This window comes from Bradyrhizobium sp. NC92 (genome assembly GCF_025200865.1).
In the GTDB taxonomy this organism is placed as follows: domain Bacteria; phylum Pseudomonadota; class Alphaproteobacteria; order Rhizobiales; family Xanthobacteraceae; genus Bradyrhizobium.
Map to the genome: position 1 here is coordinate 4645723 of NZ_CP104171.1, position 55755 is coordinate 4701477.

The window sequence follows — 55755 nt, forward strand, 5'->3', positions numbered from 1 at the left end:
AACACACCTCTCCATAAAAGTGAGATTGCCCGGCGCTCTTTTGTCGCAGGAAACTGGCGGCGTTCAAAGGCCTTTCATTGCAAGGTCCAACTCGGATCACACGCCACTTCAACTGCGGCTCGATACGACGTTGGCGCTGGACCAGCGCGCCGGCTGATGTGGCAATGCGATCACAGGTGATGGCAATCGCCAGATTTGTGGTGATCCGTCCAAGTAGGTGTGGCGCGTGCCCCAAGCCGAAGCAGCGCCGCTCCCAGTATAGCTACCTGACGTCGCTTTCGAATACGCGCGCCGGTTGCAGGGGGCTCAATGGCAATCACGGGAAGATTTCTTTCGACCGCTGCGTTCGGTCTTGCACTGACGCAGGCGGCCTCAGCCGCGGATCTGCCCGTCAAGGCAGTTGCGCTTGCGCCTGCCGCTGTCGACTGGAGCGGCGTCTATGTCGGCGTGCATGCCGGCTATGGTGGCGGCATGAAGGACTGGTGGGTCGGTAACGTGTTTGGACCGAACAATGATTATGCCGCGAGCGGCTTCCTCGCGGGCGGACAGATCGGCATCAACAAGCAGATCGCAAGTCTGGTTTTCGGTCTTGAGCTGGACGGGTCATGGGCCAATATCCGCGGCTCTCAGAACATGCGCGTTGAAGAGCCGTTCTTCATCGATACGACCGCCACGGTCACATCGAGGATCGAGGCATTGGCAACGGCGGCGGGCCGCGTCGGCTTGGCGGCCGACCGCTGGCTGGTGTTCGCAAAGGGTGGCATCGCCGGCACGTGGGAAAAGCACAGTAGCAATGCAGCGAGCAACGACTTCTTCGCCGGCACCGCGTCATCGAGCTTCAGCGGGAATGAATACCGTTGGGCACCGATGATCGGCCTTGGCGCCGAATATGCATTGGAGGGGAATTGGTCGGTCAAAGCCGAATACGACTACTTGCATTTCGGCACGCGGTCGGTGCGGATGAGCGGTAGCTCCACAGCTCTCCCGACTCCTTTCTCGGTTGATGTACCGATCACGCAGGATTCCATCCATCTGATCAAGGTGGGCGCGAACTACCGAATTGCTGATCCTGCGGTCGATCCCAAATATCCGCCCGTCAGGGCGGTGCCCGGCACGAACTGGACCGGCGGCTTTGTCGGCGTGCAGGGTGGCTATGGCTTTGGTCGCGAGTGGCGGAGCCAAGCTCCCGCACCCCTGCCGGGCAGTGGCAGTTTTGATGTCAGCGGATGGCTTGGAGGCTTTGACGGCGGCGTCAACGTTCAGTCCGGCGTGTTCGTGCTCGGCGTGGAAGGCGAATGGATGTGGACGGGTATCAAGGGCAGCCGATCCTCCACGTTCCCGTTGGGCGGATCGACGGTAACGTCCGGTCTGAACACCTCGACCGACTGGCTTGCGATCGCCAGCGGCCGCGCCGGCTTTGTCGTCGGCGATCGCCTGCTTGTCTATGGCAAGGCTGGTCTTGCGCTCGCCAATGAAAACCACGCAATGAATGGCGTAGAAGTCTTTGGAGCCCTCAGCGAATCTCTCGCAGCCAGCGGCAAGGCCCTACACTCAGGCGCCGTGATCGGAACCGGGCTTGAATATGCATTGGCGGGCAATTGGTCGGTCAAAGGCGAGTACAACTACATCCGCATGTTCAACCAGCAGACGAGTCAGAGCGGCACTTACAGTCAGCCCCTGTGGGCCCCGGCAGCGGCCGCTGTCAACAGCGCGATCACGCAGGATCTGCAGCTGTTCAAGCTAGGCGTGAACTATCACTTCAATCCGCTGCCCGGAGCCATCACCGCACGCTACTGACCCGATGACCGGGCTTCGATGCGGCCGTCAGCTTTCGTTCTGCGTCTGACTCCAATTCGTTCTCGAAGAACAAATCAGAGCCGCAAAAATCGCATCGGAGCAATTCCTACCGATTGGTTTATTCGGATCGAGATTTGGAATGCGCACGTCACTTGTCCGGAAAGTTGACGCCGATCTCGGTCACCATGGGCGCCCATTTCACCAGCGTCGCGTTGTCGGAGGCGATCTTCACGCCGTCACCGGAGAGCGACCTCGGCGCTCCGGCCTTCTTGCCGAAGCGGATGGTCACGGTGCAGCCGTCCCGCAAAGGCCCGGCCTCGACGCGCTCGCGATCAGCACCTCGCCGCCTTCCGTTACGGGTTGTTAGGTCGCGGCATCAAATGGTCGAGCAGGCCGGTGGGGAGCGGAAACACCACTGTCGACGAGCGTTCACCGGCGATGTCGTGCAGAGCCGCGAAGTAACGCAGCTGCATTGCCTGAGGCTCCTGCGCCAGTATCCGGCCGGCTTCGACGAGCTTTTCGGCGGCCTGCTGCTCGCCCATCGCATTGATCACCTTGGCCCGCCGCAGGCGCTCCGCCTCGGCCTGTTTGGCAATCGCGCGAACCATGGTTTCGTTGATATCGACGTCCTTGATCTCTATGCCGGTGACCTTGATGCCCCAGACGTCGGTCTGCTTGTCGAGGATCTCCTGGATATCGGCGTTCAACCTGTCGCGCTCGGCAAGCATCTCGTCGAGCTCGTGCTTGCCGAGCACCGAACGCAACGTGGTCTGGGCGAGCTGGCTGGTCGCCGCCATGTAGTCACCGACCTTGATGATGGCGCGCTCGGGGTCGACGATGCGGAAGTACAGGACGGCGTTGACCTTGACGGAGACGTTGTCGCGCGAAATTACGTCCTGCGGCGGCACCACCTGCACCATCACCCGCAGATCGACCTTGACGAGTTGCTGCACGATCGGGACGAGCAGGATGAGGCCTGGGCCCTTCACACCGGTAAAGCGGCCGAGCGTGAAGACGACGCCGCGCTCGTACTCGCGCAGGATTCGAATAGCCTGGGATAGAAACACGATGACAAGCAGCGCAAGCGCCGCATACGTCAGATATTCCAGCATCATGATGGACCTCCCTCGCCTGTCCGGGCGGGTGTGCGGCGTATCAGCAGCGTCAGGTCGACGACATTGGCGACCTCCACCGTCTCTCCGGGCTTGAAGGTTTCGGCGCCGCGCGCCTGCCAGCGCTCACCATGGGCGAAGACATGGCCTTCGTTCCCGTTCCAGTCGAGAACCTCGGCGGGCAAGCCGCGCATGGCCTGCGCGCCGACCAGCGCAGGAGCTTTGCGGACGCGCCGCAGCGAACCAAGCACGACCAGAGCAAAGCCGCTGAACACGACCGCAGTGACACCGATCACCCACCACGACAATTGGTATCCAGGCGCCTCGCTCCTGAACAGCATCATTGCTCCGAGCACGAAGGCGATGATCCCGCCGAAGCCGACCACCACGGTCGGGTTGAAGGCTTCGATGGTGAGAAGCACGAGTCCCACCAGCATCAGGGCGAGGCCGGCATAGTTGATCGGCAGCAAATTGAGCGCATAGAGGCCGATCAGCAGGCAGATCGCGCCGACGACTCCCGGGGCGACGGCTCCGGGAGACATGAACTCGAAGATCAGGCCGTAGATGCCGACCATCAGCAGAATGAACGCCACGTTGGGGTCGGTGATGACCGCCAGGAACCGGGATATCCGTCCGGGCTCGACCGCTTCGACGACAGCATCCTTTGTTGCGAGGCGTTGCGTCCTGCCGCCTGCGAGCTCCACCACGCGGCCATCAACCTGCCGCAGCAATTCAGCCTGATCGCGCGCGACGAGATCAATGGCATGTGCCTCCAGCGCGCCGTTGGCAGAGAGTGTTGCAGCCTCGCGGACCGCCTTCTCTGCCCAGTCCACATTGCGGTTGCGCAGCTCGGCGAGGCTTCGGATGAAGGCGACGGCATCGTTCGTGGCCTTCGCCGTCATCGCGTCCTTCGGCTCATGCTTCTTGTCTTTGCCATCCTTGTCGGGTGTGCCGCTCGGCAGGCCCGGAAGCGGCCCGCCAATCTGGACCGGCGTCGCCGCACCTATGTTGGTGCCTGGCGCCATCGCCGCGATGTGGGTCGCATAAAGGATATAGGTCCCCGCACTCGCCGCGTGGGCGCCGGAGGGAGCGACGTAGCCAATGACAGGGACGGGCGAGGCGAGCACATCCGCGATGATCTCGCGCATGCTGGAATTGAGCCCGCCGGGCGTGTTCATCCTCAGAAGCACGACCTCGGCGCGCCGTTCGCTCGCGCTGGCCAAGGCCTCCCGCACGTAGCTGGCTGACGCCGGGCCAATCGCCCCGTCGATCGAGACAACGAGGGCTACGCGCTTGCTCTCCTCCGCTGAGCTGGGAAGGAGGCAGCAGATCAAAGCCACGACGGTGATCGCCGCAACGAGGGCCGCCTTCATGGTCTGCACGGCACGGGCTCCCTTGCAGAGCATATGGTATTCTTCTCATGAAACCTCAATGCTGCGCATGGAGATCAACGTTCCGATTGTGCAACGCAATGGGAATGCCCATGCAGGATTGCCGACGCGCTCGCGGCGCGGCTCTATCCACTTTCTGCCTGGCCTAGCAGCGGCTTCAACCATTCGCGCGTCAGGCCCAATGTCGTCTTCCGTGATCGAATGCCCCGTCGGCAGCACGTGATGCGCTACGTCGGCGCCCATGTGCGCCAGCCGTTGTGCCAGACCAGCCCCGTCGCCGCGCAGCCGCCGCTCGTCATTGTCACCATCGACCAGGAGAGCCGGGACGCGCGAGAGGCGCGTGTCTGGAGCGACCGCGAACGGCGACAGCGGCCTGAAAAGAACGGCACCGGAGAGACAGCGAGGATAGAGCATGAGCAGCGCAGCGGCCATGATGGCGCCGTTCGAAAAGCCGATCGCGACCGGCGGCCTCGGGAAGCGATAGTTCTTCCCGATCCGGACCACCTCGCCGGCCAGCACATCGGCTCGGGCAAGTAGATCGCGTTCATCGATCGAGCGATCCTCGAACCGGCGAAAGAAAGCGAAGCCGGCCTCCCAGGCCACGGCGCCTCGAAGCGCGACGGCCATCGAGCCCGGGGCGAGCCGCCCAGCCAGCGGCACCATGTCCAGCTCCGTGCCGCTCGAACCGTGAAGCATCAGCAACGGGGTGTGATCCGGAGCGGCACCCTTGATGAAACAATGGTCATGAGCCGACAATGGCAATTCCTCACCTTCAACCGCGCAACTAAGATGGGATCTACCTCCACTATACCACGTCGCCGTGAAAGCCTTCTGCAGCTCGCAAGGCTTTCCGCAAGCCGATACTGATGTCAGATTTCGTTCTGCATCTGACTCCAGTTCGTTCTCAAAGAACAAATCAGAGCCGCGATTATCGCGGCGGACCAATTCCTACTGATTGGTTTATCGCGGGCGGAATTTCGAACGAACCATGATTGCATAACGCGGGTCGCGAGCACGCAACGTCAGGCCTCGGGCAAAAGCCGCCGGGAGATCGTCAACGCGTGCTTGCAAGTTGAGCTGAGAACTGGAGAATACCGGCAATGCCGCGTATTCCGTCATTGCGAGCGCAGCGAAGCAATCCAGACTGCCTCCGCTGGAAGATCCTGGATTGCTTCGTCGCACGGGCTCCTCGCAATGACGAGGACAGAGCGAGACTCGCGCCCGCGTGGCCTACGCCGCCGCCTTCTGCCGTGTCACCAGCGCTTCGCCGAAGGCCTCGAACAGCTTGCGGTTGATCGGATTGTGCTGCGGGTCGTACTCCGCGTGCCATTGCACGCCGAGAGCAAAGCTCGGGGCTTCGGCGATGCGGATCGCCTCGATGGTGCCGTCCTCGGCGATGCCTTCGATCAGCACGCGCTTGCCGGGATCGAGGATGCCCTGCCCGTGCAGCGAATTGACCCGGATCTTCTCGCAGCCGAGAATCGTCGCGAAGGCGCCGCCAGGCGTCAGGTCGACGTCGTGACGGTCGGCGAACACCACGGTCGGATCGGGATGGATATCGCCGTTCTCGAGCCTGGGCATGCGGTGGTTCATGCGGCCGGGGATCTCGCGGATCTCGGGATGCAGCGAGCCGCCGAAGGCGACGTTCATCTCCTGCAGGCCGCGGCAAATGCCGAACAGCGGAATGCCGCGGGCGACACAGGCGACCGAAAGGGCCAGCGCGACCTCGTCGCGGTGGATGTCGTAGGGCTCGTGCTTCTCGCAGGGATCGACGTTGAAGCGGGTCGGGTGAACGTTGGCCCGGGCGCCGGTCAGGATGATGCCATCCACGGTATCGAGCAGCGCCGGGATATCGGTAATGTCGGGCGAGCCCGCGAACATCAGCGGCAAGCCGCCGGAGACTTCGGCCACGGCGCGCAGGTTTCGCTCGCCAACCATCTGGACCTGAAATCGATTTTCGACGCGATAGGAATTCCCGATCACGCCGACGACCGGCTTTCTCATCTGTCGTTCCGCGCCTCCCGATAAGAAGATTCCCCAAACATGCCCCTCAGATGAAACAAATTCAACTGAAGGGATCGCGGGACGGCAATGCTATTTTCGCGCAAATGCCTCCCAGGCTTCCATCCCGCCGGCCACGGGGAGACCGGCCGCCTTCAGCGCAATTGCCGCTGTCTCGCCCGGCGCGTCCAGCCAGGGAAGCCTGGCCTCGATACCGCGCGTCACGGGCTGTCCGAGAGCGCCCCCGAAGTCGATCGGCCAGAACCCGTTGGGCACCACCTCGCCGGAGAAGCCGCGGATCGCGTAGCCGTCGCCCAGGATTGCCTCTGCATGGCCGCTGTCGACAAGGCGCGCGGTCTTGGGATCCCTAGGATCGCCGAAGCTCACGAGCACGGGAATGAGCTCCCCTTGCACCGGGACAACGCCGGTCTGCCGGCTCATGTCCTTGAACGACACCCGGCTGCCGCGCGCAATGCCATAGGCGCGGAGCGCCACATAGTTGATGTCGTCGAGGTCGAGCTTGGCGCCCTGCTGATGCGCCAGCAAGACCACGATGTTCTTGCCTTGGCCGAGATCGACGAACACAGCCTCCCCACGCATCGTGGTGCGGCCACTGCGGTTATAGTTGCGATCGGGCACGACAGCCAGAATGCCCGAGGCGGTCTTGATCCCAGCTGGCGTCGTCACCTCGACCGTCAGGCGGAATTTATGGTCCGGCCGGTTGATCCGGATCTGGTCGCCACCGACGAGCAAAGCCAAGAGCCCGAGCAGACCGGCCCACTTGCTGATAGTGCCCAAGCGCCCCTCACTTCTGTTTCCTCACCGCTCTGCACCTTTCGCGCGGGGGCGTCAAACGGGCGCGTTGCCGCTCTTGATCGGAGGCGCGTTTGTCGAAAGAGTGCCCCGATTGCAGCTACCAAAGACAGGATACGATGTGACCTTTCCTGCAGATGAACGACCCCGCGCCCGTGCCGACCTCGCGCGGGATCAGGCCTGGGCGACCGCGGTCGGCGGCATCGGCGTCGTGCTGTTCACCGCGCTGCTCGCCTTCACCTGGTTTTTTGCGACCACCGTACTGCTGATCTTCACCGGCATGCTGCTCGGCCTCGGTCTCAACGCGCTGGTCAATGCGCTCGGTCGACGGGTCCACCTGCCTCACACGATGCGGCTTGCAATCGTCTGCGTCGCGCTCGCTCTGCTGCTTGCGGGCGTCGCCTATCTCGGCGGCGCCACCATTGCCGAACAGGCCTCGCTCCTGAGCAAGACCATCAAGTCGCAGATCACCAATGTCAGGTCCTTGCTCGAGAACCACGGCATCGACACCAGCTTCTTCGATCTCGGCAACGCTGCGCCGGACTCCGCGACCAACGCGTCCTCGGAGACGACGCCCGCGCCGGCAACGCCCTCGCGCGCTCCCCTGCCTAGCGCCGGCGCGCTCGCCTCCAGCGGCGGCGCGATCGTGAGCCAGACCCTCAAGCTGCTGCTCGGCACCATTCACGGCGTGGGCAACATCTTCATCGTTCTGTTCCTGGGCCTTGCCTTCGCCGCCCAGCCCAAAGTCTATCATGACGGCCTGCTGTTCCTGGCACCGGCGCGGCACCGTACCCGTGTCGCCATCGTCATCGACCGCATCGCGGAGACGCTGGAGCGCTGGCTGATCGCCCAGATCATCGTCATGATCGCGGTCGGTGCCGTGACCTGGATCGGACTTGCCGTCATCGGCATCCCCGGCGCGTTCATCTTAGGGATTCAGGCGGGCCTGCTCGCCTTCATCCCCACGGTGGGAGCCATCATCGCCGGCGTCATCGTGGTGCTGGCGAGCCTCGCCTCGGGATGGATTCCCGCCTTGTCGGCGTTTCTGCTCTTCATGGGCGTGCACGCCATGGAAAGCTACGTGCTGACGCCGATCCTGCAGCGCCAAGCGCTCGACATCCCGCCGGCCACGCTGTTCGCGTTCCAGATCCTGCTCGGCGTCGTCTTCGGCATCTGGGGCCTCGCGCTGGCGCTCCCGCTGGTCGCCATCGCCAAGGTCATGATCGACCATGTCAAGACGTATGAGGCGCCGCCTCTGGCGGAGGCGGCCTGACACTCATTCCGTGGTCAGCACGGTCTCGGTGTGCTCGACCTCGGGGGGCGCGGCAAAATACTGGCCGACCAGGCCGCGCCATTCCGCGAAATTCTCCGAGCCGCGGAAGTCCACGGTGTGGTTCTCCAGCGTCGCCCATTTCACCATCAGCCGGTAACGCTGCGGCTTCTCGATCGACTTGTGCAGCTCGAAGCCGTGAAAGCCCTTGGAGCGGCCGAAAGCGGCCTTGGCCTTGGCGACGGCCGCCTCGAAATCCTTCTCGCTGCCCAGCTTGACGTCGATTTGCGCGATCTCGGTGATCATCGGCTTTCCACCCTGTTTGTTCGATGCCCGTGTCTAGCGTAGCCGGAGCCAAAGAAAAAGGCGCCGGAACGGCGCCCTGCCCCAGCCGAAATGCGGGTGCGTCAGGCGAACAGCAGAACGGTGCCGGTCACGATCAGCGCACACCCCGCGAACAGCACGAACGGCCAGTAGCTACGGTGCTGCGTGTAGCGTCCTTGCGCGCGGCGCTCGGTGATCAGCGCGCTCTCGTATTCGTCCGCAGTCGAGAACAGACAGGCGAAGCCGCCGCGGGCCGAGGCGGCCTCGGCTTCGAGCGACATCAGGGCGGCTTGCGGATTCTGTCGGCGGATCGATTCCATGACCACGATGGTAGGGATCGAATGGTAAACAGAGATTTACCGCAAGCCCGCCCTGCATTCTCACGCGGTGACCGGACGCGCCTGCGATCCGCCGATCCGCGCCGCGCTCTGGCGCCGCCAGTTCTCCAGCGACAGCGGCAGCTCCTCGGCCGCCTCGACGCGGTTGCGGCCGCCGCGCTTGGCCTGGTAGAGCGCGGTGTCGGCCGAGGCCAGCAGCACCTCGAGCTCGGTGCCGGCCGGACCGCCGGCGACGCCGATGCTGACGGTGGTGTCGACCGGGCCTTCGTCGACCACGACGCCGGAGGTCTCGAACGCCTCGCGCACGCGCTCGGCGACCAGCACGCCCTCCTCCAGCGCGCACGGCAACAGCGCGGCGAACTCCTCGCCGCCGATGCGGCCCGAAAGGTCGGAGATGCGCAAATTGCTGACCACGACGGTGGAGAACAGTTTGAGCATCTCGTCGCCGGCGGGATGGCCGAAACGGTCGTTGATCGACTTGAAGTGGTCGATGTCGAAGATCATCACGGTCACGGGCCGCCCGGCCTTGGCCTCGCGCTCGATCACGCGCGCACAGGCCTCCGAGAAGCCGCGGCGGTTGAGCATACCGGTCAAAGGATCGGTCGATGCCGCAGTCCGGTGCGCGGTGACGGTGCGCTCCGACACCAGCATGAAGATCACGAACACCGTACCGACGGCATAGAGGATGAGCTCGACCGCGAACACCGTAACCCAGATGCTCGAGGAGAAGCCGGCATCATGCGGACGCAGGACGCTGCCGATCACGATCGGCAGCATCAACACGCAGCCGTGCATCACCGGCATCACGAGGGCCGGCCAGCGCCGTTGCACGCTCTTGCGCCGTTCGGTCCAGAGCTCGCTCGCAGTCAGCGCCGCGTACACCGAGACGATGCCGGCACCGACGAGCATGCGCAGCATCGATGCCGTGGGATCGAGCAGCGTCGCAGCCGCGACCCAGGCGAGCGCGCCGAGCACGAGCCCGGGCCAGTTCGGCTTGCGTCCGTGGAAGACGCGCGCCGCGTTCCATACCATGCCGCAGGCGACGAAACCGACGGCGTTCAGCGCGAGGTACAAGTGCGGCCCCAGCCTGTCGCCCGCCGCGGTCCATAACGCGACGGAGGCGGCACCGAGCAGATAGGCGGTGCCCCACCATTTCAGCGCCGGGCTGTTCTCCTGCTTGCCGAAAAACACCATCATGGCGCCGAGCAGTGCGGCGACCATGGTGGCGACCAAATAGAGCGTGATGCTATCGAGCGACATCATGTCGGCCCCCTTTAGAAAATAGCAGTTACGCGATCGGCCCAGCCGATTTGCGCGCCCTTCCGAAGGCGACGCTAGGTCGCGCGGGTTCCATTCAGGTTTTCGCGGATCCCTAAGTTTTCGGGAAACACGCCATCAATTTGCATACAAACGAACAACAAAAAGGGCGCTGAAATCAGCGCCCTTTTGCATCTCATTGAAGCCGCTTTCGCGGCGAATGCGACCGAAGCGATTAACGCTTCGAGAACTGGAAGGACCGGCGGGCCTTGGCCTTGCCGTACTTCTTGCGCTCGACCACGCGCGAGTCGCGGGTGAGGAAGCCGCCCTTCTTGAGCACAGAGCGCAGCTCCGGCTCGAAATAGGTGAGCGCCTTGGAGATACCGTGACGGACCGCACCGGCCTGGCCGGACAGACCGCCGCCGGCGACGGTGCAGATCACGTCGTACTGGCCCGAACGCTGGGCCACCGAGAACGGCTGCTCGATCATCATGCGCAGCACGGGACGGGCGAAATAGACCTCGACCTCGCGCGAGTTGACGGTGACCTTGCCGGCGCCCGGCTTGATCCAGACGCGGGCGACCGCATCCTTGCGCTTGCCGGTCGCATAGGCGCGGTTGAACTTGTCGACCTTCTTCTCGTGCTTGGGCGCCTCGGGCGCGGCCGCCGTCTTGAGCTGCGAGAGCTGGTCGAGCGACTGAATGGATTCGGCCATGTTATGCGGCCCTCGTGTTCTTGCGGTTCAACTTGGCGATGTCGATCTTCTCGGGCTGCTGCGCCTCGTGCGGATGATCAGCCCCGCCGTAGACGCGGAGGTTGCCCATCTGGACGCGACCGAGCGGACCACGCGGGATCATGCGCTCGACGGCCTTCTCGAGCACGCGCTCGGGATGACGGCCCTCGAGGATCTGGCGCGCGGTGCGCTCCTTGACGTGGCCGACATAGCCGGTGTGCTTGTAATAGGTCTTCTGCTCGCGCTTGCGACCGGTGAGTACCGCATGCTGCGCATTGATGATGATGACGTTGTCGCCGCAATCGACGTGCGGGGTGTAGGTCGGGAGGTGCTTGCCGCGCAGGCGCATGGCGACAATGGTGGCGAGACGGCCGACGACCAGACCCTTGGCGTCGATCAGCACCCACTTCTTCGTCACCTCAGCCGGCTTTGCCGAAAAGGTTTTCATGTCGGAGTTTCCGTGGACGGGAGATATCAGCGCGAACATCGCGCCGGACTGCGCGGGTTTCTAGAGAAGAGAGGCGCAACGGTCAATGCCCCAGAGTGCAAATTAGCAACGTAAAATCAATGGCTTAAAAATATGGTGCGATATTACCTGCAAAAAGCTCAAACATTTGGAATGGAATAGGTCGAGGTGACGTGGGCGATCGGATCGGGTGAGGTCCCGGACAGGAGGTTCACCTCCCCCACAGCAAGGCGCTTGCCGAGCTTGAGCAGCCGGGCCTCGGCCAGCACGTCCTGCCCGGGCTGGCCCTTGCGCAGGAAGTTGATGTTGAGATTGGTGGTGACGGCGAGCCCGATCGGCCCGATCGCGGACAGCAGCACCACGTACATCGCGAAATCCGCGAGCGCCATCAGGGTCGGGCCCGACACGGTTCCGCCCGGCCGCAGCATCCGTTCGCTGTAGCGCTGGCGCAAGAGGCTGGTCTGGCCGTCCGCGCTCTCGATCGTGATGTCGTCACCGCTGAAGGCCTGGGGAAACTCGTCACGGAGGAACTGCTCCAGCTCCGCCACGCTCATTTTCGCTAACGCCATGCCGTCCCCACCCTCGCTTCGCCTGCCCTGTTACATTAAGTTATCGGTGTCATCCAATTGCAATCATTTAGGGGAAATCGCGTCAATGTCCTCCCAAGCCGCCCGCGCCCCCTCCCCGCAACCGCCGATCCTGCTGCGCGAGATCGTCGGCAGCGTCGCCGTGCTCACGCTGAACCGACCAGCCGCGCGCAACAGCCTTTCGGAGGCAATGATCGGACAGCTGCATGCGAGCCTCAATGCGATCGCGGAACACAAGCACATCCGTGCGGTCGTGATCGCAGCCAACGGCCCGGCTTTTTCCGCCGGCCACGACCTGAAGGAACTGACCGCGCGCCGCACCGATCCGGATCACGGCCGGGCTTATTTTGCGCAGATCATGACGGCATGCAGTGCCATGATGCAGGCGATCGTGCGCCTGCCCAAGCCCGTGGTCGCTGCCGTCCAAGGCATCGCCACCGCGGCGGGCTGCCAGCTGGTGGCAAGCTGCGATCTGGCGATCGCATCGGAGGCGGCGAAGTTCGCTACGCCCGGCATCGACATCGGACTGTTCTGCTCAACGCCGATGGTGGCGCTGTCGCGCAACGTGACGCGCAAGCAGGCCATGGAGATGCTGCTGACGGGCGAGCCTGTCACGGCCGACCGCGCCCGCGAGATCGGTCTCGTCAACCGCGTGGTGCCTGCCGGCACCGAGCTCGGCGCCGCGATCGAGCTCGCGCAACAGGTCGCGCTGAAATCCGCCTACACGATCAAGCTCGGCAAGGAGGCGTTCTACCGCCAGGCCGAGATGAGCCTTGCGGACGCCTATCGCTATGCCGCAGAGGTGATGACCGAGAACATGATGGCGCGCGACGCCGAGGAAGGCATCGGCGCCTTCATCGAGAAGCGCACGCCGACATGGCGGGATGAGTGAAATTCGTCATTGCGAGCGAAGCGAAGCAATCCAGGAATCCCTCCGCGGAAACAGCCTGAATTGCTTCGCCGCTTCGCTCCTCGCAATGACAAGAAAGAAGAACGACAAATGAACCACGACGCCTATCCCGACAATTACATCCGCGGCATCCTCAACGGCGTGAAGTCGATCGCGATGGTCGGCGCCTCGCCGGTCAATGTGCGGCCGAGCTATTTCGCGTTCAAATACCTGATGCAGCGCGGCTACGACATGATCCCGATCAATCCCGGCCATGTCGGCAAGGAGCTGCTCGGCAAGCCGTTCGTCGCGTCACTTTCGGACATCGGCCGTCCCGTCGACATGATCGACATCTTTCGCAACTCCAGCCACATCATGCCCGTCGTCGAGGAGGCGCTCACGCTCGACCCGCTGCCGAAGGTGATCTGGATGCAGCTCGGCGCGCGCGACGATGCCGCTGCGGCGAAAGCGGAATCAGTCGGTATCAAGGTGGTCATGAACCGTTGCCCGAAGATCGAATATGGCCGCCTGTCGTCCGAAATCTCCTGGATGGGCGTGAATTCGCGCACGCTCAGCTCCAAGCGCGCGCCGGCGCCGACGCAGGGCATGCGGCTATCCCTCAATCGGATGAGCGTCGGCGGTGGCAACACCGCCGCATCGGATCGTGCTGCGAAGAACAAGAGCGAGCAAAGCTGACGCACTTGCGAAGGCTTCGTTTCGCGAGCGCGACAATGCGTAGCACGATCATTCCCAAATGATCCTGATGTGAAGCGGCGCCTTGACGGCGGGCGCCCCGCCCATCAGCATGCCGCGCGATTTCAGACCACAAGAACAGGACGCCCTCAATGAGCGATCGCCTTCCGGGATTTTCAACGCTTGCCGTGCATGCCGGTGCACAGCCCGACCCCACCACCGGCGCGCGCGCGACTCCGATTTATCAAACGACCTCTTTCGTCTTCAACGATGCCGACCACGCCGCCTCGCTGTTCGGACTGCAGGCGTTCGGCAACATCTATACCCGCATCGGCAACCCCACCAATGCCGTGCTGGAAGAGCGCGTCGCCGCGCTCGAAGGCGGCACGGCCGCGCTCGCGGTGGCCTCGGGCCATGCCGCGCAGGTCGTGGTGCTGCAGCAGCTGCTTCAACCCGGCGACGAGTTCATCGCCGCGCGAAAACTCTATGGCGGCTCGATCAACCAGTTCACGCACGCCTTCAAGAGCTTTGGCTGGAACGTGGTGTGGGCCGATCCCGACGATATCGCAAGCTTCGAGCGCGCGGTGACGCCGCGCACGAAGGCGATCTTCATCGAGTCCATCGCCAACCCCGGCGGCAGCATCACCGACATCGAGGCGATCTCGACCGTGGCACGCAAGGCGGGCGTTCCGCTGATCGTCGACAACACGCTGGCCTCGCCCTATTTGATCCGTCCGATCGATCACGGCGCCGACATCGTCGTACACTCGTTGACGAAATTTTTGGGCGGCCACGGCAACTCGCTCGGCGGCATCATCGTCGATGCCGGCACCTTCGACTGGTCGACCGGCGGTAAATATCCGATGCTGTCGGAGCCGCGTCCGGAATATCACGGCATCCGCCTGCAGGAGACCTTCGGCAATTTCGCCTTCGCGATCGCCTGCCGCGTGCTCGGCCTGCGCGATCTCGGCCCGGCGCTGTCGCCGTTCAACGCCTTCATGATCCTGACCGGCATCGAGACGCTGCCGCTGCGCATGCAGAAGCACTGCGACAATGCCAAGGCCATTGCCGAATACCTCGCGGGACATCCTGCGGTGGCCTCGGTGAGCTATGCTGGCCTGCCGAACGACAAGTACAACCAGCTCGCGCGCAAATACGCGCCGCGGGGCGCGGGCGCGGTGTTCACCTTCAGCCTGAAGGGCGGCTATGATGCCGGCGTCAGCCTGGTGTCGAAGCTGCAGCTGTTCTCGCACCTCGCCAATGTCGGCGATACCCGCTCGCTGGTGATCCATCCGGCCTCGACCACGCACAGCCAGCTCGACGACGCCGCCAAGATCAAGTCCGGCGCCGGCCCCGACGTGGTCCGCCTCTCGATCGGCATCGAGGACAAGGAAGACCTGATCGCGGATCTGGAACAGGCGCTGGGGGCGTAGCGCCTGGGAACGACGGCGGCCCTTTCGGCCGCCGCCGGTTAACTCTCATTAACCATATCCGCCCCATACATCGTCCTTGGATCGCCCCTTTGATTCGGAGCCGACGATGCTGCGCTGGATGGTGCCCGCCCTGGCAGTGATGCTGACGGTCTCGGCTGCAATTGCCGCCGATCTGCCGGCGACGCCGAAGCGGCGCGCCGCCGTGCCGCAGGACCCGCCTCAGGTCTATGTCGAGACCGATCCGGATGCGCTGATCTCGCCGGCCTATGGCATCGGCAGCTATATCCGTAACCTGCCGGGCACGCCGCTGCTGCCGGGCTCGCACACGCTGCCCGGCTATTACGGCCGCCCGTGGAGCTACGATTATCAGGGCTCGTATTACGGCGGGAAGCAGGTCGATTATTTCTGGCGCCTGCCCTACGCGTGCGGCGTCTACGGCTATTGCTGATCAGCCGGGCTGGCTCACGGGAACTACGCGCGGCTGCGCCCGCGCAGACTGCCGTGATGCCAGCCGTTCCACCTGCATCATCGCCAGCGTCAACACCACGATCGCAACCGCCTGGTGCGTCAGTGCGAGACCGATCGGCACCTGGTTGAGCAGAGTGAGGATGCCGAGCACCGCCTGCACGCTCACCGCCGCGAACAGCCACAGCGCGCCGCTTGCTGCCGCGCCTGCGCGCAAACGCACCGCGTCGATCGCATGCAGCAGCGCGAGCACGAACAGCGCATAGGCGGTCATGCGGTGCTCGAACTGTACCGTCAGCACATTGTCGAACATGTTGCGCCACCACGGCGTCTCGAACCACAGCCGCTCCGCCGACGGGATGAGCGCCCCGTCGATCTCAGGCCAGGTGTTGTAGGCCCGCCCGGCACGCAGGCCCGCGACCAGTGCGCCGAAATAGATCTGCACGAACGTCACCACGAGCAGCAGCGCGCTCGTGAACCGCAGCCGCGCGGACACGGCAATGTGCGGCCGCTCCTTGAGCCGCCGCACCGTCCAGACGATGCCGGCGAAGATCAGGAGCGCGAGCGAAAGATGCGTCGCCAACCGATATTGCGACACCTCGACCCGCTCCGTGAGGCCCGAGGCCACCATCCACCAGCCGACCGCCCCCTGCAGCCCGCCGAGCGCGAACAGCAGCCACAGCCTGCGCTTCAGCTCACCCGACAACCCGCCGCGCCAGAGGAAGAACAGGAACGGCAAGAGATAGGCGACGCCGATGAAGCGGCCGAGCAGCCGGTGGCTCCATTCCCACCAGAAGATCTGCTTGAACTCGGACAGGCTCATGCCTGAATTGAGCTCGCGATATTGCGGGATCTTCTTGTAGGCCTCGAACGCCTCGGCCCACGCCGCCTCCGACAGCGGCGGAACACTGCCCGTGACCGGCTTCCATTCGACGATCGAAAGGCCGGATTCCGTCAGCCGTGTCGCACCGCCGACCAGCACCATCAGCGCGATCAGCACGGCCACGCAGATCAGCCACCAGCGCACGGCGCGATGCGGCTCGGATGGGGCGGAAATCGTCGTCATTTCAGAGATAAAACCAAGCCTGTGGCTAAGAGACTTGAACCGGATTGCGTGCCCCTTATAGTCCCCCGCTCCCGCAGCGCAAGTTACGCGAAAGCCTTAAAGTCCCGGCCATGACGATCCGCACCCGCAAGTTCCTCGGCGCCATCCTGCTCCTGGTGCTGGCCACCGTCTGGGCCCTGCTCGGCATGGCGGCGGCGCAGATGCCGTGGATCGCCGAATCCGGCTGGCGGCAGGCGATCTACTATGTGGTGGTCGGCATGGGCTGGGTGCTGCCGGCGATGCCGATCGTGAGCTGGATGCAGCGGCCCGATCGCGTCAAGTCTGGCTCGTAGCGCTCCCGGTCGGTCTCACCGGCGCAAAGGCGACGCCCGACACCAGCACGCGCAGCATCCGCAGCGAGCGCACGCGCCCGTCCCAGGGGATCCGCGGCAGCGCGCGCAAGTTTGTGCGTCCCTCCGCCTCAACGATGCCCGGGATCGTCGAGGCGGCGCTGGCGAAGCCCGCCTCCTCCGCCATCACGACGTGGCCGCGCCGGAACGAAGCGCGGTCGCCGAACGGAAAGGCGAAATGCCTGATCTCGCGCTGGAAAGCCGATTCCGCCACGGCCTTGCCCATCGTCATCTCGCGCAGCGCGGCTGCGTCCTTCAGGTTGGCCAGGACCGGATAGTTCACCGTTGCGCTGCCGATCGTCACGAGCGGGTCGGCGGCGAGCCTGGCAAGGTCTTCCCAATCCATCGAAGCCTCGCGGGAGAGCGCGGCGAGGTCGATCCGGTAGCGCGTGCAGAGATCGGCGATCGCGGCCGACAGATCCGCCGGCGGCAGCGAGCGCAGCCAGCTCTCCAGATACGAAAACAGCGCCTGTTTCCCGGCCTTGTCGGCGACGGTGAAGCGCTGCTCCTTCTCGCCCATCATCAGGCTGATGCGGCTCTCGCGTGCGATCACCTGCTCCAGCCCGAGCCACCAGGCCTCGCCGACGCCGTCGGGAAAAGCGGTCGGCACATAGACCGTGAATGGCACGGCGTGACGCGCCAGCACAGGATAGGCGAAGGTGATGAGATCCTTGGGCGCGCCATCGAAGGTCAGCGCCACGAAGCGCCGCTTCTCCGGCAGCGTCACCGCGCGCCGGCAGACCTCGTCCATGCCGAGGAAATCGTACTTCCACCGCTTCAGCGCGCGGATGGCGCGATCGAGGAATTGCGGCGTGACCTCGTGCTCGCGCAGCGGCTGAAATCCGCGCCGCCGCGGCCGCACGTGCTGAAAGCGCAGGATGGCGCCGGCACCGCGACTGCGCAGCATGGCCTGGCCGGTGAACCAGGCCAGCTCGAGGCGCAGCCGTTCCAGCCATCTGTCGTCGGAAGCCAAAATCCCACCCTTCGCGCGCGCCGGCGGTCCGTTCCCTCGCCCATTGTCATTACCCTTTGTTGACCTTTGTTTGCAAAGGTCGGCCACAGGCCGAAATACGTATTTTCGATTTCTCGACAGGTTTCGCGAATGACCATGGCTGCGGCGATGCAAAGCCGGACGGCAGAAGCGCCAGCGCGGTCGAAAGCGAGCCGTATTGCGCAGGTCGATATCGTCACCGATCTCGCCGAGGCCGAGGCGGTCTGGCGTGCCTTCGAGGAACACGGCCATCTCTTCACGCCCTACCAGCGCTTCGACCTGCTCAGTCCGTGGCAGCGACTGGTCGGCGCCCATGAAGGTGCGCGGCCGTTCATCGTGATCGCCTGCGACGCCGAGCGCCGGCCGCTCCTGCTGCTGCCGCTATCGCTGCGCGAGCGCCACGGCATGCGCACCGCCTGCTTCATGGGCGGCAAGCACACGACCTTCAATATGGGCCTGTGGAACGCCGAGTTCGCGGCAGAGGCCGCCGGCGCCGATCTCGATGCACTGCTTGCGCCGCTCGGTGAGCACGTCGACGTGCTCGCGCTGACGCAGCAGCCCGAGCGCTGGCACGACCAGCGGAACCCGTTTGCAGCCCTGCCGCGGCAGCGCGCGATCAACGCCTGTCCGCGGCTGCTGATGGAGCCGGGCGGTCCGCCGGCATCGCGGATCAGCAATTCCCTCCGCCGCCGCCTCAAGAGCAAGGAAAAGAAGCTTCAGTCCCTCGCCGGCTATCGCTATCACCTGGCGACGTCAGACGCAGACATCACCCGCCTGCTCGACTGGTTCTTCCGCGTCAAGCCGGCGCGGATGGCGGAGCAGAAGCTCCCGAACGTCTTTGCCGAACCCGGCGTCGAGCAGTTCGTCCGCAGCGCCTGCCTTGCACCGCGCGGTGAAGGTCATGTCATCGACATCCATGCGCTGGAATGCGACGAGGAGGTGATCGCGATCTTCGCCGGCGTCGCCGACGGGACGCGCTTCTCGATGATGTTCAACACCTACACGATGTCCGAGCACGCCCGCTACAGCCCCGGCCTGATCCTGATGCGCTACATCATCGACCGCTATGGCGAGCGCGGCTACCGCTCGCTCGACCTCGGCATCGGTTCGGACGATTACAAGCGGATGTTCTGCAAGGACGACGATGCGATTTTCGACAGCTTCGTCCCCCTGACCTCGCGCGGCAAGCTCGCGGCGATGGCGATGTCCTCGCTCAGCCACGGCAAGCGGCTGGTGAAGCAGAACCAGATGCTGTTCGACATGGCCCGCCGGCTGCGGCAGGCGTTCGGGTAAGATCTCTCCACAAACGCCCATTTCGTAGGGTGGGCAAAGCGACTTGTCCGCCGTAGCTCGAAGAGCGAAGGCGGAAGCGTGCCCACGTCTTCCGTTACCGCATTGGACAGGCGGTGGGCACGGCGCAAGGGCGCCTTTGTCCACCCTACGAGTTCTGTCTTCCCTTCTCCCCTTGTGGGAGAAGGTGGCGCGAAGCGCCGGATGAGGGGTTCTCTCGACTCGCCGGATTGTTCGTGAGGATAGAGACCCCTCACCCGGCTTCGCTACGCGAAGCCACCCTCTCCCACAAGGGGAGAGGGTAAGAACGCCTACGCCGCCACCACGCGCGGCGTCTCGGCGGCATCGGACGGCTGCACCGGCTTGCTCAGCATCGTCACCGCGCTGAAGCCGACGGCTCTCAGCTGCTCGCACATCTGCGTGCGCGCATCCGGGGCCATCGCGGCGTCAGGCACCACGACGGCGCGGGCATGCGCCGTCAACAGCTCGGCCGGAAGGTCGGAGGCGCTGCCGGCGTCGATCAGCACGTGATCGTAGGCCCGCAGCAGCGCGTCGATCGCGAGCGCCACGCGCGGCGATTGCAGCAGGCTGCGGTCGAAGCCGGGACGGCCGGCCATCACCAGATGCAGCCGCGACAGCTTGTCCCGGGTGATGACTTGCGCGAACGAGGCCTCGCCCTGCATCAGCTCGGCAAGGCCCGGCGACTGCGCATCGACGGAGACTGCGGCAATCGTCGGCGAGGATGCGGCGAGATCGACTACGACGACGCGGGCATCGCGCGCCAGGTTCCGCGCCAGCGTCAGCGTCGACAGCGTGATGGCTTCGCCCGGCGCGGTGCCGAGCACCGTCACCTTCTTGGCCGCGGCGCCCGCGGCACGCAGATCGTCGGCCAGACGTTCGATCTCGGTGAATTCGCCGGTGTCCAAATCGGCCGTCATTTCCGGCTGCAGCGGCGCGGGCTCCGCCAACACCGGATCCAATATTGGCTCGCCGGCCCTGTCGACCGCGGGCTCGATGGCCCGTTGAACGACCCGCTGCTCCTCACGCACCGGCGCGCGCGCAGGACCCGTCGCCGCGCGCGGCGCGGTCTGGCGCAGCAGCTCGCCGGTGACGACGACGCCGGACGAGAGCAGCAGCGTGGCGATCGTCGCGATCAGCACGATCGGCAGCTTCTTCGGATAGGCCGGCGTGTTCGAGACGATGGCGCGCGAGATGATGCGGCCATCGGTCGGCGCGGTGTCGATGGTCTCGCGGGTGTTGGCCTCGCGGTACTTGGCAAGATAAGTCTCGAGCAGATCGCGCTGCGCCTTGGCTTCGCGCTCGAGCGCGCGGAGCTGGACGTCCTGGCCGTTGGTGGACGCCGCCTGCTTCTTGAGCTGCTCGAGGCTCACGGTCAGGCCATCGACCCGGCCGCTGGCGATCCGGGCGTCGTTCTCGAGCGAGCGCGAGATCTTGGCAGCTTCGTCGCGAATCTGATTGTCGAGGTCGCCGAGCTGCGCCTTCAGCTCCTTGATCCGGGGATGATTGCCGAGCAGCGTCGAGGATTGTTCGGCAAGCTGCGCCCGCAGCGTCACCCTCTGCTCCGACAGCCGGCGCATCAATTCGGAGTTCACGACCTCGGATGCCTCGATCGGCTTGCCGCTCTGGAGCATCTCCTTGATCAGCCGTGCCTTGGATTCTGCATCCGCCTTCATCGAGCGCGCGTTGTTGAGCTGGGTGTTGACCTCGCCCATCTGCTGGTTCGACAGCGTGGTGTTGTTGGTGCCGACGAACAGGCTGGACTTGGAACGGAAGTCCTCGACCCTGGCTTCGGCCTCCGAGACCTTCTTGCGCAAACTCTCGATCTCGCCGGCCAGCCATTGGCTGGCGTTCTTGGCCTGTTCCTGGCGCGCCGCCTGCTGCAGCACGAGATAGCCGTCGGCGATCGAGTTGGCGACGCGCGCGGCAAGCTCGGGATCGGCGGACTGGAATTCGACCACGATCACGCGCGACTTGTCGACGGCGTAGGCCTGAAGGCGTTCATAATAGGAATCGAGCACGCGCTCTTCCGGCGTCATTGCGAAAGGATCGCGGCCGATGCCGACGAGCGCGGCAAGCGACTTCAGCGGCGAGATGCCCTGCAGGACGGGATCGAATTCCGGGCGCTCGGCGAGCTTGTTCTTCTTGATGATCTCGCGCGCGAGATCGCGCGACAGCACCAGCTGCACCTGGCTGGTGACGGCCTCGGCATCGAGCGCCTGCCGCTCCTCGGTGCGGTCGCTGTTCGGACGCAGGAACACGTTCTCGCGGCCGTCGATCAGGATGCGGGTTTCGGACTTGTAGCGCGGCGTGACGAGATTGACGATGGCGAGGGACGCAACGAGCGCCAGCACCGTCGGAACGATGACCCAGCCGCGCTTGCGCGCCAGGGCGGCACCGAGCGCATGCAGGTCGATATCGCCGGATTCGACTTGCCCCGGCTTCGCGCTGACGGACGCAGGCTTCGCTTCGATCTTGGCGTCGATCTTTTCGATGGTGGCTTCGATCTTGGGCGCAGCCTCGCCCTTGGACTTCGCGACGGCCCGCTCGATTACAGCCTTGTCCTTGCCGGCACGCCAGAACGCTAAACGCATCGAACACTCCCGCAGGGCAACGCTGCGACTCTACCTCAACCGGGGCGATTACACTCCATTAAGGTTGCCGCTGGGTTAATCGCGACAGCACGCGCCTGACGCGCGCGCGCCCGTCACCGTTTGTTAACCACGAGGCCCCTTAATCCATCGCGATTATTTCGTGACAATTGTTCGGCAGTCGCCGTCGAGCTGGTTTTGATCATGCCCCCCTCTCCCGACCGGCCGCTTCGCATCCTTCACGCCGTGCGCGCTCCGGTCGGCGGCATCTTCCGTCACATCCTGGACGTCGCCAACGGCCAGGTCGACCGCGGCCATCATGTCGGCATCCTCGCCGACAGCCTCACCGGCGGCGAGCGCGCCGACAAGGCGCTGACCGAGCTCGCGCCGCGCTTGAAGCTCGGCGTGCACCGTATGGCGATCCGCCGCGAACCGTCGCCGGACGACGTCCTGGTATGGCTCCGCATGCGGCGGCTCATCGCCGCACTCAAGCCCGACGTGATGCACGGCCACGGTGCCAAGGCAGGCGCCTTCATCCGCATGCGGCGACGCTCGGACAAGACGATCCGCATCTACACCCCGCACGGCGGCTCGCTGCACTACCCGCTCAACACCTTCAAGGGCGAGTTCTACGCGCGGCTCGAGCGTGCGCTGATGGATTCGACGGACCTGTTCCTGTTCGAGAGTGCCTTTGCGCGCGACACCTATCAGCGCATCGTCGGCACGCCCAAGGGCGTAGTGCATTGCGTCTTCAACGGCGTGACGCCGGAGGAATTCGAGCCGGTCATTACCGGCGAGGATGCGACCGACCTCTGCTATGTCGGCGAGTTCAGGCACATCAAAGGCGCCGACCTGCTGGTCGACGCCGTGGCGCGTCTGCACGAGGGCGGCAAGAAGGTCACGCTCACGCTCGGCGGTGACGGCGAGGAGACGGCCGCGCTGAAGGCACAGGTCGAGCGGCTCGGCCTCGGGAGCGCCATCCGCTTCATTGGTCACGTCAAGGCGCGCTACGGCTTCTCCAAGGGGCGGCTGCTCGTCGTCCCCTCGCGCGGCGATTCCATGCCTTACGTGGTGATCGAGGCCGGCGCCGCGGGCATTCCGATGATCGCATCCAAGATCGGCGGCATCCCCGAGATCCTGGGCGCCGACAGTCCGGCGCTGTTCGCGCCCAGCGATCCCGAAGCCATGGCAGAGGCGATCGCCGCAGCACTCGATGATCCGCACACCACCGCGCAACGCGCGGTCTCCTTGCGCGAGCGCATCTCGGCGCATTTCTCGCAGGCCGCGATGGTCGAGGGCGTGCTCGCCGGCTATCGCGACGCATTTGCCAATCATTAACCACCCTTAAGTCCGGCTTTAGAGAATCTTCCGATTTATCCGATAATCGAAGCGCCAGGGGATGCTTGCCCGGGCGCGCAAGGCCGTGCCGCGGGTTTTGGAATGGACGTGGACGCCCGTGGAACCGCTCAACGCACGCTCGATGTTCGATGCCGCGGCCAGCGCTGCGGCAAAGCCTGCTGACCAGCCCTTCGTGGAGCGCCGTCGCCGGCTCTCGCCTGCGGCGCTCGACGTCGTCAACCAGAAGGTCGCGCGTGCCTATTCGCCGATCGTGATCGCCGGTTTCGTGCGCCTTGCCGATTTCGCGCTGCTGAGCCTCGTCGGTATCGCGGTCTATCTCGGCTATGTCATGCCGCTCGCGGGGGCGTTCAGCTGGGTCTATCCAGCCGAGGTCATCGCCGTCGCCATCGCCGCCGTGGTCTGCTTCCAGGCCGCCGACATCTACCAGGTGCAGCTGTTCCGTGGTCAGCTCCGGCAGATGACGCGGATGATCTCGTCCTGGTCGTTCGTCTTCCTGCTCTTCATCGGCATTTCCTTCTTCGCCAAGTTCGGCAGCGAGGTCTCGCGGCTGTGGTTGGCGGCCTTCTACTTCCTCGGACTCGCGGCCCTGATGGCCGAGCGTCTGATGCTGCGCTCGCTGGTCCGCGCCTGGGCGCGAGAGGGCCGGCTCGACCGCCGCACCATCATCGTCGGCTCCGACAGCAACGGCGAGCAGCTGGTCGAGGCGCTGAAGGCGCAGGAAGATTCCGACATCCACGTGCTCGGCGTGTTCGACGACCGCAACGACAGTCGCGCGCTCGACACCTGCGCCGGCGCGCGCAAGCTCGGCAAGGTCGACGACATCGTCGAGTTCGCCCGCCGCACCCGCGTCGATCTCGTGCTGTTCGCGCTGCCGATCTCGGCGGAGACGCGCATCCTGGAGATGCTGAAGAAGCTCTGGGTGCTGCCGGTCGACATCCGCCTCTCCGCGCACACCAACAAGCTGCGCTTCCGGCCCCGCTCCTATTCCTATCTCGGCGAGGTGCCGACGCTGGACGTGTTCGAGGCGCCGATCACCGATTGGGACCTGGTGATGAAATGGCTGTTCGACCGCGTCGTCGGCAGCCTCGCGCTGCTCGCCGCCCTTCCGGTAATGGGACTGGTGGCGCTGGCGGTGAAGCTCGACAGCCCGGGCCCCGTGCTGTTCCGCCAGAAGCGCTTCGGCTTCAACAACGAGCGCATCGACGTCTACAAGTTCCGCTCGATGTATCACCATCAGGCCGATCCGACCGCCTCCAAGGTTGTGACCAAGAACGATCCGCGCGTCACCCGCGTCGGTCGCTTCATCCGCAAGACCAGCCTGGACGAGCTGCCGCAGCTCTTCAACGTGGTGTTTTCAGGCAATCTCTCGCTGGTCGGCCCGCGCCCGCATGCGGTGCAGGGCAAGCTCCAGAGCCGCCTTTTCGACGAAGCCGTGGACGGCTATTTCGCCCGCCACCGCGTCAAGCCGGGCATCACCGGCTGGGCCCAGATCAACGGCTGGCGCGGCGAGATCGACAACGAAGAGAAGATCCAGAAGCGCGTCGAGTTCGACCTCTATTACATCGAGAACTGGTCGGTGCTGTTCGACCTCGTCATTCTCCTGAAGACGCCGATCTCGCTGCTGACCAAGAACGAGAACGCGTATTGAATTTCTCTGTCATGCCCCGGCTTGACCGGGGCATCCAGTACGCCGCGGCGCCAGTGATTTTCCGCAAATGGCCGCCGGGGCGTACTGGATCGCCCGGTCAAGCCGGGCGATGACAGCTGTATTTGTAGCGTTAAGAGTAGCGTAGAGCGTGTGATGACGTATGCGGCGACAGCCGGTGGAGTGAACGTAGCCGCACCGGCTGCGCCCGGCGTGCTGGCGCTGCAGCGCGCGATGGTGTGGCTGGTCGGCGCCTCCGGCGCGATCGTGTTCATCGAGCCGAGCCCCTACGAGATCGCGACGCTGCTCGCCACCGTCACCTTCTTCGCCACCGGCCTGCGGCTGAAGCTCGTGCTGATGCCGCTGGTGCTGCTGCTGGTCCTGCTCAATGTCGGTTACACCATCAGCGCGATTCCGCTGTTCGACAAGTCAGAGGTGGTGAGCTGGATCGCGACCTCCTGGTACATGGCGGTGACGGTGGTGTTCTTCGCGATGGTCGTCTCGGAGGACACGACGGCGCGGCTCGACATGCTGCGCCGAGGCCTCTTGGTCGGCGCGATGATCGCCTCGCTTTTGGCAGTCGCCGGTTACTTCCACCTGATCCCCGGGGGAAACGACCTGCTCACGCTCTACGGCCGCGCGCGCGGCACGTTCAAGGACCCGAACGTGCTCGGCGCCTTCCTGATCCTGCCGGCGCTGTTCGCGCTCCAGAGCGTGGTCTCCGACAAATTGGCCAAGGCCTTCCGCAACGTCATCGCCTTCGGCATCATGTCGCTGGCGATCCTGCTCGCCTTCTCGCGCGCCGCCTGGGGCGGCCTGGTGCTGACCTCCGCCTTCATGCTGGCGCTGATGGTGCTGACCAGCCGCACCAACGCGCAGCGCTCGCGCATCGTCATCATGGCGATCGTCGCCGCGGTGCTCGGCCTCGCGCTGATCGCCGTGCTGCTGTCGCTTGATGCCACCGCGGAGATGTTCAAGCAGCGCGCGAGCTTCGACCAGAGTTATGACGAAGGCCGCTTCGGTCGCTTCGGCCGCCACATCCTCGGCGCGGAGATGGCGCTCGACCTGCCGTTCGGCATCGGCCCATTGCAATTCCACCGCTACTTCCCCGAAGACACTCACAACTCCTACCTCAACGCCTTCATGTCCGGCGGCTGGCTGTCCGGCGTGTGCTATCCCGCGCTGGTCTTCACCACCGTCATCATGGGCTTCCGCCACGTCTTCATCCGTGTGCCGTGGCAGCGCGCATACCTCGCGGTGTTTTCCGCCTTCCTCGGCACCGTCGGCGAAAGCTTCGTGATCGACACCGACCACTGGCGGCACTTCTGGATGATGCTCGGCGCGGTGTGGGGCATGATCGCGGCCGCGCAACTCTATAAGGCTAGCGAAGCTTCTTCAGCTTGAGATCCGGACGCTTCTCCGGCGGCGTGTCGAGCAGCCCCTTCAGCGCTTCGGTTGCCGCGAGCACGCCCTTGTAACCCTCGTTGGCGAAGCGCAGCAGCAGGCGCAATTCCTCATCGGAATAGGCACCAAACACCTTCTCCATCGCCTGCTGCATCGGAACGTAGAGCTGGCCGATCTTCATGGCCATCTCCGGCACGACGGAAATAAAGACCTTGCGACGGTCCTTCTCGTCCCGCTCGCGGCGTACGAGGCCCGCCTTCTCGAGCCGGTCGACCACGCCGGTGATGGCACCAGTCGTCAGCCCCGTGACCTCGGCAAGCCTGCCCGCGGTGACGCGGCCCTCGAGGTAGAGAATGTCCATGCATTCGAGATCGGAATTGGCAATTCCGGCTACGTTCGCAACAGTTTGCCCATAGAGCACGCCCTGAGCGGACGACCGCCGCATCGCTTCTTCCAGTTGCTGCAACAACGCCGCGCGCGCCTTCGTCCTTGACAAGGCCGACCTCTTATCTTAGTCGATATATATCTTAGTCACTAAGAGATTTAGCGACCGTAATTTCTCCTAGCACCACGGAAACGTCGGGAGCAAGCCATGTCGAACCGTCCCCGCAAGGCCTTGATCATCGGCGCCGGGATCGCCGGGCCCGTCGCCGCGATCCTGCTCCGCCGCGCCGGTATCGAGTCCGCGATCTACGAGGCCTGGCCTTATTCGAAAGGCATCGGCGGCGGCCTGCAGATCGCGCCGAACGGCATGCATGTCCTGGACGAGATCGGCCTTGCGAACGAGCTGATCCGCCGTGGCTCGGTCGCCGAAGCCTTCGACTTCTATTCGCAGGGCGGCGAGAAGCTCGGCTCGATCAATCGCGACATGGCGCGGCGCTTCGGCCAGCCCGCCGTCAACGTCGCCCGCGCCACGCTGAACGAGATCCTGGTCGACAAGGCCTGGTGCGCCTGCGTCTCGCTGTATTTCGAGAAGCGCCTGATCAAGATCGAGGATCGCGGCGACCAGCCGATCATCGCCTACTTCGCCGACGGCACCACCGCCGAAGGCGACTTCCTGATCGGCGCCGACGGCGTGCACTCGGTGGTGCGCCGCCAGGTCGTGCCCGACGGCCCTCAGCCGTTCGACACCGGCCTGATCGGCTTCGGCGGCTTCGTGCCGCAGGCCGTGCTCGACGGCAGATCCATCGGCCAGCATGTCGAAACGACATTCGGCCAGAGCGGCTTCTTCGGCTACGGCTATTGCGGCCCCGATCCGACGGACGGCGTGATGTGGTGGAGCACGCAGCCGGCACACGGCATGGACGCGGCGATGTTCCGCGCGCTTGACCATGCGACGCTGAAGCAGCATCTGCGCGGTTTCCATCACGGCTGGCATGATCCGATTCCCGCCATCATCGAAGCGGCCGAGAACATTGTCGTCACCGACACGCTCGACGTCGCAACCCTGCCGACCTGGTCGCGCAAGCGTTCGCTCTTGATCGGCGATGCCGCACACGCGACCAGCCCCCATGCCGGCCAGGGCGCCTCGCTGGCGCTGGAGGACGCGATGCGACTCGCGCGGCTAATGCAGGAGGGCCAGGAACTCGGCGCCACCTTTAGGGCATTCGAGGCCGAGCGCCGCCCGCGCACCGAGAAGATCGTTGCCATCGCCCGCCGCAACGGCAACAACAAGCGCGAGTTCAGCGCCACCGGCGCCTGGATGCGCAATCGGATGCTGAAATGGCTGCTGCCGCTGGGCGCAAAGGGCATGGATTTCATGTACGCGTATGACGCAAGGGCGGCGTAGCGGCACGAGCGCTGCCGTAGGGTGGGCAAAGGCGCAACGCGCCGTGCCCACCATCTCTCCGTAATCGCGACAGAAGTGGTGGGCACGCTTTCGCTTTGCCCACCCTACGATACCGAGCTAGCCTTCCACCCCAAACGTCAGCCCCGCATTGTCCTGCAGCCGCTTGATCAGCTTGTGCTGCATCGCTGCGCCCGGCGTCCAGAAGCCGGCCGGGACATCCGTCGCGTCGCGCAACAGGCAGATCGCGCATTCGGAGATCATCTTGGAGGTCGAACCGTAGCCGGGATCGCGGTCGCCCGTGACGCCGGCGCGGACCATGCGGCCGTCGGGGGCGATCGCGACATAGAGCAGGTTGAACCGGCCGTTCTCCCGCTCCTCCTTCGACGGCCCCTCGCCCGGCTTCGGCGCGTTCGGCCCGGTCTTCTCGGCATTGGCCGCCATGACGCGCTTGGCGTTGGCCTCGCCCTTCTCGCCGGCGCCGGTCAGGACCATCTCGTCGTAGACAAAGTCCTGGCCGTAGGGAAAGCCCATCAGCATGTTGGAGCGGTGGACGTTGCGCGTGTTGATCAGCGCCATCATGAACGGCGCGGCCCAGGACTGCAGGTCCTCCTCAAAGACGGCCCTGTTGCCCTTCGGCTGCTTCGGGCCGGTGAAGCCGGGCGTCAGCGCGAAATGGTCGTTGAGGATGGCGACGAGGCTGAGGTCCTTGGCGACGGCATCGAAGGTCGCCTTCGCGCTCGCCGCGGTGCCGCCTGACAGCGTGCCGCGCATGTCGCGCACGCGGCCCTTCACGCGCGGTGCCGGCGCGCCGAACACGCGCTTTGCCTCCTCCTGCACGAAGAAGGTACCGAGCTCGAACGGCACGGAATCATAGCCGCAGGAGAACACGATGCGCGCGCCGCTCGGCTTGGCCGCCGCGTCGTACTTGTCGATCATCTGCCGCATCCACACCGGCTCGCCGCAGAGATCGAAATAATCCGCACCCGCAGCGACGCAGGCAGCTAACAGATCCTCGCCATAGAGCTGATACGGACCGACCGTCGTGATCACCGATTTGGTCTGCGCTACCATCGCCTTCAGCGACGCCGCGTCCGACGCGTCCGCGACGATCAGCGGCGTGTCGGCCGGCGCGCCGATCGTATCGCGCACCGATTTCAGCTTGTCGAGGCTGCGGCCCGCCATCGCCCATTTGAGCGCCTTGTCGTCCTTGTAATGCGCCGCCAGATATTCGGCGACGAGCTGGCCGGTGAAACCGGTCGCGCCGTAGACGACGATGTCGAATTTCGCAGAGCTCATGATCGGCCTTTACTTCTTCGCATAACTCACGCCCATGCCGGCACGGACGTCGCTTTGAATGCCATAGGGCGGGATCGGATAGCGCAGGCCGTTCTTCGCCAGCGCCTTCATGCCTTCAATTGCCTTGGCGAGATGCGAGGGCTTCAGCGCCATCAGCATCTCCTCGTCCGGCACGCCGCCATAGCGCCGTTCGGCATAGCATGGCAAGGACAGGCTGGGCTCCCCGGTCTTGAGCGCCCGCCCCCAGGAATCCGCACAGGCGGTCTCGCCGACCACACCCCATTCGAACTTCTTGTAGCCGGTATATTGCAGCCCGTTGATCAGGATGATCATCTGCCCGGGCGTTGCATAGACGAGGCAGATGTCGGGCGGATCGAGCCGGCCGCTCGCCAGCGGACTGACGACGAGCGCCTGATAGTGTCCGAACGGAACCACGTCCAGCGCCTCCTGGCGCTTGCGCGCGTCTTCCGCGGTGCCGTGCCAGACCCCGACATAGTTTTCGCCGGCGAGCCATTTCTCGTCCTGGGGGCTGAGACCGATCACCGCGCGGCATTGCGCGCCTACGAGATCGTCGGCGGTGATACCGACGGTCCAGCCCAGGCGCGCGGCCATGCTGACGATCTGGTCGGTGGTGTGAATTGCGTTCGGGCGGCGGATCTTCGGGATCGCCTCCATCCCCGCGACGCTCGCGAACAGCTTCATGCCGATCACATTCGTCTTCAGCCGCAAGAGGCTGTTGAGATCGGCGACGAGGCCGGCGAGATCGATCCTGTCCGCACTCTGCTGTTGCATGGCTTCCTCCGCGCCGGCGATCGCGCGCCGTGTTCTTGTGGCCTCGTTCTAGTCCTTGCCCGGTCCCGGAAGCAACTCGCCGGTCCTGCCCATCAGGCGGTAGGCCACGAGACCAATCCACTCGCGGATGGCGACTTCCGTTCGGCCGAGCCCGTCCGCGCCCATATTGGTGAAGGAGAACAGATCGTCGCGTCCTCCCATCCGCCAGTCCACCGGATAGGCCTCGACGTCAAATCCGGCCTTGCGGAAGATTCCCATCGAGCGCGGCATGTGGAAGGCCGACGTCACCAGGAGCCAGCGCTCGCCGGGCTTTGGCGAGACCAATTGCTTGGTGAAGATCGCATTCTCCCAGGTGTTGCGGGAGTGACGTTCGAGGATCAGGCGGTCCTTCGCGATGCCGAGATTCTCCAGGATCGGCGCGGAATAGTCGGCCTCCCTGGCCTCGGTCGACATCAGGTTCGCGGTGCCTCCGGTGAAGACGATGCGCGCATGGGGATAGCGGCGCGCAAGCTCGGCCGGCGCAAACAGGCGATCGGCCGCGCGCGCGACGACCGGCGTGCGATGCGCCGCCGATAGATCGGTGTCGACCGAGCCGCCGAGCACGATAATGCCGTCGGGCGCGCCGCGCGCGGCGTCCCAGGGCGGGAAGCGCGACTCCAGCGGATAGAGCAGGAGATTGCCGAGCGGCGAGAACGCCGCGAGCGCCAGCAGTACCAGCGTCGTTATCGCAAGCCTGCGGCCAAATGCGGCAAAGCGTGTCCCCATCAACACCACAGCCACAATTCCGAGCTCGACCAGGAGATTGATCGGCAGCAGCGCGGTGCCCAAGGTCTTGGAAAGAACGAAAAACAGGGGAGCCTCGCTGAAAATCACCTGGTCTGAATGACCGGCCTAAATGACCTGGCCGGTCTGTGCGGGGCTTGACCGGCCCCGCCATCTTCAGAAATCTTCTTGAAAGAGGATCGATCGCCGGGTCAAGCCCGCGCTGATGAAACGAAAGCGGACGCGGCACATGACCCATCATCACCTGCATTCCAGCCCCGAAACCTGCCATTGGGGCTTCTTCGAAGCCGCACTCAAGCCCGTCCTCACCGTTGCCAGCGGCGACGAGGTGACGGTCGACACCATCAGCGGGGGGCCTGATGTGCTGCCTGATCGGGACAAGTTTCACATTCCGCCCGAAATGCACCAGGTTCATGCCACAAGCGAGCGCATGCTGCCGGGCCACATCCTCACCGGTCCGATCGCGGTCGAAGGGGCCGAGCCCGGCGACGTGCTTGCGGTCGAGATCCTCGACGTGCAGCTCCGGCAGGATTGGGGCTGGAACTTGATCAAGCCGCTGTCCGGCACCCTGCCCGACGATTTTCACGAGACGCGGATCCTGAACATCCCGCTCGATCGCACGCGGATGGTCGGCCACATGCCGTGGGGCCTCGACCTGCCGCTCAAGCCGTTCTTCGGCGTGATGGGCGTGTCGCCGCCGCCGGCCTGGGGCCGCATCTCATCGCTGATCCCGCGCGCCATGGGCGGCAATCTCGACAACAAGGAGCTGGGCGCCGGTGCGACGCTGTACCTGCCGGTATTCGTGCCGGGGGCGATGTTCTCCTGCGGCGACGGCCATGGCGTGCAGGGCGACGGCGAGGTCTGCGTCACCGCGATCGAGACCGCGCTTAAGGGCCGCTTCCGCCTGACGCTGCGCAAGGACCTGAAGCTCGACTACCCGCGCGCCGAGACACCGACGCACTACATGACCATGGCGATGGACCCCGATCTCGACCAATGCGTGGTGCGCGCGCTGCGCGACATGATCGCGCTGCTCGGCGAGACGCGAAATCTGTCACGCGAGGATGCCTACACGCTGTGCAGCCTGGCCGCCGATCTCCGGGTGACCCAGACTGTCAACGGCGCCAAAGGCATCCATTGCATGATCGAAAAGGCGATCGTGCACGGCTGAGCCGGACCGCCCCTTCCCCGACCGATTGACGGCCCCCGCCGCCTGGTCTGCCACGCGGCGCGCTGAGTCGTGGGTAATTTCCCGTGCGATTCCAACATGCTGAGCGTCACGCACAGACCGCATTTGACTTCCACCCCCGAACCTAAATAGAGTCTTAATCGTTACTTTTATGTACCCGAGTAAGAGGCTAGCGTTCGGGCCATGGCCACCGAAAAAGCCGAGACTGACCGCATTCCCGTAACCTTGGCGCTCTCGACCATCACCTACCTGGAGAAGCTGGTGAGACAGGGCACCCACGGCACCAGCGTTCCCGGCGTCGCACGTACCTTGATCGAGGAAGGCATCCGTCTCGCCATCAAGGACGGACTGCTGTCGATTCGCGACAACGGCAGAACGTGAGCGCGCGCCGAACGTGAGGCGGACGGATCTCGGAAGGCGGATGGCCACATCTGCAACCTGGGACCGTGACACATGCCTGTTCTCTCACCCACCTGGACCGACGAACGAATTGAACTCCTGAAGCAGCACTTCGAGGCCGGCCTCTCCTGTCGCGAGATCGCCGCCGACATCGGCGTCAGCCGCAACGCGGTGATCGGCAAATTGTCGCGCCTGAATCTGACGCGCGGCCGGACGGTCGACGACCGCAAGGTTCAGGACAGAGGCCTGGCTCCGGCGCGGCTGCGCAAGGCCGTGCCGCGGCTCCAATATGAGATGCTCGCCACGATCTATGGCGAGACCGATGCGCCGGTACTTGCAGGCCCGATCGACGAGGCCAACCGCTGCTCGCTGCTGGAGCTGTCCGAGAATCGCTGCCGCTGGCCGATCTCGACGCCGGGCGCAGACGATTTCTGCTTCTGCGGCAACACGGCGCCGGACGGCCAGCCCTATTGCGCCGGCCATAGCCGCCTCGCCTACCGGCCGCCTGTGCGCGCCCGCGCGATACGCGGCTGACGTTGGCCGCATCTCAACGCAAAAAACCTCCGGCGGGGCATCGCCGGAGGTTTCTGGAGGCTTAGCATGAAGCTAAGAGCCGCAACTTTCGTATCTGGCTGAAAGCTATATAGCTTAGTAGCTCAAGTAAGTAAATAAGTTTGACGCCATCGAATCGCATGGCTCGCCTTCGTGTTCCGCAACGGCAATTCGATTTTTCAGAAGACAAATGCCCATGAAAAAACCCCGGCGGTTTCCCGCCGAGGTTCTCCGATCGATTGCGCGATCGATGATCAGAAGTTGCGCTGAGCGCGCAGCAGCATGCTGACCGAGTTCTGGTCCTTCAGCTCGTACACGGCCGCCGGCTTCGCAGCCGAGGCAATGCCCGGGCTGGCGATGGAGCCAGAGTACTTCTGGTCCAGACGCGACCAGCTCAAGTCGGCCGTGAACGCCAGGTTCTTGACGGGGGTCCACACGGTGTTGACACCGACCACCGCGAAGTTGAAGTCCGGATTGCAGGTCGCACCGGCCACGGCGATCGCAGCGAAGTTGGTGCAGATCAGGCCTTTGCCCGTCGTGCCGTACCTCAGCTGGGCATAACCACCGTACACTGCGCTCGCCCAGTTCGGGCTCCAGTTGTGGGTGTAGCCACCACGGACGCCCCAGGTCTTGACGGTATCGATGCCGGTAGCCGTTCCGAACACGCCGTCAGCCAGACCGGCGAACCCGGTGCTCTGATACGCGCCATTGCTGCTTCCGCTGAACATGAAGAAGCTCTGCGGGAACAGGCTCTGGAAGTTGTAGCGCGTCGCGCCGTCCGTGTAGACAGCCTGCAGGTTGATCACGTCACCCGCGCCGGTCGGGATGTTCTTGATCGACAAAGCGCCCTGCACGGCCCAGCCCCACTTGTCGGAGGGATGACCGGAGACTTCGGTCGCGCCGTAATAGGCTGCATGGAGCTCATGCGCGGCAACCGACAGCTGAGCCATGCCCCAGGCCTGGTCGACACGAACCTGACCGATGATTTCGGGCGAACGCGTGCCGCCCCAGGCGCTGGCGCCATAGACGCCGGTCACGAACTGAGCAGCCGTGCCCGAGGACACGTTCCAGAGGTTCGACTGACCATTATTCGCCGAGGTCTCGTCCTGCAGCGCAAACGAAGCAGTGATGCCCTGGCCGAAGTCAGCCGTGTAGGCAACCTGGTTCACGCCGTTGACGTGGTTGGAGCCGCCCGGAATGGTATCGGGGCCGCCAGCCGGATAGCTCTGCCAAGGAGCGTCGAAGATCGAGACCGTGCGGCCGAAGGTGAAGCCCGCGAACTGAATGAACGCATGGTAGAGGCCGAGCGAAGCCGAACTGGCCGAGAACGCCGAGGGATTGCTGCCGGTGACGTTCGTAGAGTCATAGCTGAAGACCGCGTCGGCGTAGGTGCGAACGACGCCGTATTCGGTCGCCGTGCGCGTGTCGACGTTGAAGTCGAAACGAGCGCGGCTGAAATAGTAGTTGGTCAGACGGTTGTTGGACCCGCCGTTCACAGTGCTCGAGCTGTTCCTGAAGCCATAGTCGCCGCCGCCGCCGAGAAGCATGTCAGCGCGGACGTAACCACCCAGCTTGATGCAGGTGTCGGTGCCCGGGATGTAGTAGAAACCTGCGCCGTACAGCGAGCAGATCTTCACGTATTCGACCGCCTTGGCCTTGACCGGAAGATCAGCCGCCTGAGCTCCACCGACGGCGATCAGGGTCGCCGCAGTGCCGAGCAAAAGGCTCTTCACCATTTTCATTTAAAACCTCCAAGTTGCTCATTTGACGGAGACCGGACCGTGCGGCCCCCCAGATCCCCGTCTCTTCATCAAATCCGCTCGGCCGCTTCGCGTTTTCGGACGTACCCGCATTCGCGAGGGACGTGAGCGAACCACCTGCAACGGGACGATCGAGAACCCCCCACCGTCACGGATCAATATGCCCGCACAGTTCCGTTAATCAAAATAGTTTATTAGATCAGCTTTGTGGTTTCACTAACCCTGTGTCTGCGGCGCAACACCGGTGCTGAGCGAAAAAGACTGACTGGGTCATATTTGTAGTTTTCGTGACACGATTACCCTGCTCTGCACTTGCATCAGAGCAGAGTTGCGTGGACTATGCCCACCCCATATGAGCCGTGGGAAAGAGAATCAGCTTGCGGGAGTGACGCTGTGTCCGCGACGAGGAAGGAAGGCGCGCGCCTGCGCACCATCGGCAACCTGGATATCATCAGGCGCTTCACCTGGGAGATATCGTCGATCAACATGTATCTTGAGGAGCTGCGTCAGTTCTGGGCGAGGACGCTCGGCATCAGCGGGCCGCAATGGCTGATCCTGATGGCGATTTCCGACCTCGACAAGGACGACGGCATTCCGGTCAACGTCGTGTCCAAGCTCCTTCACGTCGATCCCTCCTTCGTCACCACCCAGTCCAAGCTGCTGGAAAAGAAGGGCCTGCTGCGCCGCCGCCCCTCGCCGACCGACGCGCGCGTGGTCCGGCTCTCCCTGACCGAGAAGACGCAGAAGCACCTGGCGAGCCTCAACGAGCAGTACAAGACTATCAAGGAATTCGTCTTCCAGGAGTTCGACGAGGCCGAGCTCACCGAATTCACCACCAAGCTCGCGACGTTGAAGACCCGCCTGGAAAAGGCCTGCGTCCGCCTCACCCTGGACTTCTGACGGTCGCGCCGCCGCTAGATTCGCAGGCCGCCGCCGAGCCGCGATTCCAGCCAGTCGAAGATGTATTCGTTGGCAAGACTCGGATTGTCGGCATGGGCCTGCGCCGCGCCGGTCTCCGCCGCGGTGAACACTTTCAGCATCACATCCGAGCTGCCGAGCCGGGAGTCCCGGACGAGCTGACGCGCCCGGTCCGCCTTGAGCCAGCCGTCCTCGCCGAGCGTGATCAGCACCGGACAGTCGGCGCTGGAGGCCATCAGTGGCGCATGCGGCACCGGGACGATGCTGACGTCGCTCATCGCGAATCGGCTGGCGAAGAAGGCCCGCTCGTGCAGGTCCCACAGGCCGCCGTCGCAGACGGCGGCGGCAAGCCGCGGCTCCTGCAGCACCGCACGTGCGACGAAGGACGAGCCCCAGCCATCGGCGATGATCCCGACGCGGGCGAAGTCGACGTCCTGCCGCGTCTCCAGATAGTCCATGACGCCGGGAATCGCGCTCTCGAGATCCTGGCGCCGCAGCAGCGCATCGAGAAAATCGTCGCGCTGATCGCCGAACAGGTCGAGCGCCAGCATCGAGAAGCCGCGCTCGCGCGCATGCGGCACGAGCTTGAACAGAAATTCTTCCTTGCGGTGGCCGGGCTCCCCGATGCAGATCACGGTGGGCGCCGGCTCCTTCCCCGATGATGCAGGAAGGAAATAGCCCTGCAGCGAATGCCCGTCGAGCCAGGGTATCGTCACCACCTCTCCGGCGGGGCTGCGCGCGGCGAGATAGCGGCGCGCGCATTCTTGCATCGCCAGCACCGCGACCCAGCGGCGCTCATCGGAGGGGTCGAGCGGCATCGCCGCGGCACCATAATAGTTCATCGCGCGTAGCCAATTGCGCTGCGCGCTGGCCAGGTGTCCTTCCGCGAACGCGGTCTCCGCGCGCTGCCGATTGGTCTGCGCCAGCTTCTTCCACTCGCGATACCAGGAATTGTCGTCGGCGCCTTTCAGCCGCCGCGCGATCATCAGGCATTCCGCGATCGTGGCGCCGCCTTCTTGGGCTGCGGTGAGGAGCCGCGTGAACTCAGCCGAGATGTCCTCTCGTTCCGGGCAAAGGGTCCAGTCTTCGGAGAGGCATGCGGGGATCATCGGGAGCTACGTTCTATGTCGCCTTACACAGGACTGACTAAACCATTTCAGATCGCCGACCAAGCCGCCGCGCGCGCCATTACAGGCATTTGAGATCAACATCGCTTGAACATCGTCATGATGCATGCGTGACCTCCCCCACAGCTCATCGAGTGGGGCGAACGTTGGCAAGAGCTGGCACACAAAATTGTTCGAGCCTCTCTTGCCATGACGATCATCATACCCATATTGGCGCGCCCCCAAGGGCGGCCTCAACCAAGCCGCCAGCCGACCTCCTGCGTCAAACTTTCGTAGAAGGCGCGGTCGTAAGCCTGCTCCGGCGTGGCGCGCACGCGCTCGTCGAGGCGCTTGGCATCCTCGCCGACGAGGATGCGCCACCGCTCCGCCTTGACGCCGTCGAGAATGATCGTCGCCGCCTGCGCGGCCGTGGTCGGCGCGTCCTCCAGGAAGCTGCGGGCGCGCTCGGCGAACGCCGCCTGGATGTCCTCGTCCGACATCTTGTCGGCATCCGGCACACCGGCCGCGGCCATGCGCTTGCGGGACAGCGCCACCTCGTCGGCATTGAGCTTCTCCGAACCGTCGCCGCTCTGCACCTTGCGCGAATTGGAGACGATCGACGTGCCGATGTGGCCGGGCATCACCACCGAGCATTTGACGTGCGGGGCATGCAGGCGAAGATCGTTGATCAGCGCTTCGGTAAATCCCTTCACCGCGAACTTGGCTGCGCTGTAGGCGGTGTGCGCCTGGTTCATGCCGATCGAGGCCCAGAAGCCGTTGACGCTCGCGGTGTTGACGATGTGGGCCTCGTCCGCGGCGACCAGCATCGGCAGGAACGTGCGCACCCCGTGATAGACGCCGCCCCAGCAGATGTTGAAGGTGCGCTCCCATTGCTCGCGGGTGTTGGTGAACAGGCTGCCGCCGCCGCCGATGCCGGCATTGTTGAACAACAGATGGATCCTGTCCGTCTTCTGCTGCTCGGCGAGCTCGTCGCGAAAGCGCTTCAGGTGATCCTCGATCGCGACGTCGGCGACGTGCGTCGTGACGCGCAGGCCCTGCGGCAGCTTCTCGACTTCGCAGAGCCGCTTGGTCTCGGCCATGGCCGCTTCCGAGACGTCGCACATCGCGACGTTGCAGCCTTCGGCGACGAGCTGCCGCGCGAGCTCGCGCCCCATTCCCGTGCCGCCGCCGGTGATGACTGCGATCTTTCCAGCAAAATCCTTCATGGGACTTCGGTCCCTCCCCTTGTCGGTGTGTTTCTTGGTCACGGCGCCGCTGACCGCGGCGCGCGCAAAACTGTAGCAGCGCGACATCCACGGGTAAAAGCGTGCGCTGCCATCCTCGCCTTCGGTTATTTCGGCAGGCGGACTACGGGCGACGCTGTGCGGGCCTTGTGAAGTGGCTCATAGGCAACGCGGCCCGGACAATCGATCATTCCCGGGTATTTTCCTGCAGGTTCCCCGTATTTGTCCGGCTTCGGGTTAATGGCATTTTTTTTACAATCCGAATCGTCAAATGGGGGTGGACGCTGGGTTGAGTCGACTGGGCCAGCGTGTTGTTTGCGTGTCACAGGCTCTGGCACTCCGCTTGCATCCTCTTCGTGGTCAGAAACAACCGACGAGGTGATAGGAATGTTCGTGACCGTCGTTGCCGTGCTTTGCCGGCTTGGCGCAGCCAGCTCAGGCAGTTGCGTCGAGGAAATCGTGACCGACAGCAACATGACGCCCGAGATTTCGCTGATGCAGTGCGCGATCGGCGCACAAGCGCCTCTTGCGAAGTGGATGGGCGAGCATCCGATCTATCACGCGAACTGGCGTCTCGAGCGCTACAAATGCGTGCCGGGTCACTATGAGATCAAGGGCCACGCCTAAGGCCCCGCAAAACTACTGGTGCCAAGACCACGGATACCAGGACGACCGAGCCAAGAGGAAACGCCCCGGGGGCCGCTTATCCCTCCGTGCGGACAGTGCCAGCGCCAGACCGATCGCGGCAGGCGCTCTGTGACAATGATCACGCCCTCCTTCTAAGCCACCTCACGCAAGATGATAGCACGCGCCCGCCGCCCTTCCGGCGTCGGCATCAGCGCGAAGTTGTGCGGTTGCTCGCGCACGAGATGCAGCTCGACCGGCACGCCCACCGCCCTCGCCCTCGCGGCAAGATCGACGCTGTCGGGATACAGAAGATCGCGCGTGCCCGAAAAGATCGTCATCGGCGCCAGCGCGCGGAAGGAGCCGTTGAGCGGGCTGACGAAGGGATGGCCGACATCGAGCTCGCCGGCATAAAGACGTGCCGCCTCGACGATGCCCGGAATGTCCTGGATCGGATCGAGCGCCGCGATCGCAACCTGCTCCGGACGGCTGATAGAGGCATCGGCCGCAGGCGAGATCAGCAGCATCCGGCTCGGCTGCCGATGACCGCGATCGCGCAGCCATTGGCAGGCGGCGAGCGCAAGGCCAGCGCCCGCCGAATTGCCGACGACTGTCACCTTTGCGTCGCCCGCGTCTTCCAGCAGCATGCGCAGCAGCTCGGCCGTCGCCGGCACGACGTCCTTGGCGGTCGCCCGCGGCGCCAGCGGATAGATCGGCACGACGCAGCAGACGCGCGCCTTGCGCGTCATCTCGCCGACGAAGCGCCAATGCGCCGGCACGATCTCGTTGATGTAGCCGCCGCCATGCAGGAACATGACGTAGTTGCAGCCCTCGTGGCCTGACGCCGGCGCGGTGTAATAGACCGGCCAGCCGCCCATCTTGGTCAGGGTCACCTCGACGCCGCCGCCAAGTCCCGTCGGCTCGAACGAGGCCGGATCCAATGCGAGCTTCTGCACGTGTGCCTGCACGACCTCGGCTGATGCCAGCTGCTTCTTGAATGGCAGCAGCCGCAGCAGCAGGTTGAAGGCCCGGCTTTGCAGGCTTGGTGCTGGATCGCGCGGTGCCCGCGCGCCGAATACGCAGCCGCCCGGACAGAATTGAAGGGCCGATACAAGTCTCGCAACGCTCATCGCCACATCCCCATCCGGCTGTTTCGACCCGGCGACAAAGAGGCTTGCCGACCCGCCGCCACTTGCCGATATAATGCGAGCATTCGCTCGCTTTTCCTACTCGCATTCAGATCACAAGACCGTGGCCCGCAAACCGCCCACAAAACCCCGGAAAAACGCCTCGCAGGAGCGATCCCGCGCCACCGTCGACGCGCTGGTCGAGGCAACTGCTCGCATTCTGGTCAAGGAAGGCTTCGAGAAGGCCAGCACCAACCGCATCGCCGAGATCGCCGGGGTCAGCGTCGGCTCGCTCTATCAATATTTTCCAAGCAAGGAAGCCCTCGTCGCCGCCGTGATCGACCGCCACAACGATGCGATCATGACGGTCGTGCGCGCCGCCTTCGCGGAGGTCGCCGACCTGCCGATCGAGAAGGCCGTGCGCCGCCTCGTCACGGTCGCGATCGAGGCCCATCACATCGATCCGAACCTGCACCGCGTCCTCGCCGAGCAGATCCCCCGCTCCGGCCACCTCGCGGAGGTCGAAGCCTACAGCCACGAGATCCACGCCCTCGTGGGCACCTATCTCGAACGCCACCGCAAGGAGATGCGCAAGATCGATCCCGCGCTCGCAGCGTTCATGTGCGTGAGCACGATCGAAGCCATCGCGCACAACACGGTGCTGAACGGCGCCGAGATGCTGTCGGAGAAGATGGTGAAGGTGCTGGTGGACGAGACGACCCGGATGGTGGTGGGGTATTTGAGGTAGGTGGGCGCCGAGCCAGGGCACTTGCGATCTAGCTACGCACGACGCTTCTAGCTTCGCACCTGGCCTGATGAAGATCGCTCTCCCTGCCTCCGAAGCTGATCGGATCGCGCGCCCCACCTCCGCCCGGACGCGACCACCTCGTTGATTTAAATATTTAAATATATTTAATTCCGGAAAATAAATGCCTTATTATTTGAGGTTGGAGAGCGGGACCGCGGTCAATCTCAGTCAGGTGCTCCGCGGTGTCGGTATGCCATCACCGTTCTGCGCTTGTTAGGAACGCGACCTCGGGAGCTTGCATTGTCGGCTTGATCTTCAATCGTTCATGAGGTCGACAATGCATCTTCTCATCAGAATGGCGGCGATTGCGACATTCCCTGCTTGGATCGGATTGAACGCGAACGGCGCTGCGGCACAGGATTTCAAGGACCGATGGTCCATCATTCCGAGCGCGCAGGCAGAGCCGGCGCCTGCTGGAGTCGAACAGACGAAGAAGGATCAGATTGAGGCGCCACCTCCAACCGCACAAGAGCCATCGGCTGATCGCTCGGGCATGCGATCGTTCAATCGAGTCTTTTCGGGAAAGGCCTCCTATTATTCGTATTCCAAAGGCAAGACAGCGAGCGGTTCGTCATTCAATCGGAATCACCTCACGGCAGCGCATCGCAGCCTGCCGTTTGGCACCAAGGTCCGCGTGACCCATGGAGAAAGCAGCGTCATCGTCACCATCAATGACAGAGGCCCGTTCATTCGTGGCCGCGTCCTCGATCTCTCGCTCGCTGCCGCGCGCAGCTTGGGGATTACGAATCGCGGCGTAGCTCAGGTTCGTGCCGAGGTGTTGTAGCGGATGACATTTGAAGGGCGGTGACATTAAATAACCCGACGCGCTTGTGGATATAACCCTTCCAGTACTCGCCGCCTTCATCGCGTCAGCGCGATAAAGGCGGTCGCGCACAATACCGTGCTGGCGTGATGGCCACGGAGATGGTGCGGACGCTGGTGGACGAGACGACGCGGGTATTTGAGGTAGGTGGCCCTTACAGATAGAACGATGTGGTGACTGGAAAACATTCCGGCGAGGCTTGCGCGACCGATTGCCGGAGGTCCCTATCATTCCGAGGGCACGATCTGCTCCAAAGGTCAAAAATGATAGTTCACGCCGACTCGGGCGACGTGGAAATCCGCCCGGCCGAAATTTGCGGTGTATCTGGACAGGTTCGGACCGATGCCCGTTGCGAGTGCGTTGACTGCCACCGACGATTTGCCGAGGTCAACGTAGAGATATTCGGCCTTGAAGCTCCAACGAGGCGCAAAGCGCCATTCGCCGCCTCCACCGACCGTCCAGCCAGTCTGAATGCGGGAATCGGTCCCCGTGAAGCAAGTCGATCCGATCGTACAGTTGAATGAAGTGCCGGCGACGGAGATATCGAAAGCGCCACCCGGTCCGTTCGCGATGTAGTCGTCAAATGTCGCTACTCGACCAAAAGCAAAGCCGCCGGTCCCATACAAAAGAACGCTAGGCGTGACCAGCGCCCCCAGACGCCCACGAATGCTCCCCCACCAGTCAATCTTTTGCTCAGCCGAGATGGTCTGTGCGAAAGCTGGGGGTAGAAGCGGCGTTGTTTCACGACCGCCGCCGCGCAAGCTGGATGCGCTCAAGTCACCTTCTACGCCGACCAGCCATTTGCTATCGAGTTGCCAATTGTAGCCCGCTTGCAGCCCTCCCGTTACACCACTCATCGAAAAATCGTGAGGGCTGGGAGCAACCTGCCCCGCAAACGGAGGCAAAAGCGGGACTCCAGGATTGAAGATGAAAGCGGAGGCCGCGTCACTCGTGAAATTCACCGACCGGTCTGCCCATGCGCCGCCAACGTTGCCGCCAGCGTAAAATCCCGTCCAGCTTGGGTTGGAGTCAGCCGGGCGCGCCTTCGTCAAAAGTGCAGGGCTTTGGTCAGCAGCTTCCGCCCCCGACGCGACGCTCGCCAAGACTGCTATAGCAGCCAGTCCTCTTCTCACGGCACGCCCCCTCCGCGATTCCAAAGTGCCCGAAATTCATAAATCATGTTGACGCTGGACGCTGTGACGCGAGGGCAACACCTGCGGGACGTTGCAAAATCAACCGCAAACGGCCGGCCCGCGGTAAACCGACGGCCGGAAAGGAATTCGATTCTTGATGAGCGGCCCGAGACATAGGTGACAAATCGTACCGGACACATGGGTTACACTTTCCGCTTTTGTTCTGCGGGAGGTGTGGATGCCGTGGAAAGCGAGTTCGGTAATGGAAGAGCGCCTGCGATTTGTCGCCCGGCTTCTAGATGGGGAAGCCATGACCGAGGTGTGCCGGGAGTTCGGCATCTCCCGCAAAACCGGCTACAAGATTTTCGACCGCTACAAGGAGCACGGGCTGGAGGCGTTGAGCGACCGCTCCAGGCGGCCGATACGCTATGCCAACCAGCTCCCGCAGCAGCTCGAGACCCTGATCGTCCGGCTGAAGAGCGAGAAGCCGCACTGGGGCGCCCGCAAGATCCGCGAACTGCTGGTGCGCCGGCTCGATGGCGAGGTCAGGGTTCCCGCCAAGAGCACCATTCATGCGGTGCTCGATCGCCATGGCCTAGTCAAGCGCGGCGGCGGGTCGCGCCACCGCGCGCGCGGCACGCCGCTGTCGCAGGGCACGCTTCCCAATGATCTGTGGTGTGCCGACTTCAAGGGCGAGTTCAGGCTCGGCAATGGCCAGTACTGTTACCCACTGACCGTCAGCGATCATGCCTCGCGCTTCCTGCTGCTCTGTGAAGCGCTGGACTCAACGCGCGAAGACCCTGCCATTACCGCCTTCGAGCGGCTGTTCCGCGAACGCGGTCTGCCGCTGGCCATCCGCTCCGACAATGGCGTGCCCTTTGCCAGCCCCAACGCCTTGTTCCATCTCTCCAAGCTGTCGGTGTGGTGGCTTCGGCTGGGCATTGCCATCGAGCGGATCAAGCCAGGCCATCCACAACAGAACGGCCGTCATGAGCGCATGCATCTCACGCTCAAAAAGGAAGCGACTAGACCGCCTGGGTTCAACAGCCTCCAGCAGCAGGATCGCTTTGACAGCTTCCTGCACGAGTTCAATGAGGAACGTCCCCACGAGGCGCTCGACATGAAGTGCCCTGCCGAGCTCTACACCGCTTCAGCGCGCCACTACGATGGCCTGCCCGAACTGTCCTATCCCTTCCACGATCGCGACGTCATCATCACATCCTGCGGCCGCCTTTGCCTGCATCGCAAGAAAATCAACATCTCCATCGTGCTGGCCGGCCAGAAGCTCGGTATCAAGGAAGTCGACGACGGCATTTGGCTCGTCAGCTTCATGCACTACGACCTGGGATACTTCGACCTGGAGCAAAAGACCTTGCAGCCCCTCGACAACCCGTTTGGTCCGAGGCCTGTCACCGATGTCTCGGGTACGACATCGTCTCTCTGACCGAGATAGGCACTCTTGCTCATTCTTGGCATGGCAGCCACTTGCTTGGCCGCACTGAGCAGTCAACCCCCGAAGCCCGCAGGGGCGCGCCCCTTGGCGCGCGGGGTTGACGGCGAATGTGCGGGCCGAGCAATAGTGGTCCGCGCCATGAGTGCGTGGAGTGACCCCGCAACCCTCGACACCCGTTCGGCACGAGGTTGTCACCCATGTCTCAGGTACGTTCTGTTACCTATGTGTCCGGGCTGGACATGAAGAATTTGGTCGGAGCGAGAGGATTTGAACCTCCGACCCCTAGTCTCCCAGACTAGTGCGCTAACCGGGCTGCGCCACGCTCCGAATGTCGTTCCATTAGCTAGGATCGCCGCTTTGCGCAAGGCGAGGCCGCAGCATTTTGGTGTATCCGCCCAAGCGGGCCGGAACTGCCCCGGAAAGCCGGCCGGCCCGCCCCTAGCCGTCCTTGAGGGCCTGGTCCAGCATTTCCCGGCAGGCGACGAGGTCGCCGAGCACCCGCTCCAGCCGCTCCCGGTCGAGCGCGCTGGGGCCGGCGGGCGCGGCGGCGGCACCACCCTTGCGGAAGGTGGTGAGAATCTCCTCGTCGTCGATCTCGGTGAAGCGGAAGTCGATGCCTTCCTCTTCGTCGCCCTGGAAGTCATCATCGTCAGTGTCGGTGACGCCCTTGATGGGCGCCTCCTCGTCCTCGGGCTCCATCAGGCTCGCGCCGATGGCGTCCTCGATGGCGCCGAAAGAGACCGCGGCCGCGCTGTCGGCGAGGCCCTGCACCGATTTGACGCCGTGCTCTTTGAGGATCCGCTGCACCCCGCGGATGGTGTAGCCCTCGCCGTAGAGCAGCCGGCGGATGCCCTTGAGCAGGTCGACGTCGTCGGGGCGGTAATAGCGGCGGCCGCCGCTGCGCTTCATCGGCTTGATCTGGGAGAAGCGGGTCTCCCAGAACCGCAGCACGTGCTGCGGAATGTCGAGTTCCTGCGCTACTTCGCTGATGGTTCGGAACGCATCCGGCGCCTTATCCAAATGCCAGTCCTTTCCGAAAGGCGGTTACGCCTCTTCCTGAGCCTGGGTGGCGTCGCCGTTGGTACGGTGCTGGGCGTTGATCCGCTGCTTCAGGATCGCCGAGGGCTTGAACACCATGACGCGGCGCGGCGAGATCGGCACCTCGGTGCCGGTCTTCGGGTTGCGGCCGATGCGCTGGCCCTTCTTGCGCACCATAAAGGAGCCGAACGAGGACAATTTCACCGTCTCGCCCTTCTCCAGGCAGTCGGTGATCTCCTTCAGCACGAGTTCCACGAAGGCGGACGATTCCGTGCGCGACAGGCCCACCTTCTGGTAGACGGCTTCGCACAGATCGACACGCGTTACGGTTTTGCTGGTCTCGCTCATCGCCCTGCCCCACCTCACGGCGAACAATTCTCGTCTGAAATTATGAGCTTACGATACGGCGGTCAACACCGCACATCAATGCAGACCTAGCGATAATCGGCGTGGATTCCGGCAAAATTTTATCGGTGTGGCTTACCAGCGCACCAGCGCGGAGCCCCAGGTGAAGCCGCCGCCCATGGCCTCCAGAAGGACCATGTCGCCCTTCTTGATGCGGCCGTCCCTGCGCGCCACGGAGAGCGCCAGCGGGATCGAGGCCGCGGAGGTGTTGCCGTGGCGGTCCACCGTCAGCACTACCTTCTCGGGCGCGATGTGCAGCTTGTGCGCGGAAGCGTCGATGATTCGCTTGTTGGCCTGGTGCGGCACGAACCAGTCGATGCCGTCGGCATTGAGCCCGGTCGCCTTGAAGGCATCGACGATCACGTCGGTGATCATGCCGACCGCATGCTTGAAGACCTCGCGGCCCTCCATGCGCAGATGACCGACGGTCTGGGTCGAGGACGGCCCGCCGTCGACGAACAGCTTGGCCTTGTGGCGGCCGTCGGAGCGCAGATGCGTCGTGACGATGCCGCGGTCGGTCGCGGCATTGCCGGGCTGCTCCTGCGCCTCCAGCACCACGGCGCCGGCGCCGTCGCCGAACAGCACGCAGGTGCCGCGATCATTCCAATCGAGGATGCGCGAGAAGGTCTCCGCGCCGATCACCAGCGCGCGCTTGTAGGCGCCGGTGCGCAGGAAATTGTCGGCGGTGGCCAGCGCAAACACGAAGCCCGAGCACACCGCCTGGAGATCGAAGGCCGCGCCATGATTGATGCCGAGCCCGTGCTGCACGGCAACCGCGGTTGCAGGGAAGGTGTTGTCGGGCGTCGAAGTCGCCAGCACGATCAGCTCGATCGACTGCGCGTCCACGCCGGCGTCGCGGAGCGCCGCCTGTGCCGCCTTGATGGCGAGGTGCGAGGTGAACTCGCCCTCGGCCGCGATGTGCCGCTCGCGAATGCCGGTGCGCTGCACGATCCACTCGTCGGAGGTGTCGATGCGCGCCGCCAATTGGGCGTTGGTCACCACCTGCTCCGGCAGATAAGAGCCGCAGCCGAGCACGACCGAACGAATCTGAGTCACGAAACATCCTCCGGCGCGGGCTGCACGGATTTGAGTGCACCACCCTCGCGGTTGAGCATCTGATTGATCTTGTTCAGGAGATCGTAGTGAGCCATCTCATAGCCAACTTCGATCGCATAGGCAAAGCCTTCGGCGTTGGTTCCGCCGTGGCTCTTGACCACTACCCCGTTCAGTCCCAGCAGCACGCCGCCATTGGACTTATTGGGGTCCATCTTGTTACGCAGGGCCTGAAAGGCGCTGCGGGCGAAGAGATAGCCGAGCTTGGACGTCCAGCTCCGCTGCATCTCGTTACGGAGCAATTCCGCCATCTGCCGTGCGGTTCCCTCGGCCGCCTTCAGCGCGATGTTGCCGCTGAAGCCTTCGGTGACGATCACGTCGGCCAGTCCCTTGCCGATGCCGTCGCCCTCGACGAAGCCGATATAGTCGAGCTCCGGCAGGTTCCGCGCCCGCAGGATCTCGCTGGCCTCGCGGATCTCCTCGTGGCCCTTGATCTCCTCGGCGCCGATATTGAGCAGCCCGACCGTGGGCCGGGTCTTGTTGAACAGCACGCTCGCCTTGGCCGCGCCCATCACCGCCATCGAAACCAGGTGGTGGGCATCGCCGCCGAGGGTGGCGCCGAGGTCGAGCACGACGGACTCCCCGCGCAGGGTCGGCCAGATCGCCGAGATCGCAGGGCGGTCGATGCCCGGCAGGGTGCGCAGGTGGAAGCGGGCCATCGCCATCAGCGCGCCGGTATTGCCGGCGGAGATCGCGACATCCGCCTCGCCTTTCTTGACCGCATCGATCGCGAGCCACATCGAGGAGGTCTTGCGGCCGCGCCGCAGCGCCTGGCTCGGCTTGTCCTCCATGCTGACGGCGACGTCGGTATGGACGATTTTGGAGGCGGCTTTCAGCTTCGGGTGCTTGTCGAGCTCGGGCTCGATCCGGGCGCGGTCGCCGACCAGCAGGAACTCGGTGTCGCGATGCCGGCCAAGCGAGATGGCGGCGCCCGGAATAACCACTGCGGGGCCGACATCGCCCCCCATGGCGTCCAGCGCGATGCGAACCTTGCTTGGCATGAAAGTCCTGGAAACCTGGTCTGGTGCAGTCTGAGCTAGCGGGGCCGCAAAATGGGTTTGCCACCGAGATGGCGACCGGCCAAGCGCCACGCCGCACCCGAACCGGGGCGCGACAATAGCGTTTTGTGCCCCCGAAACAACCTCTTGCCCCCAGCCTTTTGCATCCGAGGCGATCCGGCCGCCGGCCGCGGATTTCGCAGGAAACACATTGAAATCAGACGGATAAACGGCTGTCTCAAACCATCGAGGCAAATGGCTCGCGTGCCCGGCAAGGCGGCCGCGAGCGGAAAATGCCCCTCACTGTTCCTTCTTCTTGTCCTGCAATGCCTTCAGCACGGCGAAGGGATGGTCCTCGGGGTCGGGAGCGGTGACCTCCACCTCGAACACGGCGCCCTCCTTGCGCGGATAGGGATCGATCGCCAGGAACAGGACGTCGGTGGCGAGCCGGCCGAGATCGATGATGCCGCCCGTGATCGGCTCGGGCGGGTCGGCGACTTCGGGCGGCGCCTCATCGTCCTGCCCCTCCTCGATCAGGTCGGCCAGGCGGCGCGCCTCGGCCTCGGGGGCGAACATCAGGTCCACCTCCTCCTCGATCTCGGTCTCGATCGGGTCGAGCGTGACGACGCAGGTCTGGCCGATGCGGCCGCGGACGAGGCCCGTGACCTGGACCCGCCCGCCGCTTTTCGGCACGACATCGAAGCTGGCATGAGCGGACAGGATCTCGCGCAGGCCCGCGACCTCCGCCATCGCCTGCCGCTCGGCCGCCGATGCTTCGAGCTCGCGATGCAGCCCGGCGTCCGGGATCTGGGCAACGATGACGGGCGCCCGCCACGGATCGGGTGCGGAATCTGGTCGGCTCATGGCGTGACACCCTCTGGCAACGCCGGGGGAAACGTGAAGGACGCGCGCAGCAGCGCAGCCTCTTCGGCCCGGCCGAGATCGGCCTCGCTGGCCCGCGCATAGACCGCGAGCCGCCTGGCCTGGTCGAAACCGGTCCCATTCAAGATATTCTTGCAGATCGCCGATGCCAGAGCCTCGCCGCCGGCTTCCATCGCCTGGTCATAGGCCTGGACGCGGCCGTAGAAGGCCTCGCCGAAGGCCCGCATCCGCTTCGGCACGGTCTGGTCGCCCACCCCCATCTCGCGCAGATTGTCGTCCATGTCCTCGCAGAAGCGATCGAACAGCGCCTGGGACAGCTCCGTGGCGCCCTGAACCGCGCGCAGGCGGCGCAGCAGCAGCCACAGATGCAGCAGCAACAGGTCGAAACGCCCGTTAACCGTGTCGGGTACGCCCAAGTCCCGGTAAAATATGGGTTCTCGCGCCTGCGTCACGATCATGCCATAGATGGCCTCAATGGTGCCTGGCGGGGTTCGCCGGGGTTTCCTGAAGTGATTGAACGGCCAAAGCATTGTGGTTTCCGCAAGCGGGCGCGCGCGAGTTGCATTCAGACGCCCAGCCCGGTACTTCAGCGCCACGCGCGACGCAAGGGGACGGAATCAGTTCCGCTATGACGACAACGAACCAGATCAGCCCGCGCGCGGACGTGCGGCGCGGCCTTCATGCCTGCTGGCGCGGCTTGCGCATGCTCGCGGCGACCGCAATGGTCGGCGTGGCCCTTGCGGCCTGCACCGGCGAGCAGTTCCAGAAGGGCTACATCCTGCCGCCCGGCGCGCTCGAGCAGATTCCGATCGGTGCGAGCCAGGACCAGGTGCTGATCGTGATGGGTACGCCCTCGACGGTCGCGACCCTCGACGGTGAAGTGTTCTACTACATCTCGCAGCGCTCGGAGCGCCCGGTCGCCTTCATGAACCAGAAGGTGGTCGATCAGCGCGTCATCGCGGTCTATTTCGACAAGAACCGGCGCGTGCGCAGGCTGGCGAATTACGGTCTCCAGGATGGCAAGATCTTCGACTTCATCAGCCGCACCACGCCGACGTCGGGTCAGGAGATGAGCTACCTCACACCGCTGTTCAAGCTGCTGAGCTTCAACTGAAGCCGCCGAAGGTTTCGATCGAAGCGCTTGTCGCTTCGCGTCGAACCAGCCTTCGGAGCCGGCTAATTCCATCGGAAGGTAAATGGCTTCGCGCCTGCGTCGTCGTGCCGCCCTCTGCGCGGCACTTGTCGTCGCGCGCGACTTGCGGTCGCACGTAGCGTTCCCTACGCTTCCTGCAAAGCAAGAAGCAGGAGTGGATTCGTGCCCAAGAAATTTCAAAACACTTTATTGTCGCGCCGTCGTGTGCTGGCCGGTGCTGCCGGCCTTTCGGCCGCAGCTTTTCTGCCGCGATCGAGCCTTGCCGACTGGAAGCCCACAGAAAACGTTCGGCTCATCGTGCCGGCCGCGGCCGGCGGTTCGACCGACGTGATGGGCCGGCTCCTGGCTGCGCATCTGCAAGCCGCCTGGGGCCAGTCGGCCGTGGTGGAAAACCGCTCCGGCGGCGGCGGCACCATCGGCACGGCCGAGGCCGTGCGCGCCAAGCCGGATGGTCACACCATCCTGGTCGGCAATCCGGGCCCGAACGCGATCGCCTACAGCATCTTCAAGAACCTCAGCTACAAGCCGGAGCAGCTTCAGCCGGTCTCGAACATGATCCGGATTCCGAACATCGTCTCGGCGCATCCGAAGACCGGCATCAAGTCGATTCCCGAGCTGATCGCGTTCCTGAAGGCCAATCCGGACAAGCTCAGCTACGCCTCTTCAGGCGTCGGCCAGAGCCCTCACCTCACCGGCGCCTGGTTCCTCCAGCTCACCGGCCTGAAGATGACGCACATCCCGTTCCGTGGGGCCGGACCCGCGTTGCAGGCGGCGCTCGCCGGCGACATCCAGATCCTGTTCGACAACCTCTATCCGAGCCTGCCGCAGGTGCAGAACGGCACGCTCAACGGCCTGTGCGTCACCACGCCCGAGCGCAGCGAGCTCGCGAAAGACCTGCCGACCATGCGCGAGAGCGCACCGGAGCTCGCGAACTTCGACATCTCCTCCTGGTTCTCCGTGTTCCTGCCGAAGGGCGTCTCGCCCGAGGTGCTCAATGCGCTCAATCTCCAGGTCAAGGCGATGCTGGAGCGCGACGACGTCAAGAAGCAGATCGCCGCCATGGGCGCCCGTGCCGACTACGGCACGCCGGAGCAGTTCGCCGCCTTCGTGGACGCCGAGACGAAGAAGTTCGCCGGCATCATCCAGAAGGAAGGCCTGCAGATGGACGTGCAGTAGGTCTCTCCCTCGTCATTGCGAGCGAAGCGAAGCAATCCAGAATCTCTCCGCGGAATGACCCTGGATTGCTTCGTCGCAAGAGCTCCTCGCAATGACGTGGTGAGTGCGGCGGATCAAAAAACAAAAACCCCGCGGTTTGCACCGCGGGGTTTTGTCTTTCACCAGCGCCGCTCAGTGCGCCAGGATCGCCAGCAGCAGCAGGGCCACGATGTTGGTGATCTTGATCATCGGGTTCACCGCAGGTCCCGCCGTGTCCTTGTAGGGATCGCCGACGGTGTCGCCGGTCACCGCGGACTTGTGGGCATCAGAGCCCTTGCCGCCGAAATGACCGTCCTCGATGTACTTCTTGGCGTTGTCCCAGGCGCCGCCGCCCGAGGTCATGGAGATCGCGACGAACAAACCCGTCACGATCACACCGAGCAGCATCGCGCCGACGGCCGAGAACGCCGCCGACTTGCCGGCCGCGCCGCCGCCCGCGATCGCATAAATCAGGAAGTAGACGACGATCGGCGAGAGCACCGGCAGCAGCGAGGGGATGATCATCTCCTTGATCGCCGCGCGGGTCAGCAGGTCGACCGCCTTGCCATAGTCAGGCTTGTCGGTGCCCTGCATGATGCCCGGCTTCTCGCGGAACTGGCGACGAACCTCCTCGACGATCGCGCCGGCCGCACGGCCGACCGCGGTCATGCCCATCGCGCCGAACAGGTACGGCAGGAGGCCACCGAACAGCAGGCCCACCACCACGTAGGGATTGTTCAGCGAGAAATCCGGATTGACGCCGGCGAAGTAGGGATGCTGCGCGGAGCGGGCCACGAAGAACTTGAGGTCCTCGTTGTAGGCCGCGAATAGCACCAGTGCACCCAGACCGGCCGAGCCGATCGCGTAGCCTTTGGTGACCGCCTTGGTGGTGTTGCCGACCGCATCGAGCGCGTCGGTCGACTTGCGCACCTCCTTCGGCAGCCCCGCCATTTCGGCAATGCCGCCGGCATTGTCGGTGACGGGGCCGAAGGCGTCGAGGGCGACGATCATGCCGGCCAGCGCCAGCATGGTGGCGGTCGCGATCGCGATGCCGAACAGCCCGGCGAGGCTGTAGGTGACCAGGATGCCGGCGATGATCACGATCGCAGGCAACGCGGTCGCTTCCATCGAGATGGCGAGGCCCTGGATCACGTTGGTGCCGTGGCCGGTGACCGAGGACTGGGCGATCGACTTCACCGGACGATAGTCGGTCCCGGTATAGTATTCGGTGATCCAGATGATCAGCGCGGTGACGACGAGACCGACCACGCCGCACTCGAACAGCGCCATGCCGGTGTAGTTGACGCCGTCGAGCTTGCCGAAGCCGATCAGGTAGTAGATCACCAGGGCGATGCCGATCAGCGAAAGGATGCCGGTCGCGATCAGGCCCTTGTAGAGCGCGCCCATGATCGACTGGCTCGGCCCGAGCTTGACGAAGAAGGTGCCGATGATCGAGGTGATGATGCAGATGCCGCCGATCGCGAGCGGCAGCGTCATCATGTTGGCGAGGATCGGCGTCTTGGCGAAGAAGATCGCCGCCAGGACCATGGTGGCGACCGCGGTCACCGCATAGGTCTCGAACAGGTCGGCGGCCATGCCGGCGCAGTCGCCCACGTTGTCACCGACGTTGTCTGCGATGGTCGCGGGGTTGCGCGGATCGTCCTCGGGAATGCCGGCCTCGACCTTGCCGACGAGGTCGCCGCCGACGTCCGCACCCTTGGTGAAGATGCCGCCGCCGAGACGGGCGAAGATCGAGATCAGCGAGGCGCCAAAGCCGAGCGCCACCAGGGCGTCGACGACGACACGGCTATCGGGCGCGAGCTTCAGCGAGTGGACCAGGAAGCCGAAATAGAGGGTCACACCCAGCAGCGCGAGACCGGCCACCAGAAGTCCGGTGATGGCGCCCGCCTTGAAGGCGAGCTCCAGGCCGCCGGCGAGCGACGTCGTCGCAGCCTGGGCGGTGCGCACATTGGCGCGCACCGAGACGTTCATGCCGATGAAGCCCGCAGCGCCGGACAGGATCGCGCCGATGGCGAAACCAATCGCGACATAGAGCCCGAGGAAATAGGCAAGCAGCACGAAGATGACGATGCCGACGATACCAATCGTGGTGTACTGGCGCCGGAGATACGCCTGTGCGCCTTCGCGCACGGCCCCTGCGATCTCCTGCATGCGCGGCGACCCCGCATCCGCGCCCAACACCGAAGACGTCGCCCAAATCGCGTAGGCGACGGAAAGCGCTCCGCAGAGCACTATCAACCATAATGCTGTCATGTGATTTTTGCCTCAGATTCCTTGATGTACCCCCGGCGCCTTTTGTGTTCCGTCGTGCGGTGCGGCGCCTTGATTTTGAACAAAGCCGCCCCCTTGCCCTTAAGGGGCGGCTCCAGTCGGCCGCGAGCTTGCCAAAATCAAATTGAGGGTGCAACGCCGGATAAGGCCGAAAAGGCCGATCTCGGCAGGTATTTAGGACCAAGTGCTGAGAACTAAGATGCCGGGTTGGAGCAATTGCTAGAAGTGGCTGTAGGACAGCCGCGTCAAAAGCAGGTCCTGGCCCTGACCATCCAGGAAGCGCGGCGGCTTCTGCCCTTCCGTGATCGTACCGATCGCGGTCACGGCAACGCCCAGGGCCCGCCCCGAGGCAATCAGCGCGTCACACTGTGCCGGCGGAGCGGTGCACAGCACCTCGTAGTCATCGCCTCCCGCAAGCAGCGTCTCGACAGACCCGACGTTGCGGGCGCGCAGGCCGGCCGCCGCGGCCGAGAGTGGCACGCTCGTCACGTCGACCGAGGCCGAGACCCCGGACGCGGCGCAGAGCTTGGTCAGATCGCCGGCGAGGCCATCGGAGATGTCCATCGCTGCGGTGGCATGGTCGCGCACCGCCCGCGCCAGCACGTTGCGCGGCTGCGGCACCCGATAGCGCGAGACCAGAAAATCCCGTGCCGCGGGATCGGATGCCAGCGCGGCGGCCACAGCGCCGCCTTTGAGCACGTCGAGGCCGAGCGCGGCATCGCCGATCGTCCCCGTCACCAGGATGCGGTCGCCCGGCGTTGCGCCGGTCCGGCCGACCATCCGCCCCCGAGGCACACGGCCAAAGGCGGTGATCGAGATCATCTGCGGGCCCGGCGTCGACACCGTGTCGCCGCCGAGCAGAGGACAAGCGAAGGTCTTGGCGTCCTCGCCCAGCGCGTCCGCAAAGGGGCGCAGCCAGGCATCCTCCTTGCTGCGCAACGCCAGCGTCAGCACGAAGCCTGCTGGGGTTGCTCCCTTCGCCGCGAGATCGGACAGGTTCACCCGCAACGCCTTGCGCGCGATGGTGTCAGGCGGATCACCGGCAAGATAATGCACGCCCTCGACGATAGCGTCGGTGGTGACGACGACGTCCTCGCCGGACGAGGACAGGACCGCAGCGTCGTCGACCAGCCCGAACGCGCCGGGATCGGTCGCCAGCGGCTTGAAATAGCGGGCGATGAGGGAGTCTTCGCCGGAGGGATCCTGTGCGTTCGTCATCGGCGCCAACTCCACCCTCCGCTGTCATCGCCCGGCTTGACCGGGCGATCCAGTACGCCGAGAAGCCGATCTCAATAACCGCTGCCGCGGCGTACTGGATCACCCGCTTACGCGGGTGATGACAGCGGAATGTGTGACTACCCCCGCCCGAACTCGTCGCCGCGAAACTGCCGGCCGATCTGGTCGAGCACGGCGTTGACCATGCCGGTCTCCTCGCGATCGACGAAGGCGTTGGCGACGTCGACATATTCGGAGACCACCACCCGGCCGGGCACGTCCTTGCGGTGCTGGAGCTCATAGGCTCCGGCCCGCAGCACCGCCCGCAGGATCGCCTCGATCCGCTTGAGCGGCCAGCCCTTCGACAGCGCCTCGTCGATCAGGGGATCGAGCTTCTTCTGGTCGCGTACGACGCCCGAGACGACGTCGCGGAAAAAGGCAGCTTCCGCCGGCAGATAGGTGTCGCCCTCGACCTCGTTGCCGAGCCAATGGCTTTCGAACTCGGCAAAGATATCGTTGATGCCCGCGCCGGCGATGTCCATCTGGTACAGCGCCTGCACGGCCGCGAGCCGCGCCGCACCGCGCCGGTTCGCCTTCTTCTCCGGAACGCCCGCCGGTTTCTTGATCTCAGCCATGGCTTCAGGCCTGCGCCAGGCGGCGTTTGATGCGCAGCATCGCAAGCGCGGCGCGCGCGGCATCGCCGCCCTTGTTGAGCTCGCTGGCGCGCGCCCGCGCCCAGGCCTGCGCCTCGGTGTTGACGGTGAGGATGCCGTTGCCGAGCGGCAGCTTTCGCGCCACCGCGAGGTCCATCAGCGCGCGCGAGGATTCCTGCGAGACGATCTCGAAATGGATGGTGTCGCCGCGGATCACGCAGCCGAGCGCGATCACCGCGTCATACGGCTTGCCGTTCGCCGCGGCGGCATCGACCGCGATGGCCACTGCCGCTGGGATCTCCAGCGCACCGGGAACCGTGATGACGTCATGCGTCAGGCCGGCTGCCTTCAGCTCGGCGACTGCGCCGTCCAGCAGCGCATCCTGGAGATCGTCATAGAACCTTGCCTCGACTACAAGCGCGCGCGCGCCGGAAATGTCGGTCTGGTCCTTCAGGGGTGCGCGCCGCGCGTCTGCCATCGTTCAATCCGTTTCGAATGGGGTCGGCGCTATGTAGTCGCCGGCAGCATGTAAGCCAAGTTCTAAGAGACCGTCATTTCCGTCAGCCGCGCCGCATACCGGGCCATCAAATCGACCTCGATATTGACCTCGGAGCCCGCCTTCCAGCTGCCGATCGTCGTGACATCAAGCGTGTGCGGAATGATGAGCACCGAAAAGGTCACGTCTGCAACCGTA

Annotated in this window: 58 protein-coding genes and 1 tRNA gene (2 of these 59 cut by a window edge); 22 read left to right on the forward strand and 37 right to left on the reverse strand. The window is 64.4% G+C overall.

All coding sequences use genetic code 11. The annotated features are described in order from the left end of the window. Nucleotides 1-2, reverse strand: partial view of an AraC family transcriptional regulator gene (locus tag N2602_RS21710; RefSeq protein WP_260379362.1) — a 2-nt sliver only. Its footprint begins 961 nt before the window's first position; only 2 of the gene's 963 nt are visible here; its start codon straddles the left edge of the window (only 2 of its three bases are visible, at nt 1-2); its stop codon lies off the left edge, out of view. A 307-nt stretch (nt 3-309) separates the two neighbouring features. On the opposite strand from N2602_RS21710, the gene N2602_RS21715 reads away from it, so the two are divergent. Beyond that, a complete protein-coding gene (locus N2602_RS21715; protein ID WP_260379363.1) occupies nt 310-1797 on the forward strand; it encodes an outer membrane protein in 1488 nt (495 codons plus the stop codon). A gap of 148 nt (nt 1798-1945) precedes the next feature. Here the strand turns inward: N2602_RS21715 and N2602_RS21720 are convergent, their stop codons facing one another. The 6 genes from N2602_RS21720 to N2602_RS21745 all read right to left on the reverse strand — a co-directional run bounded on the left by N2602_RS21720 (nt 1946) and on the right by N2602_RS21745 (nt 7099). Next, nucleotides 1946-2086: a hypothetical protein gene (locus N2602_RS21720; RefSeq protein ID WP_212255164.1), complete on the reverse strand. Its 141-nt coding sequence runs from the start codon at nt 2084-2086 to the stop codon at nt 1946-1948. Between the two features lie 64 nt (nt 2087-2150). Further along, nucleotides 2151-2912, reverse strand: a complete 762-nt coding sequence (locus N2602_RS21725) for a slipin family protein (protein WP_172783499.1) — start codon at nt 2910-2912, stop codon at nt 2151-2153. Next, entirely contained in the window at nt 2909-4291 is a 1383-nt protein-coding gene (locus N2602_RS21730; protein ID WP_212255163.1) for a nodulation protein NfeD, read from the reverse strand. The genes N2602_RS21725 and N2602_RS21730 overlap by 4 nt, the downstream gene beginning before the upstream one ends. Nucleotides 4292-4327: 36 nt before the next feature. Then, on the reverse strand, nt 4328-5056 hold the full coding sequence (locus N2602_RS21735) for an alpha/beta hydrolase (protein WP_260379364.1): 729 nt from the start codon (nt 5054-5056) through the stop codon (nt 4328-4330). A gap of 474 nt (nt 5057-5530) precedes the next feature. After that, nucleotides 5531-6304 (reverse strand): gamma-glutamyl-gamma-aminobutyrate hydrolase family protein, encoded by a 774-nt coding sequence (locus tag N2602_RS21740; RefSeq protein ID WP_172783496.1) that lies wholly within the window; start codon nt 6302-6304, stop codon nt 5531-5533. 90 nt (nt 6305-6394) lie between these two features. Beyond that, nucleotides 6395-7099 carry a hypothetical protein gene (locus tag N2602_RS21745; protein ID WP_260379365.1) on the reverse strand — a complete coding sequence of 235 codons (705 nt, stop codon included), beginning with the start codon at nt 7097-7099 and terminating at the stop codon, nt 6395-6397. Nucleotides 7100-7235: 136 nt separating this feature from the next. Between N2602_RS21745 and N2602_RS21750 the strand changes: the two genes are divergently transcribed. Next, on the forward strand, nt 7236-8387 hold the full coding sequence (locus N2602_RS21750) for an AI-2E family transporter (protein ID WP_260379366.1): 1152 nt from the start codon (nt 7236-7238) through the stop codon (nt 8385-8387). A gap of 3 nt (nt 8388-8390) precedes the next feature. Here the strand turns inward: N2602_RS21750 and N2602_RS21755 are convergent, their stop codons facing one another. The 6 genes from N2602_RS21755 to N2602_RS21780 all read right to left on the reverse strand — a co-directional run bounded on the left by N2602_RS21755 (nt 8391) and on the right by N2602_RS21780 (nt 12071). Next, the gene (locus N2602_RS21755; RefSeq protein ID WP_172783493.1) at nt 8391-8690 is read right to left on the reverse strand and encodes an antibiotic biosynthesis monooxygenase; all 300 of its coding nucleotides are present in this window, start codon (nt 8688-8690) and stop codon (nt 8391-8393) included. A gap of 101 nt (nt 8691-8791) precedes the next feature. Beyond that, on the reverse strand, nt 8792-9028 hold the full coding sequence (locus N2602_RS21760; RefSeq protein ID WP_212255157.1) for a hypothetical protein: 237 nt from the start codon (nt 9026-9028) through the stop codon (nt 8792-8794). Between the two features lie 60 nt (nt 9029-9088). Then, nucleotides 9089-10309, reverse strand: a complete 1221-nt coding sequence (locus tag N2602_RS21765; RefSeq protein ID WP_260379367.1) for a diguanylate cyclase — start codon at nt 10307-10309, stop codon at nt 9089-9091. A 229-nt stretch (nt 10310-10538) separates the two neighbouring features. After that, nucleotides 10539-11018: a 30S ribosomal protein S9 gene (gene rpsI, locus N2602_RS21770; protein ID WP_018642439.1), complete on the reverse strand. Its 480-nt coding sequence runs from the start codon at nt 11016-11018 to the stop codon at nt 10539-10541. A 1-nt stretch (nt 11019) separates the two neighbouring features. After that, nucleotides 11020-11484, reverse strand: a complete 465-nt coding sequence (gene rplM, locus N2602_RS21775) for a 50S ribosomal protein L13 (RefSeq protein WP_018642440.1) — start codon at nt 11482-11484, stop codon at nt 11020-11022. A 158-nt stretch (nt 11485-11642) separates the two neighbouring features. Further along, on the reverse strand, nt 11643-12071 hold the full coding sequence (locus N2602_RS21780; RefSeq protein WP_025036650.1) for a PaaI family thioesterase: 429 nt from the start codon (nt 12069-12071) through the stop codon (nt 11643-11645). An 85-nt stretch (nt 12072-12156) separates the two neighbouring features. On the opposite strand from N2602_RS21780, the gene N2602_RS21785 reads away from it, so the two are divergent. From N2602_RS21785 to N2602_RS21800, 4 genes are all read left to right on the forward strand, one after another. Beyond that, on the forward strand, nt 12157-12981 hold the full coding sequence (locus N2602_RS21785; RefSeq protein ID WP_260379368.1) for an enoyl-CoA hydratase: 825 nt from the start codon (nt 12157-12159) through the stop codon (nt 12979-12981). Nucleotides 12982-13089: 108 nt separating this feature from the next. Next, nucleotides 13090-13674, forward strand: coding sequence for a CoA-binding protein (locus N2602_RS21790; protein WP_260379369.1), 585 nt, complete (start codon nt 13090-13092; stop codon nt 13672-13674). A gap of 149 nt (nt 13675-13823) precedes the next feature. Further along, nucleotides 13824-15104 carry an O-acetylhomoserine aminocarboxypropyltransferase gene (locus N2602_RS21795; RefSeq protein ID WP_260379370.1) on the forward strand — a complete coding sequence of 427 codons (1281 nt, stop codon included), beginning with the start codon at nt 13824-13826 and terminating at the stop codon, nt 15102-15104. A 106-nt stretch (nt 15105-15210) separates the two neighbouring features. Continuing rightward, nucleotides 15211-15552: a hypothetical protein gene (locus N2602_RS21800; protein WP_260379371.1), complete on the forward strand. Its 342-nt coding sequence runs from the start codon at nt 15211-15213 to the stop codon at nt 15550-15552. Here N2602_RS21800 and N2602_RS21805 read toward each other — a convergent pair whose 3' ends face one another. Beyond that, nucleotides 15553-16635, reverse strand: a complete 1083-nt coding sequence (locus N2602_RS21805) for a COX15/CtaA family protein (RefSeq protein ID WP_260379372.1) — start codon at nt 16633-16635, stop codon at nt 15553-15555. Between the two features lie 110 nt (nt 16636-16745). Here N2602_RS21805 and N2602_RS21810 point away from each other — a divergent pair, with 110 nt between their 5' ends. Beyond that, nucleotides 16746-16967, forward strand: coding sequence for a DUF2842 domain-containing protein (locus N2602_RS21810; protein ID WP_018320088.1), 222 nt, complete (start codon nt 16746-16748; stop codon nt 16965-16967). Here N2602_RS21810 and N2602_RS21815 read toward each other — a convergent pair. Next, entirely contained in the window at nt 16951-17997 is a 1047-nt protein-coding gene (locus N2602_RS21815; protein WP_260379373.1) for a polysaccharide deacetylase family protein, read from the reverse strand. The two genes, N2602_RS21810 and N2602_RS21815, sit on opposite strands and share 17 nt — an antisense overlap. A gap of 129 nt (nt 17998-18126) precedes the next feature. Here N2602_RS21815 and N2602_RS21820 point away from each other — a divergent pair, with 129 nt between their 5' ends. Then, nucleotides 18127-19308: a GNAT family N-acetyltransferase gene (locus N2602_RS21820; protein WP_260379374.1), complete on the forward strand. Its 1182-nt coding sequence runs from the start codon at nt 18127-18129 to the stop codon at nt 19306-19308. Nucleotides 19309-19616: 308 nt separating this feature from the next. Here N2602_RS21820 and N2602_RS21825 read toward each other — a convergent pair whose 3' ends face one another. Beyond that, the gene (locus tag N2602_RS21825; RefSeq protein WP_260379375.1) at nt 19617-21917 is read right to left on the reverse strand and encodes an exopolysaccharide transport family protein; all 2301 of its coding nucleotides are present in this window, start codon (nt 21915-21917) and stop codon (nt 19617-19619) included. Between the two features lie 201 nt (nt 21918-22118). Here N2602_RS21825 and N2602_RS21830 point away from each other — a divergent pair, with 201 nt between their 5' ends. From N2602_RS21830 to N2602_RS21840, 3 genes are all read left to right on the forward strand, one after another. Continuing rightward, the gene (locus N2602_RS21830) at nt 22119-23252 is read left to right on the forward strand and encodes a glycosyltransferase family 4 protein (protein WP_212255148.1); all 1134 of its coding nucleotides are present in this window, start codon (nt 22119-22121) and stop codon (nt 23250-23252) included. A 118-nt stretch (nt 23253-23370) separates the two neighbouring features. Next, nucleotides 23371-24921 (forward strand): undecaprenyl-phosphate glucose phosphotransferase, encoded by a 1551-nt coding sequence (locus N2602_RS21835; RefSeq protein WP_260379376.1) that lies wholly within the window; start codon nt 23371-23373, stop codon nt 24919-24921. Between the two features lie 153 nt (nt 24922-25074). Next, entirely contained in the window at nt 25075-26322 is a 1248-nt protein-coding gene (locus N2602_RS21840; protein WP_260379377.1) for an O-antigen ligase, read from the forward strand. Here the strand turns inward: N2602_RS21840 and N2602_RS21845 are convergent. Continuing rightward, nucleotides 26300-26767, reverse strand: a complete 468-nt coding sequence (locus N2602_RS21845; protein ID WP_260383694.1) for a MarR family transcriptional regulator — start codon at nt 26765-26767, stop codon at nt 26300-26302. The two genes, N2602_RS21840 and N2602_RS21845, sit on opposite strands and share 23 nt — an antisense overlap. Nucleotides 26768-26914: 147 nt before the next feature. On the opposite strand from N2602_RS21845, the gene N2602_RS21850 reads away from it, so the two are divergent. After that, nucleotides 26915-28111 (forward strand): FAD-dependent monooxygenase, encoded by a 1197-nt coding sequence (locus N2602_RS21850; RefSeq protein ID WP_260379378.1) that lies wholly within the window; start codon nt 26915-26917, stop codon nt 28109-28111. Nucleotides 28112-28228: 117 nt separating this feature from the next. Here N2602_RS21850 and N2602_RS21855 read toward each other — a convergent pair whose 3' ends face one another. Genes N2602_RS21855 through N2602_RS21865 form a run of 3 tightly spaced genes read right to left on the reverse strand, consistent with a single transcriptional unit; the run spans nt 28229 to nt 31015 of the window. Continuing rightward, nucleotides 28229-29407: a trans-acting enoyl reductase family protein gene (locus N2602_RS21855; RefSeq protein ID WP_260379379.1), complete on the reverse strand. Its 1179-nt coding sequence runs from the start codon at nt 29405-29407 to the stop codon at nt 28229-28231. A gap of 9 nt (nt 29408-29416) precedes the next feature. Beyond that, a complete protein-coding gene (locus N2602_RS21860) occupies nt 29417-30199 on the reverse strand; it encodes a DUF169 domain-containing protein (RefSeq protein ID WP_260379380.1) in 783 nt (260 codons plus the stop codon). A gap of 48 nt (nt 30200-30247) precedes the next feature. Then, nucleotides 30248-31015, reverse strand: a complete 768-nt coding sequence (locus tag N2602_RS21865) for a YdcF family protein (protein ID WP_212255511.1) — start codon at nt 31013-31015, stop codon at nt 30248-30250. A 196-nt stretch (nt 31016-31211) separates the two neighbouring features. On the opposite strand from N2602_RS21865, the gene N2602_RS21870 reads away from it, so the two are divergent. The 3 genes from N2602_RS21870 to N2602_RS21880 all read left to right on the forward strand — a co-directional run bounded on the left by N2602_RS21870 (nt 31212) and on the right by N2602_RS21880 (nt 33104). After that, entirely contained in the window at nt 31212-32153 is a 942-nt protein-coding gene (locus tag N2602_RS21870; RefSeq protein WP_260379381.1) for an acetamidase/formamidase family protein, read from the forward strand. A gap of 201 nt (nt 32154-32354) precedes the next feature. Then, a complete protein-coding gene (locus tag N2602_RS21875; RefSeq protein ID WP_007603456.1) occupies nt 32355-32552 on the forward strand; it encodes a hypothetical protein in 198 nt (65 codons plus the stop codon). A gap of 72 nt (nt 32553-32624) precedes the next feature. Beyond that, on the forward strand, nt 32625-33104 hold the full coding sequence (locus N2602_RS21880; RefSeq protein ID WP_260379382.1) for a GcrA family cell cycle regulator: 480 nt from the start codon (nt 32625-32627) through the stop codon (nt 33102-33104). A gap of 272 nt (nt 33105-33376) precedes the next feature. Here N2602_RS21880 and N2602_RS21885 read toward each other — a convergent pair whose 3' ends face one another. Continuing rightward, nucleotides 33377-34864, reverse strand: a complete 1488-nt coding sequence (locus tag N2602_RS21885; protein WP_172783473.1) for a porin — start codon at nt 34862-34864, stop codon at nt 33377-33379. 411 nt (nt 34865-35275) lie between these two features. Here N2602_RS21885 and N2602_RS21890 point away from each other — a divergent pair, with 411 nt between their 5' ends. Further along, nucleotides 35276-35782, forward strand: a complete 507-nt coding sequence (locus N2602_RS21890; RefSeq protein ID WP_035712871.1) for a MarR family winged helix-turn-helix transcriptional regulator — start codon at nt 35276-35278, stop codon at nt 35780-35782. Between the two features lie 14 nt (nt 35783-35796). Here the strand turns inward: N2602_RS21890 and N2602_RS21895 are convergent, their stop codons facing one another. Next, nucleotides 35797-36909: a S9 family peptidase gene (locus N2602_RS21895; RefSeq protein WP_172783472.1), complete on the reverse strand. Its 1113-nt coding sequence runs from the start codon at nt 36907-36909 to the stop codon at nt 35797-35799. A gap of 251 nt (nt 36910-37160) precedes the next feature. Further along, a complete protein-coding gene (locus N2602_RS21900) occupies nt 37161-38132 on the reverse strand; it encodes an SDR family oxidoreductase (RefSeq protein ID WP_260379383.1) in 972 nt (323 codons plus the stop codon). Nucleotides 38133-38537: 405 nt separating this feature from the next. Between N2602_RS21900 and N2602_RS21905 the strand changes: the two genes are divergently transcribed. Further along, nucleotides 38538-38777, forward strand: a complete 240-nt coding sequence (locus N2602_RS21905; RefSeq protein WP_025036674.1) for a hypothetical protein — start codon at nt 38538-38540, stop codon at nt 38775-38777. Nucleotides 38778-38929: 152 nt separating this feature from the next. Here N2602_RS21905 and N2602_RS21910 read toward each other — a convergent pair whose 3' ends face one another. Further along, complete coding sequence (locus N2602_RS21910) at nt 38930-39904, reverse strand: alpha/beta hydrolase (protein ID WP_260379384.1); 975 nt, start codon at nt 39902-39904, stop codon at nt 38930-38932. 121 nt (nt 39905-40025) lie between these two features. On the opposite strand from N2602_RS21910, the gene N2602_RS21915 reads away from it, so the two are divergent. Next, nucleotides 40026-40649, forward strand: coding sequence for a TetR/AcrR family transcriptional regulator (locus N2602_RS21915; RefSeq protein ID WP_260379385.1), 624 nt, complete (start codon nt 40026-40028; stop codon nt 40647-40649). Nucleotides 40650-40986: 337 nt separating this feature from the next. Further along, nucleotides 40987-41493: a septal ring lytic transglycosylase RlpA family protein gene (locus N2602_RS21920; RefSeq protein ID WP_246570722.1), complete on the forward strand. Its 507-nt coding sequence runs from the start codon at nt 40987-40989 to the stop codon at nt 41491-41493. Nucleotides 41494-41789: 296 nt separating this feature from the next. On the opposite strand, the gene N2602_RS21925 is transcribed toward N2602_RS21920, so the two are convergent. Further along, the gene (locus N2602_RS21925; RefSeq protein ID WP_260379386.1) at nt 41790-42665 is read right to left on the reverse strand and encodes an outer membrane protein; all 876 of its coding nucleotides are present in this window, start codon (nt 42663-42665) and stop codon (nt 41790-41792) included. 238 nt (nt 42666-42903) lie between these two features. Here N2602_RS21925 and N2602_RS21930 point away from each other — a divergent pair, with 238 nt between their 5' ends. Next, on the forward strand, nt 42904-44109 hold the full coding sequence (locus tag N2602_RS21930) for an IS481 family transposase (RefSeq protein WP_260379387.1): 1206 nt from the start codon (nt 42904-42906) through the stop codon (nt 44107-44109). Nucleotides 44110-44367: 258 nt separating this feature from the next. Here N2602_RS21930 and N2602_RS21935 read toward each other — a convergent pair. The 7 genes from N2602_RS21935 to N2602_RS21965 form a co-directional block, all read right to left on the reverse strand. Continuing rightward, nucleotides 44368-44445, reverse strand: a tRNA-Pro gene (locus N2602_RS21935). A gap of 111 nt (nt 44446-44556) precedes the next feature. Beyond that, nucleotides 44557-45138, reverse strand: a complete 582-nt coding sequence (locus N2602_RS21940) for a MerR family transcriptional regulator (protein WP_260379388.1) — start codon at nt 45136-45138, stop codon at nt 44557-44559. Between the two features lie 24 nt (nt 45139-45162). After that, nucleotides 45163-45504, reverse strand: coding sequence for an integration host factor subunit alpha (locus tag N2602_RS21945; protein ID WP_036010431.1), 342 nt, complete (start codon nt 45502-45504; stop codon nt 45163-45165). A gap of 132 nt (nt 45505-45636) precedes the next feature. Next, entirely contained in the window at nt 45637-46617 is a 981-nt protein-coding gene (locus tag N2602_RS21950; protein ID WP_172783466.1) for a beta-ketoacyl-ACP synthase III, read from the reverse strand. Further along, nucleotides 46614-47675, reverse strand: a complete 1062-nt coding sequence (gene plsX / locus N2602_RS21955; RefSeq protein ID WP_260379389.1) for a phosphate acyltransferase PlsX — start codon at nt 47673-47675, stop codon at nt 46614-46616. The genes N2602_RS21950 and plsX overlap by 4 nt, the downstream gene beginning before the upstream one ends. Nucleotides 47676-47972: 297 nt before the next feature. After that, nucleotides 47973-48536 (reverse strand): DUF177 domain-containing protein, encoded by a 564-nt coding sequence (locus N2602_RS21960; RefSeq protein WP_212255132.1) that lies wholly within the window; start codon nt 48534-48536, stop codon nt 47973-47975. Beyond that, a complete protein-coding gene (locus N2602_RS21965) occupies nt 48533-49084 on the reverse strand; it encodes a ubiquinol-cytochrome C chaperone family protein (protein ID WP_260379390.1) in 552 nt (183 codons plus the stop codon). Before N2602_RS21965 ends, N2602_RS21960 begins: the two co-directional genes overlap by 4 nt. 98 nt (nt 49085-49182) lie before the next feature. Between N2602_RS21965 and N2602_RS21970 the strand changes: the two genes are divergently transcribed. Beyond that, nucleotides 49183-49668: an outer membrane protein assembly factor BamE gene (locus tag N2602_RS21970; RefSeq protein WP_172783462.1), complete on the forward strand. Its 486-nt coding sequence runs from the start codon at nt 49183-49185 to the stop codon at nt 49666-49668. 201 nt (nt 49669-49869) lie between these two features. Then, on the forward strand, nt 49870-50883 hold the full coding sequence (locus N2602_RS21975) for a tripartite tricarboxylate transporter substrate binding protein (protein WP_172783461.1): 1014 nt from the start codon (nt 49870-49872) through the stop codon (nt 50881-50883). A gap of 171 nt (nt 50884-51054) precedes the next feature. Here N2602_RS21975 and N2602_RS21980 read toward each other — a convergent pair whose 3' ends face one another. From N2602_RS21980 to N2602_RS22000, 5 genes are all read right to left on the reverse strand, one after another. Then, the gene (locus N2602_RS21980; protein ID WP_172783460.1) at nt 51055-53175 is read right to left on the reverse strand and encodes a sodium-translocating pyrophosphatase; all 2121 of its coding nucleotides are present in this window, start codon (nt 53173-53175) and stop codon (nt 51055-51057) included. A gap of 237 nt (nt 53176-53412) precedes the next feature. Continuing rightward, a complete protein-coding gene (gene thiL / locus N2602_RS21985; RefSeq protein WP_260379391.1) occupies nt 53413-54411 on the reverse strand; it encodes a thiamine-phosphate kinase in 999 nt (332 codons plus the stop codon). 137 nt (nt 54412-54548) lie between these two features. Next, nucleotides 54549-55043, reverse strand: coding sequence for a transcription antitermination factor NusB (gene nusB / locus N2602_RS21990; protein ID WP_172783458.1), 495 nt, complete (start codon nt 55041-55043; stop codon nt 54549-54551). 4 nt (nt 55044-55047) lie between these two features. Continuing rightward, a complete protein-coding gene (gene ribH / locus N2602_RS21995; RefSeq protein ID WP_172783457.1) occupies nt 55048-55539 on the reverse strand; it encodes a 6,7-dimethyl-8-ribityllumazine synthase in 492 nt (163 codons plus the stop codon). A 62-nt stretch (nt 55540-55601) separates the two neighbouring features. Then, nucleotides 55602-55755: the end of a riboflavin synthase gene (locus tag N2602_RS22000; RefSeq protein WP_172783456.1), read on the reverse strand. Its footprint extends 476 nt past the window's final position; the window shows 154 of its 630 coding nt (coding positions 477-630); the start codon falls outside the window, past its right edge; it ends in the stop codon at nt 55602-55604.

Coding starts and splice junctions, on each gene's coding strand:
- N2602_RS21715 (WP_260379363.1), top strand. CDS start 310: ATGGCAATCACGGGAAGATTTCTTTCGACCGCTGCGTTCGGTCTTGCA.
- N2602_RS21725 (WP_172783499.1), bottom strand. CDS start 2,912: ATGATGCTGGAATATCTGACGTATGCGGCGCTTGCGCTGCTTGTCATC.
- N2602_RS21740 (WP_172783496.1), bottom strand. CDS start 6,304: ATGAGAAAGCCGGTCGTCGGCGTGATCGGGAATTCCTATCGCGTCGAA.
- N2602_RS21755 (WP_172783493.1), bottom strand. CDS start 8,690: ATGATCACCGAGATCGCGCAAATCGACGTCAAGCTGGGCAGCGAGAAG.
- N2602_RS21760 (WP_212255157.1), bottom strand. CDS start 9,028: ATGGAATCGATCCGCCGACAGAATCCGCAAGCCGCCCTGATGTCGCTC.
- N2602_RS21765 (WP_260379367.1), bottom strand. CDS start 10,309: ATGATGTCGCTCGATAGCATCACGCTCTATTTGGTCGCCACCATGGTC.
- rpsI (WP_018642439.1), bottom strand. CDS start 11,018: ATGGCCGAATCCATTCAGTCGCTCGACCAGCTCTCGCAGCTCAAGACG.
- rplM (WP_018642440.1), bottom strand. CDS start 11,484: ATGAAAACCTTTTCGGCAAAGCCGGCTGAGGTGACGAAGAAGTGGGTG.
- N2602_RS21780 (WP_025036650.1), bottom strand. CDS start 12,071: ATGGCGTTAGCGAAAATGAGCGTGGCGGAGCTGGAGCAGTTCCTCCGT.
- N2602_RS21785 (WP_260379368.1), top strand. CDS start 12,157: ATGTCCTCCCAAGCCGCCCGCGCCCCCTCCCCGCAACCGCCGATCCTG.
- N2602_RS21790 (WP_260379369.1), top strand. CDS start 13,090: ATGAACCACGACGCCTATCCCGACAATTACATCCGCGGCATCCTCAAC.
- N2602_RS21795 (WP_260379370.1), top strand. CDS start 13,824: ATGAGCGATCGCCTTCCGGGATTTTCAACGCTTGCCGTGCATGCCGGT.
- N2602_RS21800 (WP_260379371.1), top strand. CDS start 15,211: ATGCTGCGCTGGATGGTGCCCGCCCTGGCAGTGATGCTGACGGTCTCG.
- N2602_RS21805 (WP_260379372.1), bottom strand. CDS start 16,635: ATGACGACGATTTCCGCCCCATCCGAGCCGCATCGCGCCGTGCGCTGG.
- N2602_RS21810 (WP_018320088.1), top strand. CDS start 16,746: ATGACGATCCGCACCCGCAAGTTCCTCGGCGCCATCCTGCTCCTGGTG.
- N2602_RS21820 (WP_260379374.1), top strand. CDS start 18,127: ATGACCATGGCTGCGGCGATGCAAAGCCGGACGGCAGAAGCGCCAGCG.
- N2602_RS21825 (WP_260379375.1), bottom strand. CDS start 21,917: ATGCGTTTAGCGTTCTGGCGTGCCGGCAAGGACAAGGCTGTAATCGAG.
- N2602_RS21830 (WP_212255148.1), top strand. CDS start 22,119: ATGCCCCCCTCTCCCGACCGGCCGCTTCGCATCCTTCACGCCGTGCGC.
- N2602_RS21840 (WP_260379377.1), top strand. CDS start 25,075: ATGACGTATGCGGCGACAGCCGGTGGAGTGAACGTAGCCGCACCGGCT.
- N2602_RS21845 (WP_260383694.1), bottom strand. CDS start 26,767: ATGCGGCGGTCGTCCGCTCAGGGCGTGCTCTATGGGCAAACTGTTGCG.
- N2602_RS21850 (WP_260379378.1), top strand. CDS start 26,915: ATGTCGAACCGTCCCCGCAAGGCCTTGATCATCGGCGCCGGGATCGCC.
- N2602_RS21855 (WP_260379379.1), bottom strand. CDS start 29,407: ATGAGCTCTGCGAAATTCGACATCGTCGTCTACGGCGCGACCGGTTTC.
- N2602_RS21860 (WP_260379380.1), bottom strand. CDS start 30,199: ATGCAACAGCAGAGTGCGGACAGGATCGATCTCGCCGGCCTCGTCGCC.
- N2602_RS21870 (WP_260379381.1), top strand. CDS start 31,212: ATGACCCATCATCACCTGCATTCCAGCCCCGAAACCTGCCATTGGGGC.
- N2602_RS21875 (WP_007603456.1), top strand. CDS start 32,355: ATGGCCACCGAAAAAGCCGAGACTGACCGCATTCCCGTAACCTTGGCG.
- N2602_RS21880 (WP_260379382.1), top strand. CDS start 32,625: ATGCCTGTTCTCTCACCCACCTGGACCGACGAACGAATTGAACTCCTG.
- N2602_RS21885 (WP_172783473.1), bottom strand. CDS start 34,864: ATGAAAATGGTGAAGAGCCTTTTGCTCGGCACTGCGGCGACCCTGATC.
- N2602_RS21895 (WP_172783472.1), bottom strand. CDS start 36,909: ATGATCCCCGCATGCCTCTCCGAAGACTGGACCCTTTGCCCGGAACGA.
- N2602_RS21900 (WP_260379383.1), bottom strand. CDS start 38,132: ATGAAGGATTTTGCTGGAAAGATCGCAGTCATCACCGGCGGCGGCACG.
- N2602_RS21905 (WP_025036674.1), top strand. CDS start 38,538: ATGTTCGTGACCGTCGTTGCCGTGCTTTGCCGGCTTGGCGCAGCCAGC.
- N2602_RS21910 (WP_260379384.1), bottom strand. CDS start 39,904: ATGAGCGTTGCGAGACTTGTATCGGCCCTTCAATTCTGTCCGGGCGGC.
- N2602_RS21920 (WP_246570722.1), top strand. CDS start 40,987: ATGCATCTTCTCATCAGAATGGCGGCGATTGCGACATTCCCTGCTTGG.
- N2602_RS21930 (WP_260379387.1), top strand. CDS start 42,904: ATGCCGTGGAAAGCGAGTTCGGTAATGGAAGAGCGCCTGCGATTTGTC.
- N2602_RS21945 (WP_036010431.1), bottom strand. CDS start 45,504: ATGAGCGAGACCAGCAAAACCGTAACGCGTGTCGATCTGTGCGAAGCC.
- plsX (WP_260379389.1), bottom strand. CDS start 47,675: ATGCCAAGCAAGGTTCGCATCGCGCTGGACGCCATGGGGGGCGATGTC.
- N2602_RS21960 (WP_212255132.1), bottom strand. CDS start 48,536: ATGAGCCGACCAGATTCCGCACCCGATCCGTGGCGGGCGCCCGTCATC.
- N2602_RS21965 (WP_260379390.1), bottom strand. CDS start 49,084: ATGCTTTGGCCGTTCAATCACTTCAGGAAACCCCGGCGAACCCCGCCA.
- N2602_RS21970 (WP_172783462.1), top strand. CDS start 49,183: ATGACGACAACGAACCAGATCAGCCCGCGCGCGGACGTGCGGCGCGGC.
- N2602_RS21980 (WP_172783460.1), bottom strand. CDS start 53,175: ATGACAGCATTATGGTTGATAGTGCTCTGCGGAGCGCTTTCCGTCGCC.
- thiL (WP_260379391.1), bottom strand. CDS start 54,411: ATGACGAACGCACAGGATCCCTCCGGCGAAGACTCCCTCATCGCCCGC.
- nusB (WP_172783458.1), bottom strand. CDS start 55,043: ATGGCTGAGATCAAGAAACCGGCGGGCGTTCCGGAGAAGAAGGCGAAC.
- ribH (WP_172783457.1), bottom strand. CDS start 55,539: ATGGCAGACGCGCGGCGCGCACCCCTGAAGGACCAGACCGACATTTCC.